Source organism: Rhodococcus sp. 06-470-2 (genome assembly GCF_002258235.1).
In the GTDB taxonomy this organism is placed as follows: domain Bacteria; phylum Actinomycetota; class Actinomycetes; order Mycobacteriales; family Mycobacteriaceae; genus Rhodococcoides.
This window is the reverse complement of record NZ_NOYB01000040.1, coordinates 57,672-115,342: the sequence shown is the minus strand read 5'-3', so window position 1 is coordinate 115,342 and position 57,671 is coordinate 57,672. Positions and strand designations below refer to the sequence as shown.

The 57,671-nt window shown below is 65.5% G+C and carries 50 protein-coding genes and 1 riboswitch (2 of these 51 cut by a window edge); of the genes, 25 read left to right on the top strand and 25 right to left on the bottom strand.

Annotation, left to right across the window (positions count from 1 at the left end):
• The 5 genes from CH276_RS23330 to CH276_RS23310 form a co-directional block, all read left to right on the top strand.
• On the top strand, nucleotides 1–2,056 hold the 3' portion of the coding sequence (locus CH276_RS23330; protein ID WP_094629450.1) for an ATP-binding cassette domain-containing protein. The gene continues 329 nt to the left of window position 1, outside the view; 2,056 of the gene's 2,385 nt are visible here — the last part of the coding sequence; the start codon falls outside the window, past its left edge; the stop codon is at nucleotides 2,054–2,056.
• A 4-nt stretch (nucleotides 2,057–2,060) separates the two neighbouring features.
• Nucleotides 2,061–2,627: an isochorismatase family protein gene (locus CH276_RS23325; protein WP_094629449.1), complete on the top strand. Its 567-nt coding sequence runs from the start codon at nucleotides 2,061–2,063 to the stop codon at nucleotides 2,625–2,627.
• A 7-nt stretch (nucleotides 2,628–2,634) separates the two neighbouring features.
• Complete coding sequence (locus tag CH276_RS23320) at nucleotides 2,635–3,312, top strand: GAP family protein (RefSeq protein WP_094629448.1); 678 nt, start codon at nucleotides 2,635–2,637, stop codon at nucleotides 3,310–3,312.
• 23 nt (nucleotides 3,313–3,335) lie between these two features.
• A complete protein-coding gene (locus tag CH276_RS23315; RefSeq protein ID WP_094629447.1) occupies nucleotides 3,336–4,136 on the top strand; it encodes a HugZ family pyridoxamine 5'-phosphate oxidase in 801 nt (266 codons plus the stop codon).
• A gap of 97 nt (nucleotides 4,137–4,233) precedes the next feature.
• Nucleotides 4,234–5,637, top strand: coding sequence for an NAD(P)/FAD-dependent oxidoreductase (locus CH276_RS23310; protein WP_032398112.1), 1,404 nt, complete (start codon nucleotides 4,234–4,236; stop codon nucleotides 5,635–5,637).
• 129 nt (nucleotides 5,638–5,766) lie between these two features.
• Here CH276_RS23310 and CH276_RS23305 read toward each other — a convergent pair whose 3' ends face one another.
• The 8 genes from CH276_RS23305 to CH276_RS23270 all read right to left on the bottom strand — a co-directional run bounded on the left by CH276_RS23305 (nucleotide 5,767) and on the right by CH276_RS23270 (nucleotide 12,990).
• A complete protein-coding gene (locus tag CH276_RS23305) occupies nucleotides 5,767–6,435 on the bottom strand; it encodes an urease accessory protein UreD (RefSeq protein ID WP_032398113.1) in 669 nt (222 codons plus the stop codon).
• Between the two features lie 6 nt (nucleotides 6,436–6,441).
• On the bottom strand, nucleotides 6,442–7,146 hold the full coding sequence (gene ureG, locus CH276_RS23300) for an urease accessory protein UreG (RefSeq protein ID WP_032398114.1): 705 nt from the start codon (nucleotides 7,144–7,146) through the stop codon (nucleotides 6,442–6,444).
• A gap of 39 nt (nucleotides 7,147–7,185) precedes the next feature.
• On the bottom strand, nucleotides 7,186–7,842 hold the full coding sequence (locus CH276_RS23295; protein ID WP_094629446.1) for an urease accessory protein UreF: 657 nt from the start codon (nucleotides 7,840–7,842) through the stop codon (nucleotides 7,186–7,188).
• A complete protein-coding gene (locus CH276_RS23290) occupies nucleotides 7,842–9,563 on the bottom strand; it encodes an urease subunit alpha (RefSeq protein ID WP_045195133.1) in 1,722 nt (573 codons plus the stop codon). The genes CH276_RS23295 and CH276_RS23290 overlap by 1 nt, the downstream gene beginning before the upstream one ends.
• Nucleotides 9,563–10,195: an urease subunit gamma gene (locus tag CH276_RS23285; RefSeq protein ID WP_045195131.1), complete on the bottom strand. Its 633-nt coding sequence runs from the start codon at nucleotides 10,193–10,195 to the stop codon at nucleotides 9,563–9,565. The genes CH276_RS23290 and CH276_RS23285 overlap by 1 nt, the downstream gene beginning before the upstream one ends.
• 85 nt (nucleotides 10,196–10,280) lie before the next feature.
• Nucleotides 10,281–11,561 (bottom strand): DUF6986 family protein, encoded by a 1,281-nt coding sequence (locus CH276_RS23280; RefSeq protein WP_176459403.1) that lies wholly within the window; start codon nucleotides 11,559–11,561, stop codon nucleotides 10,281–10,283.
• Between the two features lie 5 nt (nucleotides 11,562–11,566).
• Nucleotides 11,567–12,028: a PaaI family thioesterase gene (locus tag CH276_RS23275; RefSeq protein WP_032398118.1), complete on the bottom strand. Its 462-nt coding sequence runs from the start codon at nucleotides 12,026–12,028 to the stop codon at nucleotides 11,567–11,569.
• Nucleotides 12,029–12,252: 224 nt separating this feature from the next.
• Nucleotides 12,253–12,990, bottom strand: a complete 738-nt coding sequence (locus CH276_RS23270; RefSeq protein ID WP_441344206.1) for a hypothetical protein — start codon at nucleotides 12,988–12,990, stop codon at nucleotides 12,253–12,255.
• 207 nt (nucleotides 12,991–13,197) lie between these two features.
• On the opposite strand from CH276_RS23270, the gene CH276_RS23265 reads away from it, so the two are divergent.
• The 3 genes from CH276_RS23265 to CH276_RS23255 all read left to right on the top strand — a co-directional run bounded on the left by CH276_RS23265 (nucleotide 13,198) and on the right by CH276_RS23255 (nucleotide 16,633).
• Nucleotides 13,198–14,673, top strand: a complete 1,476-nt coding sequence (locus tag CH276_RS23265) for a FecCD family ABC transporter permease (protein WP_094629444.1) — start codon at nucleotides 13,198–13,200, stop codon at nucleotides 14,671–14,673.
• Between the two features lie 83 nt (nucleotides 14,674–14,756).
• Nucleotides 14,757–15,767: a FecCD family ABC transporter permease gene (locus CH276_RS23260; RefSeq protein WP_254923966.1), complete on the top strand. Its 1,011-nt coding sequence runs from the start codon at nucleotides 14,757–14,759 to the stop codon at nucleotides 15,765–15,767.
• A complete protein-coding gene (locus CH276_RS23255; protein ID WP_045195125.1) occupies nucleotides 15,764–16,633 on the top strand; it encodes an ABC transporter ATP-binding protein in 870 nt (289 codons plus the stop codon). The genes CH276_RS23260 and CH276_RS23255 overlap by 4 nt, the downstream gene beginning before the upstream one ends.
• A gap of 9 nt (nucleotides 16,634–16,642) precedes the next feature.
• Here CH276_RS23255 and CH276_RS23250 read toward each other — a convergent pair whose 3' ends face one another.
• Nucleotides 16,643–19,210 carry a bifunctional lysylphosphatidylglycerol flippase/synthetase MprF gene (locus CH276_RS23250; protein ID WP_094629465.1) on the bottom strand — a complete coding sequence of 856 codons (2,568 nt, stop codon included), beginning with the start codon at nucleotides 19,208–19,210 and terminating at the stop codon, nucleotides 16,643–16,645.
• Nucleotides 19,211–19,302: 92 nt separating this feature from the next.
• Nucleotides 19,303–20,604, bottom strand: coding sequence for an alpha/beta hydrolase (locus CH276_RS23245; RefSeq protein WP_094629464.1), 1,302 nt, complete (start codon nucleotides 20,602–20,604; stop codon nucleotides 19,303–19,305).
• 200 nt (nucleotides 20,605–20,804) lie between these two features.
• Here CH276_RS23245 and CH276_RS23240 point away from each other — a divergent pair, with 200 nt between their 5' ends.
• The 4 genes from CH276_RS23240 (at nucleotide 20,805) to gndA (ending at nucleotide 25,811) form a co-directional block, all read left to right on the top strand.
• Nucleotides 20,805–21,221, top strand: a complete 417-nt coding sequence (locus CH276_RS23240; protein WP_032398122.1) for a BlaI/MecI/CopY family transcriptional regulator — start codon at nucleotides 20,805–20,807, stop codon at nucleotides 21,219–21,221.
• Nucleotides 21,222–21,244: 23 nt separating this feature from the next.
• Nucleotides 21,245–22,201 carry a M56 family metallopeptidase gene (locus tag CH276_RS23235; protein WP_094629443.1) on the top strand — a complete coding sequence of 319 codons (957 nt, stop codon included), beginning with the start codon at nucleotides 21,245–21,247 and terminating at the stop codon, nucleotides 22,199–22,201.
• Nucleotides 22,202–22,479: 278 nt separating this feature from the next.
• Nucleotides 22,480–24,201, top strand: coding sequence for a DEAD/DEAH box helicase (locus tag CH276_RS23230; protein WP_045195119.1), 1,722 nt, complete (start codon nucleotides 22,480–22,482; stop codon nucleotides 24,199–24,201).
• A gap of 158 nt (nucleotides 24,202–24,359) precedes the next feature.
• Nucleotides 24,360–25,811: an NADP-dependent phosphogluconate dehydrogenase gene (gene gndA / locus CH276_RS23225; protein ID WP_094629442.1), complete on the top strand. Its 1,452-nt coding sequence runs from the start codon at nucleotides 24,360–24,362 to the stop codon at nucleotides 25,809–25,811.
• Nucleotides 25,812–25,877: 66 nt separating this feature from the next.
• On the opposite strand, the gene CH276_RS23220 is transcribed toward gndA, so the two are convergent.
• Nucleotides 25,878–26,348, bottom strand: a complete 471-nt coding sequence (locus CH276_RS23220; RefSeq protein ID WP_045195115.1) for a DUF4262 domain-containing protein — start codon at nucleotides 26,346–26,348, stop codon at nucleotides 25,878–25,880.
• A 145-nt stretch (nucleotides 26,349–26,493) separates the two neighbouring features.
• Here CH276_RS23220 and CH276_RS23215 point away from each other — a divergent pair, with 145 nt between their 5' ends.
• The 9 genes from CH276_RS23215 to CH276_RS23170 all read left to right on the top strand — a co-directional run bounded on the left by CH276_RS23215 (nucleotide 26,494) and on the right by CH276_RS23170 (nucleotide 39,017).
• Nucleotides 26,494–27,798 carry a DEAD/DEAH box helicase gene (locus tag CH276_RS23215; RefSeq protein ID WP_254923956.1) on the top strand — a complete coding sequence of 435 codons (1,305 nt, stop codon included), beginning with the start codon at nucleotides 26,494–26,496 and terminating at the stop codon, nucleotides 27,796–27,798.
• A complete protein-coding gene (locus CH276_RS23210) occupies nucleotides 27,795–28,691 on the top strand; it encodes a DMT family transporter (protein ID WP_094629441.1) in 897 nt (298 codons plus the stop codon). The genes CH276_RS23215 and CH276_RS23210 overlap by 4 nt, the downstream gene beginning before the upstream one ends.
• Before the next feature lie 11 nt (nucleotides 28,692–28,702).
• The gene (locus CH276_RS23205; protein ID WP_032398129.1) at nucleotides 28,703–30,139 is read left to right on the top strand and encodes a GuaB1 family IMP dehydrogenase-related protein; all 1,437 of its coding nucleotides are present in this window, start codon (nucleotides 28,703–28,705) and stop codon (nucleotides 30,137–30,139) included.
• A gap of 345 nt (nucleotides 30,140–30,484) precedes the next feature.
• Complete coding sequence (locus tag CH276_RS23195) at nucleotides 30,485–31,864, top strand: hemolysin family protein (RefSeq protein WP_032398130.1); 1,380 nt, start codon at nucleotides 30,485–30,487, stop codon at nucleotides 31,862–31,864.
• A complete protein-coding gene (locus tag CH276_RS23190) occupies nucleotides 31,857–32,993 on the top strand; it encodes a hemolysin family protein (RefSeq protein ID WP_094629440.1) in 1,137 nt (378 codons plus the stop codon). Before CH276_RS23195 ends, CH276_RS23190 begins: the two co-directional genes overlap by 8 nt.
• Nucleotides 32,994–33,905 carry a 3-methyladenine DNA glycosylase gene (locus tag CH276_RS23185; RefSeq protein ID WP_094629439.1) on the top strand — a complete coding sequence of 304 codons (912 nt, stop codon included), beginning with the start codon at nucleotides 32,994–32,996 and terminating at the stop codon, nucleotides 33,903–33,905.
• 65 nt (nucleotides 33,906–33,970) lie between these two features.
• Complete coding sequence (locus CH276_RS23180; RefSeq protein ID WP_094629462.1) at nucleotides 33,971–36,145, top strand: malate synthase G; 2,175 nt, start codon at nucleotides 33,971–33,973, stop codon at nucleotides 36,143–36,145.
• 67 nt (nucleotides 36,146–36,212) lie between these two features.
• Complete coding sequence (locus CH276_RS23175; protein ID WP_141214774.1) at nucleotides 36,213–37,874, top strand: substrate-binding and VWA domain-containing protein; 1,662 nt, start codon at nucleotides 36,213–36,215, stop codon at nucleotides 37,872–37,874.
• A gap of 3 nt (nucleotides 37,875–37,877) precedes the next feature.
• Nucleotides 37,878–39,017 (top strand): metallophosphoesterase, encoded by a 1,140-nt coding sequence (locus tag CH276_RS23170; RefSeq protein ID WP_094629437.1) that lies wholly within the window; start codon nucleotides 37,878–37,880, stop codon nucleotides 39,015–39,017.
• Between the two features lie 60 nt (nucleotides 39,018–39,077).
• Here CH276_RS23170 and gcvP read toward each other — a convergent pair whose 3' ends face one another.
• The 12 genes from gcvP to idi all read right to left on the bottom strand — a co-directional run bounded on the left by gcvP (nucleotide 39,078) and on the right by idi (nucleotide 49,635).
• Nucleotides 39,078–41,930, bottom strand: a complete 2,853-nt coding sequence (gcvP, locus tag CH276_RS23165) for an aminomethyl-transferring glycine dehydrogenase (protein ID WP_094629436.1) — start codon at nucleotides 41,928–41,930, stop codon at nucleotides 39,078–39,080.
• 193 nt (nucleotides 41,931–42,123) lie between these two features.
• A riboswitch (glycine riboswitch) is annotated at nucleotides 42,124–42,221 on the bottom strand.
• 11 nt (nucleotides 42,222–42,232) lie between these two features.
• Entirely contained in the window at nucleotides 42,233–42,790 is a 558-nt protein-coding gene (locus CH276_RS23160; protein ID WP_052050517.1) for a MerR family transcriptional regulator, read from the bottom strand.
• Between the two features lie 397 nt (nucleotides 42,791–43,187).
• The gene (locus CH276_RS23155) at nucleotides 43,188–43,661 is read right to left on the bottom strand and encodes a bifunctional nuclease family protein (RefSeq protein ID WP_045195099.1); all 474 of its coding nucleotides are present in this window, start codon (nucleotides 43,659–43,661) and stop codon (nucleotides 43,188–43,190) included.
• 89 nt (nucleotides 43,662–43,750) lie between these two features.
• On the bottom strand, nucleotides 43,751–44,488 hold the full coding sequence (ftsR, locus tag CH276_RS23150; protein ID WP_032398137.1) for a transcriptional regulator FtsR: 738 nt from the start codon (nucleotides 44,486–44,488) through the stop codon (nucleotides 43,751–43,753).
• Nucleotides 44,485–44,982, bottom strand: a complete 498-nt coding sequence (gene odhI / locus CH276_RS23145) for an oxoglutarate dehydrogenase inhibitor Odhl (protein ID WP_032398138.1) — start codon at nucleotides 44,980–44,982, stop codon at nucleotides 44,485–44,487. Before odhI ends, ftsR begins: the two co-directional genes overlap by 4 nt.
• Nucleotides 44,983–45,195: 213 nt before the next feature.
• Complete coding sequence (gene gcvH / locus CH276_RS23140) at nucleotides 45,196–45,600, bottom strand: glycine cleavage system protein GcvH (protein WP_045195096.1); 405 nt, start codon at nucleotides 45,598–45,600, stop codon at nucleotides 45,196–45,198.
• A 41-nt stretch (nucleotides 45,601–45,641) separates the two neighbouring features.
• Entirely contained in the window at nucleotides 45,642–46,391 is a 750-nt protein-coding gene (locus CH276_RS23135) for a DUF881 domain-containing protein (protein ID WP_094629435.1), read from the bottom strand.
• A gap of 3 nt (nucleotides 46,392–46,394) precedes the next feature.
• On the bottom strand, nucleotides 46,395–46,823 hold the full coding sequence (locus CH276_RS23130; RefSeq protein WP_094629434.1) for a small basic family protein: 429 nt from the start codon (nucleotides 46,821–46,823) through the stop codon (nucleotides 46,395–46,397).
• The gene (locus tag CH276_RS23125) at nucleotides 46,820–47,635 is read right to left on the bottom strand and encodes a DUF881 domain-containing protein (protein ID WP_254923954.1); all 816 of its coding nucleotides are present in this window, start codon (nucleotides 47,633–47,635) and stop codon (nucleotides 46,820–46,822) included. The genes CH276_RS23130 and CH276_RS23125 overlap by 4 nt, the downstream gene beginning before the upstream one ends.
• 65 nt (nucleotides 47,636–47,700) lie before the next feature.
• Nucleotides 47,701–48,303, bottom strand: coding sequence for a CDP-alcohol phosphatidyltransferase family protein (locus CH276_RS23120; protein WP_094629433.1), 603 nt, complete (start codon nucleotides 48,301–48,303; stop codon nucleotides 47,701–47,703).
• A 60-nt stretch (nucleotides 48,304–48,363) separates the two neighbouring features.
• Nucleotides 48,364–48,999: an NUDIX hydrolase gene (locus CH276_RS23115; RefSeq protein WP_094629432.1), complete on the bottom strand. Its 636-nt coding sequence runs from the start codon at nucleotides 48,997–48,999 to the stop codon at nucleotides 48,364–48,366.
• Between the two features lie 27 nt (nucleotides 49,000–49,026).
• On the bottom strand, nucleotides 49,027–49,635 hold the full coding sequence (gene idi, locus CH276_RS23110; RefSeq protein ID WP_032398143.1) for an isopentenyl-diphosphate Delta-isomerase: 609 nt from the start codon (nucleotides 49,633–49,635) through the stop codon (nucleotides 49,027–49,029).
• 44 nt (nucleotides 49,636–49,679) lie between these two features.
• Between idi and CH276_RS28625 the strand changes: the two genes are divergently transcribed.
• The 3 genes from CH276_RS28625 to CH276_RS23100 all read left to right on the top strand — a co-directional run bounded on the left by CH276_RS28625 (nucleotide 49,680) and on the right by CH276_RS23100 (nucleotide 51,461).
• Nucleotides 49,680–49,838 (top strand): hypothetical protein, encoded by a 159-nt coding sequence (locus tag CH276_RS28625; RefSeq protein WP_176459400.1) that lies wholly within the window; start codon nucleotides 49,680–49,682, stop codon nucleotides 49,836–49,838.
• 103 nt (nucleotides 49,839–49,941) lie between these two features.
• A complete protein-coding gene (locus tag CH276_RS23105; RefSeq protein ID WP_094629431.1) occupies nucleotides 49,942–50,202 on the top strand; it encodes a BatC protein in 261 nt (86 codons plus the stop codon).
• The gene (locus CH276_RS23100) at nucleotides 50,199–51,461 is read left to right on the top strand and encodes a cupin domain-containing protein (protein WP_094629430.1); all 1,263 of its coding nucleotides are present in this window, start codon (nucleotides 50,199–50,201) and stop codon (nucleotides 51,459–51,461) included. Before CH276_RS23105 ends, CH276_RS23100 begins: the two co-directional genes overlap by 4 nt.
• A gap of 6 nt (nucleotides 51,462–51,467) precedes the next feature.
• On the opposite strand, the gene CH276_RS23095 is transcribed toward CH276_RS23100, so the two are convergent.
• Complete coding sequence (locus CH276_RS23095; RefSeq protein ID WP_032398146.1) at nucleotides 51,468–52,229, bottom strand: SDR family NAD(P)-dependent oxidoreductase; 762 nt, start codon at nucleotides 52,227–52,229, stop codon at nucleotides 51,468–51,470.
• Nucleotides 52,230–52,256: 27 nt separating this feature from the next.
• Nucleotides 52,257–54,053, bottom strand: a complete 1,797-nt coding sequence (locus tag CH276_RS23090) for an acyl-CoA dehydrogenase (RefSeq protein ID WP_094629428.1) — start codon at nucleotides 54,051–54,053, stop codon at nucleotides 52,257–52,259.
• Nucleotides 54,054–54,394: 341 nt separating this feature from the next.
• On the opposite strand from CH276_RS23090, the gene car reads away from it, so the two are divergent.
• Nucleotides 54,395–57,671: the 5' portion of a carboxylic acid reductase gene (car, locus tag CH276_RS23085; protein ID WP_094629460.1), read on the top strand. The gene runs 251 nt beyond the window's last position; the window shows 3,277 of its 3,528 coding nt (coding positions 1–3,277); the start codon lies at nucleotides 54,395–54,397; its stop codon lies off the right edge, out of view.

Below are 57,671 nucleotides of genomic sequence, written 5' to 3'. Positions count from 1 at the left end.
TCCCCATTCCACCGTCGGCACTGCGACCGACGCCAACGCCATGCTCCGGATCCTGTTCAGCCGAATCGGAAAGCCGTATATCGGCTCCGCACAGGCCTTTTCGTTCAACGTCGCATCGGTGTCCGGTGCAGGCGCGTACAAGGTGGACAAGGGCGGCAGGCAGACCACCGAGAAGAAGTCCTTTTCCGTGACCGGTGGCATGTGCCCGCGCTGCGAGGGCAGAGGCGCCGTCAGCGACTTCGACCTCACCGCGCTCTACGACGCGAGCAAGTCATTGAACGAGAGCGCGATCACGATCCCCGGTTACAGCATGGAAGGCTGGTACGGGCGCATTTTCCGCGGCTGTGGGTACTTCGACCCGGACAAGCCCATCTCGAAATACACGAAGAAGGAGCTCGACGATCTGCTCTATCGCGAGCCGACGAAAATCAAGGTCGAAGGCATCAATCTGACCTACTCGGGTCTCGTGCCTCAGATCCAGAAATCGTTCCTGTCCAAGGACGTCGACGCAATGCAGCCGCATATCCGCGCATTCGTCGAACGCGCGATCACCTTCACGACATGTCCCGACTGCAACGGCACCCGACTCAACGAGGGCGCTCGGTCGTCGAAGATCGACGGCATCAACATCGCCGACGCATGTTCCATGCAGATCAGCGACCTGGCGGAGTGGGTCGGCGGCCTGAAGGAACCGTCGGTGGCACCACTGCTGACCACGCTCGGCGAAACCCTCGACTCGTTCGTCGAAATCGGACTCGGCTACCTGAGCCTGGATCGGCCGTCGGGAACACTGTCCGGCGGAGAGGCCCAGCGCACCAAGATGATTCGCCACCTCGGATCGTCGTTGACCGATGTGACGTACGTGTTCGACGAACCGACCACCGGTCTGCATCCCCACGACATCGAGCGAATGAACAATCTGCTGCTTCAGCTGCGGGACAAGGGAAACACCGTGCTGGTAGTGGAGCACAAGCCCGAGACGATCTCCATCGCAGACCACGTCGTCGATCTGGGTCCCGGTGCGGGAAGCGCAGGCGGGCACGTCTGTTTCGAGGGCACCGTCGACGGTTTACGGCGGAGCGACACCGTCACCGGTCGGCATTTCGACGATCGGGCAGCACTGAAGAAATCCGTACGCGAATTCTCCGAGGTGCTGGAGATTCGCGGCGCGAACTCCCACAATCTGCGCGAAGTGGACGTCGACGTTCCACTCGGTGTACTGGTCGTCGTCACCGGCGTCGCAGGCTCGGGCAAGAGTTCACTCGTTCACGGATCGCTCTCGGGGACAGACGATGTGGTGTCGGTCGATCAAGGGACCATCCGTGGATCACGGCGAAGCAACCCCGCAACGTACACCGGGCTGCTCGAACCGATCCGAAAGGCGTTCGCCAAGGAGAACGCCGTCAAACCCGCGCTGTTCAGCTCGAACTCCGAAGGCGCGTGCCCGACGTGCAACGGCGCGGGCGTCATCTACAGCGACCTCGCGATGATGGCCGGCGTCGCCACGGTGTGCGAGGAGTGCGAGGGCAAGCGATTCCAAGCATCGGTACTCGAGTACCACTTCGGCGGACGCAACATCGACGAGGTGCTGTCGATGTCGGTCGCCGAGGCCGAGGAGTTCTTCGCCGACGGCGCGGCCAAACTGCTACCGGCGCACAAGATTCTGCAGCGCTTGAACGACGTCGGGCTCGGATACCTCGAGATCGGCCAGCCGTTGACCACACTGTCGGGTGGCGAACGCCAACGCCTCAAGCTGGCGACGCACATGGCCGACAAGGGCGGGATCTACGTGCTCGACGAGCCCACCACCGGGCTGCATCTCGCCGATGTCGACAAGCTGCTCGGGTTGCTCGACCGGCTGGTCGACTCCGGCAAGTCGGTGATCGTGATCGAGCACCATCAGGCCGTCATGGCCCACGCCGACTGGATCATCGATCTCGGACCGGGTGCCGGCCACGACGGAGGCCTCGTCGTGTTCGAGGGAACACCGTCCGAGCTGGTGGCAGACGGTTCGACCCTGACCGGCCGGCACCTGGCCGCGTACGTAGGGAGCTGAGTTCGTGACCACCCTGGCCCACCGGAACGCCACCGCACTGGTCATCGTCGACGTGCAGAACGACGTGATGGTCGCCGTCCACGACCGGCAGCCCGTCGTCGACAACATCGTGACCCTGGTATCGCGAGCCCGAGAGACGAGCACGCCGGTGATCTGGGTGCAGCACTCCGCCGAGAAGGAGCTGCGCTTCGGGACGGACGGGTGGAAGCTTCTCGACGCTCTGCCCGTGGTTCCAGGCGATCGAATCGTCCACAAGAAGCACGGCGACGCCTTCGAGGACACCGGTCTCGAAGCCGACCTCGCTTCGTTCGGCGTGGGGCACGTCGTCATCGCCGGCGCGCACACGGACTTCTGCATCAGGTCCACGCTGCACGGAGCCTTGGTCCGCGGATACGACGTGACGCTGGTGAGCGATGCCCACACCGCCGAGGACCTGACCGAGTGGGGCGCGCCGCCACCTGCCCAGGTCATCGCGCACACGAACATGTACTGGGACAACCAGACCGCTCCCGACCGGACCGCCGAGGCCGTCGTCACCGAGAAGGTCGATTTCACCCGACCGATACCCTGAACCCTCCATGGTGACCTTGCTGCTCGCTCTCGTCGGATTCGCGATACTCGATTCGCTCGACGTGTTGTTGATCGGCGTGACCGCAGCCATCGCAGTGCACGCGAGAACCACCCGCCGGTCCCCGTTTCGAGCCGGGCTGGCCTTCGTCGGCGGAGTGTTCACGGCGACGACCACATTCGGCATCCTCACCGTTCTCGGCATCGACTTCTTCACCGATCTGTTCGATATCACCATCACTCCCACGGTGCGGTATCGCACGGAACTCGCGATCGGGCTGGTACTGATCACACTCGGTGCTCTGCGCACCACCGAGCGCCGCCCACCGGAGTGGGCGGCTCGAGCCGGCTCCAGCATCCCCGTCGTCGCCTTGACCGGACTGACGATCGGTCTGGTGCAGGGCCCGACGGCAGTGCCGTACCTCGCGGGGCTGACGATGCTCTCGACCTACGATCCGCGTCCGCCGTGGTGGCCGGCCATCGTGGTCGTCTACTGCCTGATCGGGCTCCTACCGCCCGTCCTCGTTCTGATTCTGGCGTCGAGGAAGAGTCGACGCTCCAGGCGCGCGTTCACCGCGACCGTCCGAGCCCTGATGCGGTACGGCCCTCCGACGGTGCGCGTCATCTTCGTCGTGCTCGGCGTCGCACTCGTCGCCGACGCCCTGATTCATGCCGGAGACCTCCTGTAGGTCGCCGTCGTAAGCTTCTGCGCATGGCACTCGATCACGGCGATCCCGGTGACGCCCCGTCCGTTCCCACTCCCCTGGCCCCGGTCGTCGACGACCGTCGTCCCTCAGCGGCCGAAGAAGCGCGCACGATCGCTGCGTCCACCAACACCGCAACTCTTGCGAGCCTGACCGCGGACGGCGATCCCTGGGCCTCGTTCGTGACCTACGGATTGCTCGACGGCGCGCCGGTTCTGTGTGTCTCGCGCATGGCCGAGCACGGACGCAACCTCGCAGGCGATCAACGAATGAGCCTGTCGATCGTGGCACCGCAATCGCAGACCGATCCGCTGGCATCGGGCCGAATCACGCTGGCAGGCGTGGTCGAGCGGCCCGAGGGTGACGAATTGGCCGCGGCCCGCGCAGCGCATCTCGACGGCGTACCGGCGGCGAAGTACTACCTGGACTACAGCGACTTCACGCTTTGGGTGATGCGCGTGCATCGTGTCCGGTGGGTCGGCGGATACGGCCGAATGGATTCGGCAACTGCCGAGGCGTATTCCCAGGCTGCGCCCGATCCGGTGTCGCCGACCTCGGGGTACGCGATAGAGCACCTCAACGCCGACCACTCGTCGTCCTTGACTGCGATGGCCCGCGAACTGGGCGGCTTTCCCGATGCCACGTCCGCCGAGTGCACGGCCGCGGACCGCTACGGACTGGATCTGAAGGTGTTCACTCCGCGCGGAATCGCGTACACACGGGTCGGTTATGCGACTCCGATCGACTCGGCCACCGAACTGCGGGCCGCGACCGTGGAACTTGCGAAGCGCGCAGCAGCCGCCCGATAGGTGTGCACTGCCATCACGGACACGACGACCTTGTCGAGACGTCGCGATGGATGGCGACTACCGTTGACCTCACACCGCAATCGTTAGGGAGCAGGTAATGAGCATCCAACCGCTCGAATCGAAGCGTCACCGCGTCGTCGTCATCGGTTCCGGGTTCGGAGGTCTGTTCGGCGTCAAGGCCCTCAAGAAAGCCGACGTCGACATCACCCTCGTCGCCAAGACGACACACCACCTTTTCCAACCTCTCCTCTATCAGGTCGCGACAGGCATCCTGTCCGTCGGCGAGATCGCTCCCACCACCCGCGTCATTCTGCGCAAGCAGAAGAACGCAGAGGTGCTGCTCGGAGACGTGCTGAACATCGATCTCGAGGCCAAGACGGTGACGTCCAAGCTTCTCGAACGCATCACCGTCACCCCGTTCGACAGCCTGATCGTCGCAGCGGGCGCACAGCAGTCCTACTTCGGCAACGATCACTTCGCCGAGTTCGCACCCGGCATGAAGACCATCGACGATGCACTCGAGCTGCGTGGACGCATCCTCGGTGCGTTCGAGCAGGCCGAACTCTCCGACGATCAGGAGGAGAAGGACCGCCTCATGACCTTCGTGGTCGTCGGCGCGGGCCCCACCGGCGTCGAGCTCGCCGGGCAGATCGCCGAGCTCGCCGATCGCACCCTCGACGGTGCCTTCCGCAACATCGATCCCCGCGACGCCCGCGTCATCCTGCTCGACGCCGCCCCCGCCGTACTGCCGCCGATGGGCGAGAAGCTCGGCCGCAAGGCCGCCGAACGGCTCGAGAAGCTCGGCGTCGAGATCCAGCTCAACGCGATGGTCACCGACGTCGACAACGACGGCCTGACGGTCAAGGAGAAGGACGGCACCACGCGTCGCATCGAGGCGCAGTGCAAGGTCTGGTCCGCAGGCGTGCAGGGCAGCCCTCTCGGCAAGCAGCTCGCCGACCAGTCGGGATCGGAGACCGACCGCGCCGGACGTGTCCTGGTGGAACCGGACCTCACCGTAAAGGGCCACCCGAACGTGTTCGTGATCGGCGACCTGATGTCGGTCAAGGACGTTCCGGGCATGGCGCAGGGTGCCATTCAGGGCGCGACCTACGCTGCCAAGCTGATCAAGGCATCGGTCAAGGGCCAGGACGATCCCGCCCAGCGGGCCCCGTTCAAGTACTTCGACAAGGGTTCGATGGCAACGGTGTCGCGATTCAACGCGGTCGCCAAGGTCGGCAAACTCGAATTCGGCGGATTCATCGCCTGGCTCATGTGGCTCGCTCTGCACCTGTACTACCTCGTGGGCTACCGCAGCCGCATCACGACCGTCATCTCGTGGTTCGTGACGTTCCTCGGCAAGGGCCGCGCGCAGATGGCATCGACCGAGCAGCAGGTGTTCGCGCGACTGGCCATCGAGCAACTCAATTCCCTCGAGCGTGCGGGGGCCGTCGAGGCAGCCGCGGACGAGTCGGACCAGGAACGCGAGAAGGCGGCAGGCTGATCGACCCCGAACCGGGACTCGACCGAAACAAGCTCTGACACAACGCATCGGCCGACGGGATACCGTCGGCCGATGCGTTGCTCGTTGTCCGAGCGGCCGATGCGTTGCTCGTTGTCCGAGCGGCCGGTCTCACATCCCCGGTTCGACGGGCAGCAGACGACGCCCCACCGAGGTACTCAGCGAGCCGCCGCCGGCCAACGCCAGCCGGACGGTGCCGTCGGCCAGATCGACCTCGGACGCCCGGGTATCGGGATAGCGCAGAGTACTGGACATCGACAGCGGGGCCGACAACGCGTCGTGCGCAACCGATCCCGCGCCCAGTTCCACTCGATGGCGTAACAGCGGGCTACCCCCGACATCGCATCGAATCGCACTGCTCCAGTGCCCCGACGCTTCCTCAAAGCGGCCGATCTGGGTACGCTCACGCAGCCGTAAGGTCGAATCCTTCTCCAGCACAACGGTGTTGATCACCGAATGCGAGGCGTCGGAGACGACGACCATCGGTTCGGGATCGAAGATCAGCGATGCGCCTGCACCGACCTCGAAGTGCCACTGCGCGGACGAGTGACGGTGCAGCCCACCCGGCATCGCCAACGAGGCTGCGACACTGCGCACCTCCAGATGCGCCCCGGCCGCCACCGAGATTCTCACCACGATGGTGTCACCGCCGAGAGGAGTTGCCGCCGTACCGATCAGGTGAACTGTGTCCGGTCCCGTCTGGCGGCCTGCGAGTCCGCCCACCGAGGTGATCCGAGGGCTCCGGCTGCGGCTCGCGTCGATGCAGAGCTCTGTGTGCATCGACGCTCAGTGCGTGTGGGCATGCGCGTCGGCGTCGGCGATCACCTTCAACTGCTCTCGCACCCACTCGAGCACGGTGGTCGCCGCGGGATCGTCGGTGAGGGAGATGAGCGCAGTCGGCCGCCCCTCGCGCACCTGGGCCGCGTCCCGTTCCATGACACCGAGATCGGCTCCGACGTACGGGGCGAGGTCGGTCTTGTTGACGACCAGCAGGTCGGAGAACGTCACACCGGGACCGCCCTTGCGCGGCACCTTGTCTCCCCCGGCCACATCGACGACGAATATCTGAACGTCGATCAGACCGGACGAGAACGTCGCCGTCAGATTGTCGCCACCGGATTCCACGAGAATCAGATCGAGGGGCGGGTTGTTCTCGATCAGATCGTCGATGGCGTCGAGGTTGGCCGTGATGTCGTCACGAATTGCCGTGTGCGGGCAGCCACCGGTCTGTACTGCGGTGATCCGCTCGTCGGGCAACACCGCGTGCCGACGCAGGAAGTCCGCATCCTCGGTGGTGTAGATGTCGTTGGTGAGCACGCCGAGTGAGAGCTCGTCGCGCAGCTGGCGGCACAACGCGGCCACCAACGCCGTCTTGCCGGAGCCGACGGGCCCACCGATTCCGACTCGCAGCGCGTCGCCTGCCGCCCGTGCGCGCTTGGGGCGATCCAAACCGTGGTCGTGGGGCTCACCGTCGATCAGGTGCGGGGGCATGTCGAACTCCTTGTCACTAGAGGAAAAACGGATCCGTGTTCAGGATACGAACAACGGCCGATCGCGGATGGCGTGGGCTTCGGCGAACATGTCCAGCAAGGGATCCGACAACTCCATCAGCTCGGGCAGGCAGTCGCACACCGCGGCGGTCACGTCGTCGCAGAAGTCACCCAACCGGATGGTGGTCGCCGCTACCTCGGCCGGGTCGAGGGCGAGCAGACGCTGCGCGGCGATCGCCGACCCGGTCATGGTGATGTAGACCTGCACCGCGGCCGTGTCCGCCACCGACAGACCCGCCGCGAGTCCGACATGCCCTGCAGCAACAGCGAGGTGCGGCTTTCGTCCGATCGACGACCAATCATGGTGCGGCCAGGCGGACTTGGCCAGCCGGAGCAGTCCGCGACCCTGAGCGCGGGAGGCAGATCTGGCGGCCGGGGACGGGGTTCGTGCGTCGGATTCGGCATCGGCCCGGTCCGTGCTCGACGACCCGTGCACCAGCGATGCGGCAATGGACGCCGTAGTCGCTCCGGAGGTTCGGATACGGCGTCGCAGAAACGCTTCGAGCGTCGTGATGTCTCGAACGAACCCCGAGGCGATCGCTTCCTCGACGCCGCCCGAGTGCACGTGGCCACCGGTGGGGAGGCGTGAATCGGCAAGCGAGAGAAGCGTCGTCACCTGGAGGCGGGCATCGGGCATCAGAACAGGAAGTATCGCTGCGCCATCGGCAGTTCGGTTGCCGGCTGCTCGGTCCACACGTCACCGTCGATGCGGACGGTGAAGGTGTCGGGATCCACTCGGATATCGGGTAGAGCGTCGTTCAGTGCCATGTCCGACTTCCTGACACCGCGCACGTTCTTGACCGGAACGAGCCGGCGATCGCAGTTCAGACGCCCGGCCAGTCCGTCCTCGATCGCCTGCGGGGCAACGAAATGCAACGATGTCGCGGCCGCAGCCTTGGGTGACGCCCCGAACATCGGACGAGGTAGTTCCGGTTGCGGGGTCGGGATGGACGCGTTCGCATCGCCCATGGCTGCCCACGCGATCATGCCGCCCTTGACGACCATGTGTGGACGGACGCCGAAGAAGGCCGGATCCCACAGCACCAGGTCGGCGAGTTTGCCCGGTTCGATCGAACCGATCTCGTCGTCGAGGCCGTGTGCGACGGCTGGGCAGATGGTGTATTTCGCGACGTAGCGCATGACGCGGTTGTTGTCGGCTCCGTTGTCGCCGGCCAGGAATCCGCGACGAGATTTCATCACGTGCGCCGTCTGCCACGTACGCAGGACGACCTCACCTATCCGGCCCATGGCCTGAGCATCGCTGCCGATCATCGAGATCGCACCCATGTCGTGCAGCAGATCCTCGGCTGCGATCGTCGACGGACGAATTCGACTCTCGGCGAAAGCCAGGTCCTCCGGAATCGATGGACTGAGGTGATGGCACACCATGAGCATGTCGAGATGTTCGTCGAGGGTGTTGACGGTGTGGGGCCGGGTCGGGTTGGTCGAGCTGGGGAGCACGTGCGGCTGCGCCGCCACGGTGATGATGTCGGGTGCGTGCCCGCCGCCAGCACCCTCGGTGTGATACGCGTGGATTCCGCGTCCCTTGATCGCATCGAGAGTGGTCTCGACGAATCCGGCCTCGTTCAGGGTGTCCGAGTGCAGAGCAGCTTGAACACCTGCGTCCTCGCACACGCGCAAGCACGCGTCGATCGCGGCGGGAGTCGACCCCCAGTCCTCGTGCAGCTTGAATCCCGATGCGCCTGCGCGCAATTGCTCCCACATCGAGTCGGGATTGACCGTGTTGCCCTTCCCGAGCAGCACGATGTTCATCGGCCAATCGTCCAGCGACTCGAGCATCCGGGACAGGTGCCATGCACCCGGGGTGACGGTGGTGGCCTTGCTGCCCTCGGCGGGTCCGGTACCGCCTGCGATCACGGTGGTGATGCCGCCACCGAGAGCCTCCTCCTTGATCTGCGGGCAGATCAGGTGGACGTGACAGTCGATGCCGCCGGCCGTGACGATCTTCCCGTTGCCCGCGATGATTTCGGTGGACGGGCCGATGACGAGATCGGGATGCACCCCGGTCATGGTGTCGGGATTGCCCGCCTTGCCCAGTGCCACGATCCGTCCGTCGCGAATACCGAGATCGGCCTTGATGATTCCCCAGTAGTCGACGACGACCACTCCCGTGATCACCGTGTCGGGAGCGCCGTCCGCGCGGGTGGCTCGGGACTGCCCCATCGATTCACGGATGACTTTGCCGCCGCCGAACACGGCTTCCTCACCGGCTGTGCCTGGTCCACCACTGCGGTCCTCGGTCACCTCGATCAGAAGATCGGTGTCTGCCAAGCGGATTCGATCGCCCGTAGTCGGGCCGAACAACTGGGCGTATCGACTGCGGCTCATGCGCGCCATCAGCTGTCCAACTTTCCGGGAGGTGTCATGCTCAATCCGTGGACCTCGCGCGTGCCACCGAGTGGCACGAGCCGAATCGTCTGTTCGATTCCTGGCTCGAAACGCACTGCCGTGCCCGCGGGTATGTCGAGGCGGCAACCGTGCGCCCTCTCGCGGTCGAACTGCAGCGCAGCGTTGGACTGCGGGAAATGTACGTGACTACCCACCTGCACCGGGCGATCTCCCGCGTTGACGACGGCCATGGATATCACCTCGGCACCTTCGTTGATCTCGATGTCGCCTGCGACGGTGATGATCTCGCCCGGAATCAGGTGACCGTCACCCCGCTTGGGGGAGATCGGCTCGTGCACGGTGATCAGCTTCGTACCATCGGGGAAAGTCGCTTCCACCATCACCTCGGGGAGCAACTCGGGCACACCGTCGAGCACGTCGTCGGCACCGAGAATCTCGCGTCCCGAGGACATCAGGTCGGCGACAGATCGTCCGTCGCGGGCACCCTCGAGGAGGTGATCGGTGATGACCGCGATCGCCTCGGGGTGATTGAGTTTGAGGCCGCGTGCCTGGCGACGCCGAGCGAGTTCGGCCGCGTAGCTGACGAGCAGTCGGTCCTGCTCGTGCGGAGACAACCGCATTGGAGTTCTCCGTCCCGATCGGTGATGGTGCTCGGCAATTCTGACACGCTTGCGACCCGTCGGCAGCGGAGCGCGCCGACGTCTCTCATCCGAGCGGCACGGTCACCGATCGATCGAGCAGTCCCCGCAGCACGTCTCGGTCGATGCCGGCAGCGACGTTCTGCAGCTCGGTGATGCCGAACGCGCCCGAATCCAGGCCTCGGACCACAACGCCTGCCAACGCCTGCGCCGTCGCCGGTTCGTCCATCACCTCACCACCCTGGCGATCGAGATAGCTGCCCAGCCGAGCAGCAGCGACCGGCATGGCCTGACGGAAGAAGCCGAAGGTGGCAAGCCATCGCGTCACCAGATGCCCGGGATGCATGTCCCAGCCCTGATAGAAGCCCCGTTCGAGCGATCTGGTCACCAGCTCGAAGTGTCGACGCGCGGATGCCGCCACCTGTGTGGGATCACCGGTCGGCACCACCTGGGTCGAACCGTCGCACACCCACACCCCGGTCTGTGCCGCTGCCACCAACATCACGTTCTTCGCGTGGTCCGCCACCGGATGGGCCAATGATTGCTGCGCAGAGGTGATTCCGCAGGCGGCACTGTAGTCGTAGGTCCCGTAGTGCAGGGACGTGCAACGACCGTCCGCCCTGGTGATCGCACGCGCGAGTGTCACCGTTCCGTCCGCCCCGATGACCGCCTGCGGGCTCTCGATCTGCAGCTCGAATCGCAGGGCTCGATCGGGAAGCCCGTGCGCACGCTCGAGTTCTTCGCACAGGGCGACGACAGCAGCTACCTGCGCCGCGGCACGGAGCTTGGGCACGGTGAACACGAAGCCGTCGGGCACTCCCCCGGCCCCGTCCAGGACCAGCTCCAGGGTGCGGATTCCGCGTCGACGCTCATGTGCGGCAAGCCCTTTGGCACGAATCCCCAGCCACGTCGGACCGGCCGCATCCTCTGCCAAGGCGGACAGTGCCGCGCCGACCGCCCTCGCATGGCTGTCCTCGACGGCATCCGATCGCCACCCGTAGCCGTCCTCGAAGTCGAATCTGAGGTCCTGGATCGGCGCACTGCCGAGCCGGTCTCGCACCAGGGGTAGTGCGTCCTCGGTGTCGAGTTCGGCGAACGCCTCGGGCTGAGCGTCCAGGATTGCCAGGGCGGCGGCACCCCATTCGGCGGGCACGGAGGCCGACGCATCCGAGGCCGATACGTAGACGGTGTGAGAGGGCTGGCCGCCGACTCGGTCACCCGGATAATGCTGTGCGAGTTCGTCGTCGATGGGACCGAACAGTGATTCGAGGCGATCGAACGCGTCGGAAGTCAGTGCGGTCTCCGTCGACCGTAGGGAAGAGTCGGCGCTGTCGCTGTGTCCCGTCATGGGCATCACTGTCCCAGATGCGCCGTGTTTTCGATATTCGCCAGCCGGACCTTGCCCTGAGCAACCAGGCGTCCGTTCTCGTCCGTCATGTCGACCTGCCAGAGCTGCTGCGTCCGTCCCCGATGAATCGGATGTCCGTGCGCGCTCAGGGTTCCCGACCGAGTCGCGCGCAGGAAGTCGGTGTTGTTGTTGGTTCCGACGACGTGGCCGCGCGAGCCGAACCACGCCGATCCACCGATACTCGCCACCGACTCGACCACCGAACACAGCACACCCCCGTGCATGATTCCGGCCGGTTGATGGAGCTGCGGGGTGACGGTCCATTCCGCGCGCACCTCGTCGCCGGTCACCTCGAGGTACCGCAGACCGAGAACCCCGTCGAACCCTCGTGCACACAATTCGGTGAGCTGTTCCGGCGTCATGGTGTCGAAGGTGCTCTCCCCCGTGGTGCCGTTCGAGTCCGTCATAGCTGTGCCTTCCGGTTGCGTCGAGATGGTCCGGCCGACTCGGCTGTCGACTCTCGTTCAGAGATACACGACGATCGACCCACGAAAATCGGTGGGCCTCTCGTTCGTCGAGAACGAGAGGCCCACCGTGGCAAGGACCGGGAGTCACTGCAGCCCTCAGGACTCCGGCGCGGTCCGTTGGTACGAAGTCAGCATAGGCATACCTTAGTTTCGGCGCAAGACCGTCACGATGCCCGGAGTCTCGCTCGCCCCGGAACCCCGACTCGCGCGCGGACGGGAGCCCCGGCCGCGACCATGGCGTCGAGCAGCATCTGTCCCCGGCGGGCACCTGCCGACGCGCTCGCTCCCGCCAGAATCGGCACGTATGTCGAGGCCCCGAGGATGGCATCACCGACCAGAGCCCAGAAGACACGCGCATCCAACGGTGCGCGTTCGGCGATCGCACGGAACACCGCGCCGAGCGAGGTCGTGCAGCGATGCGCAGTCCAGACCAACAGTGCTCGTTCACACGGCAGTGTGACCGTGCCGGGCTCACCCGCGGCAAGGTCCTCGGGAAGCACTCGCAGGATCGGCGATGCCACTCCCGCCCAATCGATCCCGCCGTCGCTGTCCATGTGGATCCACAGGTTGTCGATGCCCGGATCCCAGGCTCGTGCCTCCAGGACCAGCAGCGCGGCCACGCGTCCGACGACGGCATGGATCAGGGCCGTGGCAACCTGCACCGCCGCGGCCTCGGGAACGTCGAGATCCTCGAGCGATCGTCGGTACATCTGCTCGACGCGGCCGTCGTCGAGTCCCACCGCCAACTGCCACCAACGGCGTTTGCCCTCGTTCGCCATGGTTGCCACCGCGTACATCCGCGGGTAGTCGGGGTTGAGTGCACGCAGGGTCGCGCACGAGTCGGTCAACAGCGCCGCCCCGCCGGATCGGTTCGAGAATCGATGCACATCGGCCCAGCCCATGTATGACGCTGTTGCAACTGACACCTGATCGCTCCTTAGGTTCTCGGCGGGTGCACGCGTCGCACCCCTACCCATTGAATGTAGGTTAGCCTAACCAGATCGTAAAGCGGGTCAGGCACCGCTACCCTTACCTCACCTCACATGTCGAGGAAGGGTTCCGTAACCTAAACCGAGTCCCTTCGAAAACAGCGAGGAGTCACGAGCACTGTGACAACAGCTCCGCTACTCGGCCCCCACGGCGCACGCCGGTCTTCCGACGAGCCGTACGGGACCGAAGACGTGCCCACCGGGCCGCCGCCGCGTAGCTCCCGCATCGCTGCAGCCGCGATCGACGCACTGATCGTGCTGGTCCCTCTGTTCGTCGGCTGGTCGATCGTCGATGCTCTTCGCGACGACAACGGCGGCGGCCAGGCGGACCGAATCGTGTTCGGCACCATCGCGGTGGGCGTCGCCGTAGCCCTGTTCGTCTGGAATCGCGGCTACCGCGACGGCAACGAAGGCCAGAGCACCGGCCGCCGCTGGATGGGTCTGACACTGCGTGACAGCGCCACGCACGGTCCCATCGGTGTTCGCCGTGCCCTCCGGCGCCAGTTCGGGATCGACGCTTCGTCGTCCGAGATCGTTCGAGAGAAGACCGCGGCAGCGGAGGGATTCGAGCCGATTCCCAAGGACGGTTCGGTCGCCGCGATTCGGCGCCGAAGATTGCTCGGCTTGGCCGTCCTGGTCGCAGCTCTCGTCGCCGGAATACTCGCCAGCATCGCCATCGGCGCGCGACCACTGACCTTCGCCGAAATCGCCCACGCCCTGCTGAATTCGACGGGCACCGACACCGACATCATCGTGCGCACGCTGCGAGTTCCCCGCACGGTGCTCGCGTTGGTCGTGGGAATTGCGCTCGGCATCGCAGGCGCTCTCATCCAGGGGCACACCCGCAATCCGTTGGCCGACGCCAGCCTGCTCGGCCTCAATTCCGGGGCGGCGTTCTTCGTCGTCATGGCCATCTACCTGTTCCGGTTCACCTCACCGAGTCAGTACCTGTGGTTCGCGTTCGCCGGTTCGGCGGTGGCGAGCATCGTCGTGTTCGGTCTCTCCTCGATCGGGTCGGGCAGATCGAGTCCGGTCAATCTCGCCTTGGCCGGGGCAGGCGTCGCATTCTTTCTCTCGGCCATGACGAACGCCGTCGTACTGCTCGATCAGACCAGCTTGGACGGATACCGCTTCTGGGTGGTCGGATCCGTTGCAGGACGCGGCCTCGACGTACTGTGGCAGGTCTTGCCCTTCCTGGTCATCGGCGTGCTCATCGCATTGGCGAGCACACCCGGCCTGAACGTCATGAGCCTCGGCGAGGACGTCGCGCGATCGCTCGGGACCAACGTCGCGATCACCCGCACCGTCGGGATCCTCGCCATCACCCTGCTCACCGGTGCCGCGACGGCAGCGTGCGGGCCCATCGCATTCGTCGGCCTCGTCGTTCCACACATCGCCCGCGCGGTGACCGGACCCGACTACCGCTGGCTCGTGCCCTACGCGGGCCTGATGGGCGGAGTGATGCTCATGATCGCCGACGTCATCGGTCGGGTCGTGGTGCGCCCGGGCGAGCTTCAGGTGGGCATCGTTCTGGCACTGATCGGGGCACCCTTCTTCATCGCTCTCGTTCGACGCCGGAAGTTGGTCAGCCTGTGACCACCGACCTGCAGTCCCCCACACCGGCACCCGGCCCCGGCGTCGTTCGCACCCGGCCCGCGTTCCGCCTCGGTCCGATCTCCATGGTCCGACGGCCGGTGATGGTCCTGACAACCGTCCTCCTGGCTGCGGCGCTCTTGCTGGTCATGTGTGTGAACATCGGACGAGGCGACTTCCCGCTGTCGATCACGGCGGTCCTCGACGTGCTGCTCGGCGGCGGTTCGAGAATCGAACGGTTCATCGTGATGGACCTGCGACTGCCCCGTTCACTGACCGGGCTGTTGGTCGGGGCCGCCCTCGGTATCTCCGGCGCGATCACACAATCGATCTCTCGCAATGCCCTTGCCAGCCCCGACATCCTGGGAATCACCGCCGGTTCCAGTGCCGCGGCCGTCGCGCTGATCGTGCTCGGCGGAGGCAGCTTCAGCGGGCTGCTGGCCACCCTCGGTCTTCCTCTCGCTGCACTGATCGGCGGGCTGCTCACCGCGATCGCCATCTACGCCCTCGCCTGGCGAAAGGGCGTCGACGGGTTCCGCCTCATTCTGGTCGGCATCGCCGTCAACGCCATGCTCACCGCCGTGATCGGCTGGCTGCTGATCAGCGCCGACATCAACGACGTCTCCCGCGCTCAGGTCTGGCTCAACGGGTCGCTCAACGGAGCGGACTGGGCCGCGGTCTGGCCGGTTGCCATTGCCGTCGTCCTGGTCGGTGGCGGCACCGTCGTCGCGACGTTCACGCTCGGTGCCCTGCGACTCGGAGACGACAACGCACGATCTCTCGGAATTCGACTGCAACACAGTCAGGCGATGATGCTGCTCGCTGCCGTCGCACTCGCCGCGATCGCCACCGCCGCCGCGGGACCCATCGGGTTCGTGGCGCTCGCCGCTCCCCAGATAGCGCTGAGGGTGCTGCGAACGCCCGGCCCCCCGATCATCGCGTCGGCACTGCTCGGCGGATTGCTCGTCGTGGGAAGCGATCTGATCGCTCGCACGATTCTGCCCGTCGAGCTCCCGGTCGGCATCGTCACCTCGGCTCTCGGCGGACCGTTCCTGCTCTACCTACTCGTTCGCAGTAATCGAAAGGCCTCCGTATGACAACCAGCCACACCTCGCGTCTGATCGCGAACGATCTGAGCCTCGGTTACGGCGACCGCACCATCGTCGAACACCTGGACCTCGAAATACACACCGGTGTCATCACCACGGTCATCGGACCCAACGGCTGCGGAAAGTCCACGCTGCTGCGCTCACTCGGCCGCCTGCTCAAACCCAAGGCCGGCAGTGTGATGCTCGACGGACGAGCGATCTCGTCGATGAAGACCAAGGAGGTCGCCCGCACCCTCGGAATGCTGCCTCAGGCGCCGACCGCCCCCGAAGGCCTCACCGTCGCAGATCTGGTCTCGCGCGGTCGTCACCCGCACCAGTCGTGGATCAGGCAGTGGAGCTCGGACGACGAGGCCGAGGTGGCGAACGCACTCGAACTGACCGGAGTCGGCGACCTCGCCGACCGACCCGTCGACGAGCTGTCCGGGGGCCAGCGGCAACGCGCCTGGATCTCGATGGCACTGGCACAGGGCACCGATATTCTGTTGTTGGACGAGCCGACCACCTACCTCGATCTGGCGCACTCCATCGAGGTCCTCGATCTCGTCGACCGCCTGCACGACGAACTGGGCCGCACCATCGTCATGGTCCTGCACGATCTGAACCTGGCGATTCGCTACAGCGACCGGTTGATCGTGATGAAGCAGGGAGAGATCATCACCGCGGGTCGGCCGCAGGATGTCATCTCCGAGCAGCTTCTGCTCGACGTGTTCGGCCTGGAGGCCGCAGTCATCGACGATCCGATGTCCGATCGTCCCCTCATCGTTCCGATCGGAACCCGGCACGTGTACGGATCGGTCGGCGGGCCTGTGAGATCTCGGAATCGTTCTGCCACAGGCCCGTTCACCGCTATCTGACGACGCTGCTCACCGCTCGATCATCGTGCGCACCAGCTTGAAGCCCTGACCGATCGACACGTCCGGCAGATACGCCCGACCGATTGCATTACCGATGCTGGGAAGTGCGGCCGGATCGGCGAACGTCATGTGCATCGGTTCGTAGCGAGGCTGGAACTTCGACTTGAACGCCAGTAGCGAACGGAATCCGTATACAGGTTCGAGGGTGCGTCCGAGGACGTCGAGCAACCGTTCGAGCAAGCCCGACAGCGTCGACTGCTCGGCACTCGAGACATGTTCGGGTTGCTTCTCGTCGACCTTGGCCAGGGGTGCTCCCGACAGACTGAGGAATCGAGCCCCCTCCTGTTCGAGCAGTAGAGCGGCCGAAGCGATGAGGAATTCCATCGTGGGCCGGAAGCCCTCGGATCTCCGTCTCATGAAATCGAGCGTCCATCCGACGATGACGCCGTCCTCGTACACCGGCATCCACGAGGTCACACCGTGCACGGTCCGGTGCTCGTCGACGGCGATCAGGCACCGCACGTTCTCGTCGTCGACCTCCTCGAGACCGCCGAGAGTGAAACCCATCTCGGGCATGCCCTTGTCCGCGACCCATTCCTCCGAGATCGCAGTGATCTGGTCCGTGATCGCCAGCGGGGCAGAAGGAAAGCGAATCCACTCGGCGACGACGCCGGCCTTCTTCGCTCTGTTCAGCGCAGTCCGCACGTCCTGGAATCGCTTACCGGTGAATGCGATTCCGTCGAGGTCGAGAACCGTTTCCTCACCGACCTGGATTCCTCCCCAACCGAGGGAGTCGGTGATGCGGCGGACGTCGGGTGTGACGGAGTAGAAGCACGGTATCCATCCGTTCTCGGATGCGAACTCGGCGAAGTCGACGACGTTGTCCCGCAGGGATTCCCGCGGACCGACGGGATCCCCGGTGGTCAGTGCAACGCCGGAGATGACTCGGTAGGCGACATAGCTGCGGCCGTCGGGACCGAACCAGTACTTGTTGCCGCGCCAGGTCGTCATCCACGACAGGGCAGACCCGCTGCTCGACATGAGCAATTCGCGTGCTCGTTCGGTGGCGTCGGTCTCGCTGCCGTACACCGGGGTCAGGAAGGTGCTCGCGGCGAGCACACAGACCACCACCCAGAACACCACGCCGGTCCACTCGAAGAGCAGAGTGGTCGGCGTGTTCTGCGGTAGCAGGGAGGGCTCGAGCCACTGCAGGTAGACCGGGGGAATCAACCGTTGCGGGAAGTCCGCCAGCAAGCCGCCGAACGATGGCGAATCGGCGAATCCGCCTCGGGCCAGATAGCCACCGATCGAGTAGATCAGAGCGAGTCCGACCGCCACCCCGACCACCGAGGCCGCCCATCGACGATAGGTTCCCGAGGGTGCCGACACATCGAAGAACTTGCGGGTGACGAACAGGACCAACAACACGATCAGCGGCAGCAGGAACGGCACCGCAGTGCGGTACGCCGTCGGCGATTCCAAACCGTAGAACAGGGACTGGTCGTCGCCGGACTCGAGGAACCGGATCGCGAAGTTGGCCACCGACAGCGCGAGCAGAATTCCCTGCGAGACCACCGCCATCGCCCACGCGAATCGCCTGCCTCGGCGCAGGCCGTCACTGACCACCAGCAGGAACAGCGACGGCATGATGCTCAGGATGGTCGGGCCGACTCCCCCGAGTCTGAGATCGAGCAGACCACGACGGCATTCGACCGGGTCGGTGGTCGCGTCGGCGCAGATCTCGCGCACCTCGGCCGCCGTGTACGGAACCCCCCGCACCACATCTCGAAGTACCGCGAACGGCCCGACAGCGTTGGGGCTCAGTGCCGCCAGCACCGGGCCGAGGGCACTCGCGGCGACGATCAACGCAACCAGCACCCGACCTTCGCGTTGGGTACCGGCCAATCGCGGGCCACGTGCCGACCGACCGACGATCGACGGGCCCACGATCAGCCCGATCACCGCCGCGGCGAGCCGAACGACGTCCTGCAGGTGCCCACCGAACAGAGCCAACGTCACCAACAGGGCCAGCACACCGACACGAATACGCCTGCGCCACAACGTATCCATCCGCGAGGTCGCGACCAGGACGACGCCGAAGATCCAGGTCGTCGGACCCACAGCGGTTCCGACGTGCAACCGGAACCCCCAATCCGCGTCGAAGGTCTTGGCCAGGACCGCAAGACCGAGGCCGAACAGCGAACCGGCCACCTGCGTCACCAAGGCCGCGACGGCGAAGCGACGGGATCCGATCCGGCGCTCGATCGGAGCGGCGGCGACCAACACCCCGATCGTCGCCACCACGCACCCCGCGATGTTGGGTGCCGCCAGACCCGAGGTGAGCGGGGTCCACAGGTGCCAGTGCTCGAAGGGCATGATGCCCACGGCGAAGTACCTGTCCATCTCGCCCCGGTCGTCCACGACAGCGGCGACGACGCCCATCACCCAGACGACGGCGAGCAACGCGAAACTGACCGGTGCTCCCACGGCACCGAACACGATGAGCGACCACAGCCGGCGAAGCTGGCGCATCACCGCAGACGCACCCGACCTCAGAGACTCGGTGCGCGTGCGCATCCAGGACGGTTCGCCGGGATCGTGCGCGCCTGCCACACCCGAAGTCGGTGCCTCGGCGTCGGCCGCGGACGGTCGTTCCGGATCGGTCACGTTCACGAAATCAACCCTGTCCTCGTCGCCAACCATGGGAGCTCACGTCGGAGGCCCTCCGACCACACAGCGAAGCTGTGTCCGCCCGGTACCTCCACGTACTGCACATCCATTCCGGCGGCCTTCGCCGCGTCGTACATTTCCTGTTGGCCCGGTTTGTAGTCGTTGTCGTCCGACCCCACGACGAAAATACCGGCCGAGTCGGGGTACCGACGTGATTTCAGCAGGTCGAGCGGATTGACGGCAGTGAACGCCGCGGAGTTTCCTCCGAAGGCCTGCTGCACCGTTCGGTCTCGATCGCCGAGAGTCGGCTCGCGCTGACCGGACAGGTCGAGAAACGTGGGATAGACATCGGGATGATTGGTCGCCATCTGTATCGAACACGTACCGCCGTAGGACAATCCACCGATCGCCCAGTGCGCGCGATTCGGATCGACCTGCAACGCAGTGTCGATCCAGTCGGGAACGTCGCGGGAGAGATACGTGTCCACGTTGCCCAGGGGTGAGTCGACACAGAGCGGGTTGGCCATCGACGACCCGGTTCCGTCCGCGACGACGACGACCGGCGCGAGGCCCGCGTGATCGCGAGCGAAGTTGTCCATGGTCTCGGCGAGCTTCCCACCGTTGAGCCAATCCTCGGGTGCTCCCGGCTGACCGGCGAGCAGCACGAGGACCGGAAGGAGCGGACGAGGATCGGCGAAGTAGGCGGGCGGCAGGTAGATCTGCGCATCTCGTGCGGAGAAGTTCGACGCAGTGGCTGGAATGGAGGCGGAGGTGATTCTCCCGGCGGACGCCAGGTCGGCGGGCGCGGTCCAGACCGAGTCGAGCGGCGTGCCGGTGACGGTCTGTGCCACCGCAGCGGGCACATCCGAGAACTGAATGCGCGCCGCGGACTCGGCCCCGAGAGCGTTGCCCACGGTGGGGTATGCGTCGAACTCCAGGTTGACGTGCAGGGCCGACGCCGCCACCACGAACACCGTCGCCAGCACGGACGCCGAGGTGCCCAGCACCCCTCGAGCGGCCAAAGACCTGGGAACCATCGTGAACAACGCAGCGAGACCGACGCCGATCCACACGTAGATCGCGGTCTCTATCGGGTCCGGGAACGGTCGCCACACCTTCTCGACCACCACGTAGCCGATCGTCGTGGCAACGATCGATGCCGTCGCGGCGATCGGCAGCGCACGCGTAGCGTATCGCCGCGATCTCGACAAGAGCAGCCACAGACCACCGAGGGCACCGAGAACGGACACGATCACCGGTACCGGGCCGTCGATCAACGACAGGGAATCGAACCAGTCCACGCCTTCGTCTCCGCTCACTTCTCGAAAGTCGGGCCTAGGGGCGGCACGATCACAGCACAGAATATTCGCCGCGGGATTCCCGCGGTCGAGACCCGCCGATTCGTCGCGACACCGCCTATGACCGATCCCACACCTGCCGACAGGTCGGTACTACCACGAGTAGTACGCATCCGCGTCGGAGTAGCCGTAGACTCGGACGAATGGCTGGTCTTGGTGAACTAGAGCGTGCAGTGATGGACCATCTGTGGGAGTCGTCGGATCCCCAGACCGTTCGACAGGTGCACGAGGCGCTGGCGACGCATCGCGAACTCGCGTACACGACAGTGATGACGGTGCTGCAGCGGCTGGCGAAGAAGAAGTTGGTCGTGCAGCAACGCGACGACAGAGCGCATCGCTATGCCCCGTTGCACGGCCGCGACGAGCTGGTCGCGAGCCTGATGGTCGACGCGCTGTCGCAGGCACCGGCATCGGGTGGACGCGCAGCGGCACTCGTCCACTTCGTCGGACAGGTCGGGGCCGACGAAGCCGCCGCCCTCCGTGAGGCGCTCGCCGCTCTGGAAGTGGCACAATCGACATCGAAGTCCCCTTCGGCTGGAGATGGCCGTCCGACGGACTGACGCTCGCGGCAGTAAGTGAGGACATGAACTCGACGACTGCGCTGGTATTCGCAGTACTCGCGCTGATCCTGGCTGGGCCGGTTCCGGCAGTGCTCGCCCGCGCGAGCTGGCCGTACCGGTCACCACGCGCGGCTCTGGTGCTCTGGCAGGCAATTGCCCTCGCTGCTGTGCTCTCGGCCTTCAGCTCGGGCCTCGCGATCGGCGGACTGCTGCTGGTCCCCGGTCCGGACGGTCGGCCCACGACGGCACCGACCGACGAGATCGACGCTCTCGGCCTGCCCCTGTGGATCCTCTACGTCGTCGTCCTCGCCATCACGCTCGGCATCGGTGCCAAGCTCATGTTCTCCGTCGTTCAGGTAGCGGTCAGAACCCGTCGTCGACGTTCCAGGCATCGCGTGCTCGTCGATCTGCTGGATCGAAGCGATCGGGGCGAGAACCCTTTCCGTGGTCTCCGCGATGCAGACATCCGCGTGCTCGACGCGGTGGAACCGATCGCGTACTGCCTACCGGGTCTGCGTCAGCGGGTGGTGCTCAGCCGTGGAACGTTGGCCAGTCTTTCCGAGGCGGAGGTCACCGCCATCCTCAGTCACGAGCGCTCACACCTGCGCGCCCGCCACGACCTGGTCCTCGAAGCATTCACCGCCGTGAACGAAGCGTTCCCTCGGATCGTCCGCAGCAAGTCGGCGCTCGGCAGCGTGCAGCTGCTGGTCGAGCTGCTCGCCGACGACTCGGCGGTCAAGGTCACCGGACCGACGCCGTTGGCCAGAGCCCTGGTCACCTGCGCCGGGTCGACTGCACCGCGTGGTGCGATGGCGGCCGGAGGGCCGCACACCCTCATCCGTGTCCAGCGCTTGAGCGGCCCGGGTGCCGATGTGCGCATCGCTGCGGCTGCCTACGCTGCGGCCGTGGTGATCCTCGTTCTTCCCACGATCTACGTCGCCATGCCGTGGCTGGAGGAATTGAGCAAGCTCGTCGGGTGAGTCCCGCGGGCGATCGGGGTCGCACAGGTCACATCGACTCGAGTCGAACAATCGGCGGTACGTCCCGTACAGTAGAGACCGGTCGCCATCGCGGCCTAGCAATCGAAATGGCACAAACAGCCCCACTTTATGCAGTTCTCGTCTGCATTCTGATGGCCAGGTGACAGTGCCCTGGCTCGTATCAATGTGTTCTGGCTGTTTTTCGTGTTTCCCGGTTCTTCGGGTGCTCTCAGCTTCGGGCTTATTGGCGTGCCCGCAATCCGGAGAGGCTTTACTGCGTGACCCACGCTGTTTCCAACACACCCGTTTCCACCGCTTCCGACACCACGGCAGTCCCGACGCCCGCAGCGGCACCGGCATTCACGTTCGCCGATCTCGGACTGCCCGAGGCAGTCGTCGCCGCATTGGCGCGCAACTCGATCACCGTGCCCTCCCCCATCCAGGAGAAGGCACTCCCCGACGCCATCGCCGGTAAGAACGTCCTCGGCCGTGCGCAGACCGGCTCGGGCAAGACCCTCGCCTTCGGCCTGCCGATCCTGCAGCGCCTGTCGTTGCACACCGACCGCCCGGCGGCCAAGCGCCCCCGTTCGCTCGTGCTGGTCCCCACCCGCGAGCTCGCTTTCCAGGTTGTCGAATCCCTCGCTCCCTACGCCAATGCGCAGGGCCTGCGCGTCATGCCCGCCGTCGGCGGCACCCCGTTCAACAAGCAGGTCGAGCAGCTCCGGCGCGGAGTCGACGTCCTCGTCGCCACCCCGGGTCGCCTCGCCGACCATCTGCGTCAGGGCACCTGCATCCTGGACTCCATCGAGATCACCGCGCTCGACGAGGCCGATCAGATGGCCGACATGGGCTTCCTGCCCGAGGTTCGTGCCGTCCTCGCCGACACTCCGGCAGACGGACAGCGCATGCTGTTCTCGGCCACCCTCGACCGTGAGGTTCAGTCGCTGGTACGCCAGTTCCTGCCCGATCACGTCGAGCACTCCACCCAGGACGGCAAAGCCAGCGTCCGCACCATGGATCACTACGTGCTCATGGTCGACCGGGGTCAGAAGGATCTCGTTCTGTCCGAGATCGGTGCCCGCGAAGGCGGTCGCACCATCATGTTCGCGCGTACCAAGCTGGGCTGCGACGGAATCACCGACCGCCTGCGTGCGCTCGGTATCGCCGCGGAGTCACTGCACGGTGGCAAGGCTCAGAATCAGCGCACCCGCGTTCTCGAGCGCTTCAAGAACGGCCGTACACCCGTCCTCGTCGCCACCGACGTTGCTGCTCGTGGAATCCACGTCGACGGTATCGACCTGGTCGTCCACGTCGATCCGCCCGCAGACCACAAGGACTACCTGCACCGCGCGGGACGTACGGCACGCGCGGGAGAGAAGGGCACCGTTGTCGCGATCGTGCTGCCCAACCAGCGTCGTCAGGTTCTGCGTCTGACCGGGATGGCCGGCGTCAAGGCCACCGCCGTCAACGTCTCGCCCGGTTCGGCCGAGCTGAACAGCATCACCGGAGCGAAGAAGCCGACCGGTGAGCCCCTGCGCGCCGAGTCCGCTCCCCGCGACCGGAACAGCCGTCCCGGCTACCAGGGCTCCAACCCCCGCAGCGGCGGCGGATACCAGGGCTCCAACCCCCGCAGCGGTGGCGGATACCAGGGCTCCAACCCGCGCAGCGGTGGCGGATACCAGGGCTCCAACCCCCGCAGCAGCGAGGGCTACCAGGGCGACCGTCCCCGCACCGGCTACCAGGGCTCCAACCCGCGCAGCGGCGGCGGATACCAGGGCTCCAACCCCCGCAGCAGCGAGGGCTACCAGGGCGACCGTCCGCGTCGCTCCGATTCGGGCTCGTACCGCGGCTCCGAGGGTCGTGGATACGAAGGCCGTGGCTCCGACAATCGCCGTCCGGCATCCGGTCCCCGCCAGGACGAGCACCGGTCCGGCGGCTTCCGCAGCCGCACGGAACGGCGTTCGTACGACGGTTTCGACGGTCCGGCTCGCAGCCACTGATCGGTTCGTCACCGTGAGGTCGTGATCCGACCCGAAATGCACGAACGGGTGCCGCATTCTTCGCGAATGCGGCACCCTTCGTCGTTGGCGGTGGCCGGCTTCGACACCGGCCGGGGGGTTGGCTCGCGCGAAATCTCGCGGCAAGGAAAGCTGTCTGTATGACCTCAGCAGCAGAACCGACAGAACTGGCTCAGATCGGAGTCACCGGACTCGCCGTCATGGGCTCCAACATCGCCCGCAACTTCGCCCATCACGGTCACACCGTCGCATTGCACAACCGCAGCGTGGCCAAGACCGATGCCCTGATCGCCGAGCACGGCACCGAGGGCAACTTCATCCGCACCGAGACCATCGAGGAGTTCGTCGCCGCCCTCGCGAAGCCGCGCCGAGTGCTCATCATGGTCAAGGCAGGCGACCCGACCGACGCCGTGATCGAGGAACTTGCAGGCGCGATGGAGGAGGGCGACATCATCATCGACGGTGGCAATGCCCTCTACACCGACACCATCCGGCGCGAGGCCGCCATGAAAGAGCGTGGACTGCTCTTCGTCGGTGCCGGTATCTCCGGCGGCGAAGAAGGCGCGCTCAACGGACCGTCGATCATGCCGGGCGGACCCGCGGAGTCCTACAAGGCCCTCGGACCGCTGTTGGAATCGATCGCGGCGCAGGTCGACGGCACGCCGTGCTGCACCCACATCGGGCCCGACGGCTCCGGCCACTTCGTCAAGATGGTCCACAACGGCATCGAATACGCCGATATGCAACTCATCGGTGAGGCCTACAACCTGTTCCGTGACGCGCTCGGATACACGCCCGCTCAGGTAGCGGACGTGTTCACCGAGTGGAACAACGGAGACCTCGAGAGCTACCTCGTCGAGATCACCGCCGAGGTTCTCCGCCAGGTCGACGCCAAGACCGGTCAGCCTCTCGTCGACGTGATCGTCGACGCTGCGGAGCAGAAGGGCACCGGTCGCTGGACCGTCAAGGCGGCTTTGGACCTCGGCGTTCCCGTCACCGGTATCGCCGAGGCCGTGTTCGCTCGGGCTCTGTCGGGGTCACGCGCTCAGCGCAAGGCAGCCGTCGGACTCGCCTCCGGAACACTCGCCGACAAGCCGACCGACGCAGAGCAGTTCACGCACGACATCAGTCGGGCTCTCTACGCGTCCAAGATCGTCGCCTACGCGCAGGGCTTCGATCAGATCGCCGCGGGCAGCACCGAATACGACTGGAATCTGCATCCCGGTGACCTCGCCACGATCTGGCGTGGTGGCTGCATCATTCGCGCTCGGTTCCTCGATCGCATCAAGGACGCGTACGACGACAACGCCGAACTGCCCAGTTTGATCCTGGCCCCGTATTTCCGTGATGCCATCGAGAACGCTATCGACAGCTGGCGTCGAGTGGTCATCACCGCGGCTTCACTGGGCATTCCGGTCCCCGCGTTCGCGTCCTCGCTCTCCTACTACGACGCGTTGCGGGCAGAGCGTCTACCTGCCGCTCTGACACAGGGTCAGCGGGACTTCTTCGGGGCGCACACCTACGAGCGAACCGACTCGGAAGGAAAGTTCCACACTCTGTGGAGCGGCGATCGTTCCGAGATCGAAGCCTGACCGAGAAGCTTCCGCCGGTGGCGCTGCGTTCACCACGCAGCGCCACCGGTACAGCACGGGAACCGGTCAGCCGGGTACCGGCCCGAGAATCGGTTGGACCACCGTCGACGGGATTCCTTCCCACGGCAGTGCACCTTCGAGGTCCTTCCACACCGCCTGCACCGCACTGAAGCACCCTTGGCCGTAGACGTCGGAGGCTGCGTACAGAATTTCCGCACAGTCCGGTACGTCGATGGTGAACAGCTCGAATCCTGCTGCAGTGCAACCGATTCCGGATTCGAGCTCGAGCATTCCCGAGGCCACCGAGGCGCCCAGCGAATTGAGAATTCGCGAGGACTCATGTGGCCCGCGTCCGGTCATGACGATCTCCGGGCTGCCGAAATTCGTCAGACCGACCGTGTAGCAGAACGCCGGATGGATACCGTCGAGATCGATTTCCGATTCCACGTACTGCAAGGCCCACCCACACCTGTCGATGGTGCGTTTCACACCTTCGATGTACTCGTCGACGCTGTAGCCCTGACACATCTTGCACATAGCTCCCCCACACTCTGCGTGCGATCGCCCCCTCGGCGATCACGGTGCCGAACGCCGATCGAACGTGCGTTCTACTCGAAGTATTGCGCGGGGCACCGACAAGAAGATTCCGACGCGTGGTCGACGCAGCGGTAGGGTCACAGCCATGCCGGGTCAATCCGTTCGATCGTTCGCAGAACTGGGACTGCCCGTGGTTCTCGTCCACTCGCTCAGGAAAGCGGGTGTCTCGGAGCCGTTTCCGATCCAGTCCGCGGCCCTGCCCGATGCGCTCGAGGGCCGCGATGTACTCGGCCGTGCTCCGACCGGATCGGGAAAGACTCTCGCGTTCGGGCTTCCGTTGCTCGTGCGGCTTGCCGGCCGTCGCAGTGAGCCCGGTGCTCCGCGTGGGCTCGTGCTTGCTCCCACTCGCGAACTCGCGCTCCAGATCCAGGAAGTCCTCGACATCCACGGTGCGACGTTCGGCCTACGCAGCGTCGGTGTGGTCGGCGGCGTCCCGCTCGAGCGCAATGTCCGAGAGATCCAGCGCGGAATCGACATCGTGGTTGCCACCCCCGGGCGCCTCAACGACCTGCTCGCCCGACGCTCGATCACGTTGAATCGCGTGGAGGTGACCGTGATCGACGAGGCGGATCGCATGGTGGACATGGGATTTCTGCCCCAGGTCGATTCGCTCCTCGCCGCGACACCGGCCGGCGGGCAGCGACTGCTGTTCTCGGCGACCCTGGACGAGGACGTCGACCGCCTGGTCGAGAAGTTCTTGAACGATCCGGCCGAACATTCGACGGCGGAGTCGGTCGGCGAGCCCGATATCGCGCACTACGTGTTCAGGGTCGACGCTGCCCGCAAGACCGAAGTAGCTGCCGCACTTGCCAACAGGGACGGTCGCACGCTGCTGTTCGTCCGGACCACTCACGCGGTCGACCGACTCACCGACGACTGTCGCCGTCTGGGTGTATCGGTATCGTCGTTGCACGGCAACAAGACTCAGGCTCACCGCACACGCTCGCTGGCCGCTTTCGGCGACGGCGAGTCGACCGCGCTGATCGCCACCGATGTCGCAGCACGTGGGGTTCACGTCGACGACGTCACCCTCGTGGTTCACGTCGACCCACCGTTGGACTCCAAGGACTACGTGCACCGCGCGGGCCGCACTGCGCGCGCCGGAGCCAGCGGAACCGTCGTGACGTTGGCCACCGCCGATCAGCTCGATCACGTGCGTGCGATGGCCGGCGACGCCGGTGTCTCGGCGACGGTGATCGACACCGAGACCGATCCCACCTCGTGGCGTCGGTTGACGGGGGCGCGTACCCCCATCGGCCGACCGCTCCCGGCCGAGGCGGCGGATTCACCCGCCCCTCGTAGTTCGCGGCGTGGTGCCGCACCCGCCCGACACGAGCGACCCGGGCGTTCCGGAGGCAGGCGAGGCGGCACCCGAGGACGACGCGGGTGACCGCCCCCTGGTTGTCGATCCTGCTCGCGCTGGTGTCGGCATTCCTGTTCGCCTCTGCGTCGGTGGCACAGCAGAGCGCCGCCGCGTCGGTTCCGGAGGGAACATCGCTGCTCTCGGCTCTGATCCGAAGCCCGAGATGGTGGGTGGGCGTACTCGGGGACGGCGGCGGCTACGCGGTTCAGATCGCTGCATTGTGGGTCGGTTCGGTGCTGGTCGTGCAACCGTTGCTCGTCACCGCCCTGCTGTTCGCACTCCCGATGTCGGCGAAATTGGCGGGCCGGGCACTCCCGGTTTCGACGTGGGCACTCGCCGTTCTCCTCGCCACCGCTCTTGCGGTGTTCATCGTGGTCGGCGATCCCAGTGAAGGCAATACCGACGCCCCGCTGGCCGATTGGATCATTCCGCTGATCATCGCCGCGGTCGTGATCGGTGGTGCCGCGGTGGGCGGGCTCGTACTGAGAGCGCCCGGCGCGCGGGCTCTGTTGCTCGGAGCCGCGGGAGGGCTGCTGTTCGGCCTGGCTGCGGCTCTGACGAAGTTCGTCACCGATCTGGTGGAGAGCGACCTGCTCGGGGCCCTGGCAGCCTGGCAGACCTACGCGCTGGTGGGATCCGGAGTTCTCGGGTTCTACCTGCAGCAGCGAGCCTTCCAGGTCGGTCCGCTGTCCGCGTCACTACCGGCGGTCACGATCGGCGAACCACTCGGCGCGGCGTTCATCGGCATCACGGTCCTGGACGAGCGAATCAGAACCGACGGGACGTCCCTCGCCGTCATCGCCGTAGCGGTGTTCGTCATGGTGGTGACGACGATTCGACTGTCTCGGACCCAGGCGTCGACCCGCATCGAAACGGAGACAGGGGACGGGGCTTCGGCCCCGAATGCGCCCGACCGGTAGTCTCGATCAACGTGCAGTTCCTCGATGGTCACCTTCCGCCCTACGATCTCACCTACGACGACGTCTTCCTCGTCCCCAACCGAACCGACGTCACGTCCAGGTTCGACGTCGACCTGAGCACGGTCGACGGTTCGGGCACCACCATCCCGATCGTCGTGTCGAACATGACCGCGGTGTCGGGACGGCGGATGGCAGAGACCGTCGCACGTCGCGGAGCGATCGCCGTGATCCCGCAGGACCTGCCCACCGAGGCCGTCGCCGAGACCGTCGCATTCGTCAAGAGCCGTGACCTGATCGCGGACACACCTGTCGTCCTCGGTCCCAATGCGTCCGTGTCCGACGCCTTGGCGCTGGTGCACAAGCGCGCACACGGATCGGTCGTGATCGTCGAACACGGCAAGCCGATCGGAGTGGTGACCGAGAGCGCCTGTGCCGACGTCGACCGATTCGCTCGACTCAGTTCCGTGGCGTCGGCCGATTTCGTGCGCGCTCCTCGCCATGCGTCGCCCCAGGAAGTCTTCGAGCTGATGGAAGCGGCACATGCCCATCTCGCCGTTGTCGTCGAGAACGACGGCTCCCTGGCCGGTGTCGTGACCAGGACCGGTGCCGTTCGGACCGGTATCTACGCGCCCGCGGTCGACGCGTCGGGACGCCTGCGCATCGCTGCCGCCGTCGGTATCAACGGCAATGTGGCGGAGAAGGCGACCGCACTGGTCGAGGCCGGTGCCGATGTGCTCGTCATGGACACCGCGCACGGCCATCAGCAGAAGATGCTCGAAGCCCTCGCTGCTGTGCGCTCTCTCGATCTCGGCGTTCCCCTGGCGGCAGGCAACGTGGTGTCCGCCCAGGGGACGCGCGATCTGGTGCAGGCCGGCGCGGACATCGTCAAGGTCGGCGTAGGACCGGGCGCGATGTGCACGACGCGAATGATGACCGGCGTCGGACGCCCCCAGTTCTCGGCTGTGGCCGATTGTTCGGCTGCGGCAGCCGAACTCGGGGCTTCGGTGTGGGCCGACGGCGGTGTGCGCCATCCCCGTGACGTTGCTCTCGCGCTGGCCGCCGGTGCTGCGAACGTCATGATCGGCTCGTGGTTCGCCGGCACCTACGAGTCGCCCGGCGACCTGCGAGTCGACGCATCCGGCAATCGGTACAAGGAGAGCTTCGGCATGGCGTCCAAGCGAGCCGTTGCCGCCCGCACCGCCACCGACGGCGCGTTCGACCGGGCCCGGAAAGCTTTGTTCGAGGAGGGCATTTCCAGTTCGCGGATGCGCCTCGATCCCGATCGGCCGGGTGTCGAGGATCTGATCGATCACATCTGCGCCGGAGTTCGCAGTACCTGTACGTACGCGGGAGCCCGTTCGCTGCCGGAGTTGGCCGAACGAGCCGTTCTGGGAGTCCAGTCCGCCGCCGGATTCGCCGAGGGGCGGCCCCTGCCCTCCGGGTGGTGACGACCGGACACGGTTAGACTCTCGCCTACAGCAGACACAGTTGTTCGCGCTCGTCACTCGTCGACAATTCGAGCAATCGATTCTCGGCGTGTGGCCTGACGTCGGCTCCCCATGAAGGGACCGCAACGCGAACCGACAGAAGGGAATCAGGTGCCCGAGGCACCCACTATCTCGGTTGCCGTCACGGCAACCGCAGAACAACACGACGACGGTTCCACTTCGGAGGGATCCTCTATCGAGCCGGGAGAGAAACCCGGCGAACACGATTTCGGCAGCCACGTGCACTCCGGCGGCGCAATGCTCCTGTCCCAGCTTCGACGGCCTCGGCTCAGGCGGAGTTGACGCGTGGAACTTCTCATCACCATCGCCAGCCTGCTCGGTTTCGTGGCCCTGACGGCCGGCACCGCGCTGTTCGTCGCGGCCGAGTTCTCCCTCACTGCCCTCGAACGCAGTGCGGTCGAGTCACAGGCCGACAACGGTGACCTCCGCTCACGCCAAGTTCTGCACGCCCATAAGACACTGTCGTTTCAGCTGTCCGGTGCCCAACTCGGCATCACCATCACCACGCTGATCACCGGTTATCTCGCCGAACCGGTGCTGGCCGGTTTCATTCGGCCGGTGGCCGACGCACTGGGCGCATCCGAGACCCTCGCCGCCGGCATCTCGCTCGCAGTGGCGCTGATCCTGGCGACCTCGTTCTCGATGATCTTCGGTGAGCTGGTTCCCAAGAACATCGCCATCGCGAAACCGATGTCGACCGCTCGCGTCACCGCCGGTGCGATGGCCGGGTTCTCACTGGTCTTCAAGTGGGCCATCAACGGACTCAACGGCTCGGCGAACTGGCTGGTGCGCCGGCTCGGAATCGAACCGGCGGAGGAACTGAGATCCGCTCGGTCGCCGCAGGAGCTGGGTTCGCTGGTCCGCACGTCGGCGCGGCAGGGGTCGATCGACGAGAACACCGCCCGACTGGTGGACCGGTCGTTGCAGTTCGGCGATCGCACGGCCGAGGAACTGATGACGCCGCGAGTGAAGATCGAAACACTCGCCACCGACGCGACCGTGGCCGATCTGATCGAAACGGCTGCGCGGACCGGCTTCTCACGTTTTCCGGTGGTCGACGGCGACCTGGACGACACCGTCGGCGTCGTTCACATCAAGCACGCGTTCACCGTCGCCGGGGCGCACCGACGGTCGACGACGGTCGAATCCCTGGCCCGCGACGTTCCCGTCGTACCGTCCAGTCTCGACGGCGACGCAGTGATGGAGCGGGTACGCGCCGACGGTATGCAGGTCGCGCTCGTCGTCGACGAGTACGGCGGCACCGCGGGCATGGTCACCATGGAGGATCTCATCGAGGAGATCGTCGGTGACGTGCGCGACGAACACGACGAGCCGGAACTCGATGTCTCCAGATCGGGCGACGGATGGGACTGTGCAGGGCTGCTGCGTATCGACGAGGTCGCGTCGGCCACGGGGTATTCGGCACCCGAGGGCGAGTACGAAACCATCGGCGGTCTCGTGCTGACGGAGTTGGGTCGTATTCCGACCGAGGGGGATGCAGTTCTGTTGCCTTCCCCGGCGAACGAGGATCCACTCGAACGAGACGGCGGCTGGGTGGCCCGGGTGCTTCGGATGGACGGCCGCCGCATCGACCGGGTGGTTCTTCTGCCCGTCGACGCGGCTGCGGTGGCTCGAATGAGGTCGGAGGGTGAGATCGATGGGTGATTTCCTCGGCGTCGGTCTAGCCGTCCTGTTGCTCGCCGGCAACGCATTCTTCGTCGGGGCCGAGTTCGCCCTGATCTCGGCCCGGCGGGACCGCCTCGAAGCCTTACTCGCGCAAGGCAAGAAGCGTGCGCAGAGCGTCATCGAGGCCGGTCAGAACCTGTCGCAGATGCTTGCGGCGGCCCAGCTCGGCATCACGATCTGCTCGATTCTTCTCGGACGCGTGGCGGAGCCTGCGGTGGCACACCTGATCGAGGTTCCGCTCGAGGCAGTCGGTATTCCCGAGTCCTTCCTGCACCCGATCGCCTTCGCCATCGCGTTGACGCTCGTGGTCGTTCTGCACATTCTCATCGGCGAGATGGTGCCCAAGAACATCGCCATCGCGGGTCCGGAGAGCACTGCCATGGTTCTGGTGCCCATCCATCTGCTGTTCATCAAGGTGGCACTGCCGCTGATCTCGTTCTACAACATGTGCGCCAACCTGACCCTTCGGCTGCTGCGGATCGAACCCAAGGACGAGCTGAGTTCCTCGGTGTCTGCGGTCGAGTTGTCGCAGATGATCGGCGAATCACGATCCGAGGGGCTGATCGATGCCGAGGAGCATCGACGACTGCGGCAAGCCCTCGAGACGTCCGGACGGACCGTGGCCGAGGTCCTGATTCCCTCTCACCAGGTTCGCAGCATCGAGTTGTCCGGACCCGAGCACACCCTCGGACCCACACTGGGCACCGTCGAACGCGCCGTCATCGAAACGGGATTCTCTCGTTATCCGGTCCGCGACGCCTCGGGGGCACTCGTGGGCTACCTGCATCTGAAGGACGTACTCGAAGCCATGGCCGACGAATCGGCAGGACCGGACACGGTCATTCCGCGCAGCGACGTGCGAGCACTACCGGTGGTCTCCATCGACACCGTGCTCGACGACGCACTGACCAAGTTGCGTCGGGCCAGCAGCCATCTCGGTGCCGTGCACGACGCGACGGGTGCCACGGTCGGCATCGTCGCGCTCGAGGACCTGGTCGAGGAGTTCGTCGGTACGGTTCGGGACGGCACGCACCGGGTGGCCGGTCCGCGTCCGGGACAATCGTCGTCCAGCTTCAAGTCTGCGGCCGCTCCCCCACGGAACGTGTGAATGCCCGACTCGACGTTGAGCGAAGGACAGTGGACCTCCCGCCGTGCCGCGCACGCGGCACGGGTGGAGGACCTCGTCGGTGACTATCTGACGGACCGGGGCCACGGCGGCGTGCATCCGGTACTCGACTTCCTGTTCACCTACTACAGCCACCGCCCGGGTCAGCTGCGTCGATGGAATCCAGGTCACGGCGTCGTCCTCACCGGTGATCGCGCGCAGGATTTCGCGGCGTTCGCGTCCTACGAGCAGGTCGACACCGACGACGGACCGGGCTTTCGGGTGCGGTCGGATCTGGTGGAGCGTCGACGTTCGAGCATCGAATTCATTCTCGGCCTGCTCGCCGCAACCCGAGACAGGCAACCGGTGCTCGGCTGTTTCGGACTGCACGAGTGGGCGATGGTCTACCGCGGGGGCACCTCGGCACAGCGGCACGAGCAGGTGCCACTGCGCCTGGGGCACGAGGGAACCGACGCCGTGGTCGATTCGATGACGTTGCGCTGCACACACTACGACGCCTTCCGGTTCTTCACCCCCGATGCAGCGCCGCGCAACACTCTTCCGCTGTCATCGCAGTCGCGTCTGACATCCGAGCAACCCGGTTGTATTCATGCCTCGATGGATCTCTACAAGTGGTGCTACAAGCTGGGGCCACTGATCGATTCCGAGTTTCTCACCGACTGCTTCGAGCTGGCCCTGCACGCGCGAACGATCGACATGCGCGCGAGTCCGTACGACCTGAGCGGCTTCGATCTCGAACCCATTCGGATCGAGACACCGGCCGGACGAGCCGAATACGTGCGCGCGCAGGGAGAACTGTCGAGCGAAGCGGCACCTCTGCGCTCGGCGTTGATCGCTCGATGCCAGAATTTACTGGTCGGCGGCGAGTTCGGCGTCGGACCTACCGCCGAGTAACATCGACAGCGTTGTCGTGGGGACACCGGTCACCGGTGTCCGTGACCGGAAAGAGTGAGGAATTCATGACCGATCGTGTGCAGGCTGGTGGACTTCAGGTCGCCAAGGTCCTATTCGATTTCGTCGAGAAGGAGGCGCTGCCGGGTACCGACGTAGAGTCCGATGCCTTCTGGGCCGGTGCCGCGTCGGTGGTCGCCGATCTCGCTCCCAAGAACAAGGCACTGCTGGCGGTCCGCGACGAGATCCAGGGCAAGGTCGACGCCTGGCACGGCGAACACGCGGGCCCGAACTACGATCGCGCCGCCTACAAGGCATTCCTGAAGGAGATCGGCTACCTGCTCGACGAGCCGGCAGACTTCCAGATCAGCACGTCCGGTGTGGACACCGAGATCACCACCACGGCAGGCCCGCAGCTGGTGGTGCCGGTCCTCAATGCCAGGTTCGCGATCAACGCGTCCAATGCACGGTGGGGCTCGCTGTACGACGCTCTCTACGGAACCGACGCCATCCCCGAGACCGACGGTGCCGAGAAGGGCACCAGCTACAACAGGGTCCGCGGCGACAAGGTCATGGCCTTCGCGCGGAACTTCCTGGACGAGGCGCTGCCCCTGAGCTCCGGCTCGCACGTCGGTACCACCGGGTACGTCGTCGATGCCGCCTCGCTCACGGTGACCCTCGCCGACGGCAGCACGGTCGGGCTGAAAGATCCGGCACAGCTGCTCGGCTACCAGGGCACCCCGGACGCACCGTCGGCAATCCTGTTCGTGCACAACGGCTTGCACTTCGAGATCCAGATCGATCCCGAGAGCCCGATCGGCGAGACCGACGGGGCAGGCGTCAAGGACGTGCTGCTCGAGTCCGCTGTCACCACCATCATGGACTTCGAGGACTCCGTCGCGGCCGTCGACGCAGACGACAAGGTTCTGGGGTATCGCAACTGGCTCGGTCTGATGAAGGGCGATCTGACCGAGGAAGTCTCCAAGGGAGGCAAGACCTTCACCCGTGCGATGAACAAGGACCGCACGTACACCTCGGTCGACGGTTCGGAACTGACGCTGCACGGTCGCTCGCTGCTGTTCGTCCGCAACGTCGGTCACCTGATGACCTCGGATGCGATCCTCGATGCCGACGGCAACGAGGTGCCCGAGGGAATTCTCGATGCTCTGTTCACCTCGCTCGCCGGCATGCACTCGCTGACCTCGGACAATGTGCTGTCGAACTCGCGCACCGGTTCGCTGTACATCGTCAAGCCCAAGATGCACGGACCGGACGAGGTCGCGTTCACCGCGGAGCTGTTCGGCCGTGTCGAGCAGGTTCTCTCCCTGCCGGCCAACACACTCAAGGTCGGCATCATGGACGAGGAACGCCGCACGACGGTCAACCTCAAGGCGTGCATCCAGGCTGCGTCCGAACGAGTCGTGTTCATCAACACCGGCTTCCTCGACCGCACCGGCGACGAGATCCACACCTCGATGGAGGCAGGTCCCGTCGTACGCAAGGGAGCGATGAAGGGCGAGAAGTGGATTGCCGCCTACGAGGATTTCAACGTCGACACCGGTCTCGCCGCAGGCCTCGAGGGCAAGGCGCAGATCGGTAAGGGTATGTGGGCCATGCCCGATCTGATGCACGACATGCTCGAGCAGAAGATCGGCCACCCCAAGGCCGGGGCCAACACTGCGTGGGTTCCCTCGCCCACCGCTGCGACCTTGCACGCCCTGCACTACCACAAGGTCGATGTCTTCGCCCGTCAGCACGAGATAGCACAGGCCAAGCGCGCCACCGTCGACGACATTCTCGAAATTCCTCTCGCACCGTCCACCGACTGGACCGACGAGGAGAAGCAGAACGAACTCGACAACAACTCGCAGTCGATCCTGGGCTACGTCGTGCGGTGGATCGACCACGGCGTCGGCTGCTCGAAGGTTCCCGACATCAACGACATCGCACTCATGGAAGACCGTGCGACGCTGCGCATTTCGAGTCAGTTCATCGCGAACTGGCTGCGCCACGGCATCGTCACCGAAGATCAGGTGCGCGAGTCGCTGAAGCGGATGGCCCCGGTGGTGGACCGTCAGAACGAATCCGATCCGACGTACAAGCCGTTGGCTCCCGACTTCGACACCAACATCGCTTTCCAGGCTGCCAGCGACCTGATCTTCCAGGGCACCAGCCAGCCCAACGGCTACACCGAGCCGATCCTGCATCGTCGCCGACGGGAGTACAAGGCCGTCAACGCCTGACGGACTTGTCGATCACGTGGGTGAACATCGGAACACAGGGCGCGGGCGTTCGATAGCCGCCGGACCCGTGATCGTCGTGATCACGATCGCGGTGCTCGCCGCGGCCGTGTTCGGATGGTTTCAACTGCGGGATCGAATCCTCGATCAAGGGGTCGAAGCTGCCGACACCTGTGTGGAGGGATCGGCGGTGCTCACTGTCGCCGCCGATCCCGACATCTCCGGGCCGGTGGAACAATTGGCTGCTCGGTTCAACGACACCGCACCGGTGGTCCGTGATCACTGTGTGACGGTGCAGGTTCGAGCCACGGCATCCGATGCCGTCCGGATGGCATTGAACGCCGGTATCGACAACTGGGACGTCGGAGCACTCGGCGCTCGGCCGGGCCTGTGGATACCTCAATCGTCGGGCGACGTCGCGGCCGTGACCGACCGAGGAGCCCTCGACGGCACCCCGCGGCCACTCGCGGCGAGTCCGGTGGTACTCGCGGTGCCGTCCGCCCTGGCCGACTCTCTCACGTCGGTGAGTTGGGCCGACCTGGTCCGCCTGCAACGCGACCCACAGGCACTCGGCCTCGGCGAGTGGGGCGCACTCCGTCTCGCACTGCCGACCGGATCCGATGCCGGCGCAACCACACTCGCGCTCGCCGCCATCGCTGCCGGGGTACGCGGCGATCCGGCCACCGCACTGACCCTCGACCAGGTCTCGTCGAGAGAACTGGTCTCGGCCGTGTCGGAGCTTGCCGTCACCGACACCGGAGCCTCCGCAACGTCTGCATCCACAACCTACGACTCACTCGCCGCCCTGGAGAGCTCGCCCGGCCCCGACGCCCCCGTCCACGCTGTTCCGGTCACCGAACAGCAACTGGCGTCGACCGATTCGTCGACATTGACCGCCGTTCGACCTCAGGGCTTCACTCCCGTTGCCGATCATCCCGCGGCCGTACTCTCCGGCGACGAGACCTCGACCAGGGCGGCCGGCGCATTCGTCGATTTCGTCCGCCAGCCGGACGGCGCGCAGCTGCTCACGGATGCGGGCTTCGGCGTCGGCGAAACACAGAACTCCGGCACCGTCGCTGCTCCCTCCGGACCGGTTGCCGACGCGCTGCTGGACGTGCTGCGAAATCCGGTCCTGCCGCGTCGAGCCACCGTACTGCTCGACGTGTCCGAGTCGATGGGCACGAGCGAGGGCAGTGCGACTCGGCTGCAGAACTCGGTTCGCGCCCTCGGCGAGCAGTTCCAGCGAGTACCCGACTCCACCGAGCTGGGCCTGTGGAGCTTCAGCGAGGATCTGGACGACTCGCTCCCCTATCGCGTCGACGTTCCGACCGGCCCGATGGCGGCTCAGGTCGCGGCGGCTTCCAGGCGCGACGCGCTGAATTCCGGTGCAGTGGCGTTGACACCGGAATCCGCGTCGTATTCCGCCCGGTCGTTGCTGGCCGCCTATCGCGATGCCGTGGCCGGGTTCGTCCCCGGACGCGTCAATTCCGTGGTGCTGATCACCGACGGTCCCAACGACGACCCGTCGCTGTCCACCCAAGACCTGCTCACCGACCTGAACTCGGCATCCGATGCCGAACGTCCGGTCGCAGTGAACGTGGTGATGATCGGCGACAACACCGACGCGACCGCGTTCACCGACATCTCGGCCCGGACGGGCGGCACCGCGACGACCGTGCCGACGTCGGATTCTCCGGATTTCTTCGATCTACTCGGAAAGTTGTTGTACTAGAACATGTCTCGCGTAATTTTCGTCGGTGTCTTCTTGCTCCTCGTCACCCTGTTCCTACACTGGCGATTCCTCTCCGTCACCGGAATGCCGACACGTCCCAAGAGGGCTGTCGATGCTGTGCTGGCGCTGTTGTGGCTGTGTGCGGTGATCGGCTTCGGCAGCGGCGTCGCATTCGATCCGTCCTGGGCACGGGGCCCCGCGTTCGTCGGGCTCACATGGCTCGCCGTGGTGCTGTACCTGTTCCTGGGAACCGTACTGGTGGCCGTGATCTGCACCGTCGTGAGAGTGGTTTTCGCGGTGCGGCATCGCGATTCGTCCGCGGCTCGACTCCGTGTGTCGAGGATCGGCTCAGCGGCGGTGTCACTCGTCAGCGTGGTCGCAGTGGGGTACGGACTCGTCGAGGCGGCAACTCCGCGCGTGACGAACACCGCCGTTACGCTCGACAGGCTACCGGCCGAATTCGACGGCGTCCGAGTGGCATTGGTATCGGACCTGCACGCCGGCCCCTCCCGCGGTGCGGGGTTCGTACGGAAGGTCGTCGATTCGATCAACGCTCGAAATCCTGATGTCGTGCTGCTCGACGGCGATCTCATCGACGGCACGGTTGCTCTGGTGGGAGAAGACCTGGAGCCGCTCCGCGACCTCGACGCCCCGCTCGGTGTGTTCGCCGTCAGCGGCAACCACGAGTTCTATGCGGGTGACGGCGGCGAATGGCTCGACTTCTGGTCCACGCTCGGCATCGACGTTCTACGCAACGAGCGCACGACGATCACTCGTGGTGACGCCGCGATCGATATCGCCGGCATCAACGACGCCACCGCACCGGCACCGTACGAACCCGATCTCGCCGCGGCATTGGACGGGATCGACCCGGATCGATTCGTATTGTTGATGGCGCATCAGCCGTTGCAGGCGGTGGAGGCGTCCGACTTCGGAGTCGACATGCAGGTGTCCGGGCACACGCATGGGGGTCAGATCTGGCCGATTCGGTACCTGGTGCCGCTCCAGCAGCCGAGTGTCGAAGGGCTGGACACGATCGGCAACACCACGCTGTACACCACCAGGGGTGCGGGCGCGTGGGGTCCACCGGTTCGCGTCGCCGCTCCGCCCGAGATCGCGATGCTCGAACTCACCCGGGGCTGAAGCCTGCGACACGGGTAGAACAGAGCCCGCCACGTAGACGTGGCGGGCTCTGTTCCAGGCTCAGGCGAACGCCTCGATCGGTGGGCACGAGCACACCAGGTTGCGATCACCGTGTGCACCGTCGATGCGTCGCACCGCGGGCCATACCTTCGGACGGTCGTAGCCCGCGGGGTAAGCAGCGAGTTCCCGTGAATACGGGTGATCCCATTCGGCGGCCAGGCTCCGAGCGGTGTGCGGTGCGCCTCGAAGTGGGTTGTCCTCGACGGTCCATTCGCCCGATCCGACGCGATCGATCTCTCCCCTGATGGCGATCATCGCATCGCAGAACGCGTCGATCTCCTCGAGGTTCTCGCTCTCGGTCGGCTCGACCATCAGAGTTCCGGGCACCGGGAAGCTCATCGTGGGCGCGTGGAAACCGTAGTCCGCCAATCTTTTCGCAACGTCGTCGACAGTGACTCCGGTGTCCTTGGTCAACCCTCGCAGATCGAGAATGCACTCGTGGGCGACCATGCCGTTGTCGCCGGTGTACAGAACCGGGAAGTACTCGTCGAGGCGGCGGGCGATGTAGTTGGCCGACGCGATGGCAGTCAACGTCGCCTGCCGAAGTCCCGTCGCACCCATCATCGCGATGTAGGCCCAGGTGATCGTCAGGATCGAGGCACTGCCGTACGGGGCACCGGACACCGTCGGTCCCGAACCGAGCTGTGGGGCCAGTGGATGCCCCGGCAGGTACGGCTGCAGATGCGACCGCACACCGATCGGTCCCACACCGGGCCCGCCGCCTCCGTGCGGGATGCAGAATGTCTTGTGCAGGTTCAGGTGGCTGACGTCGCCGCCGAATCGGCCGGGGCGCGCCAGACCGACGAGGGCGTTGAGGTTGGCACCGTCGACGTACACCTGACCGCCTGCGTCGTGGACCGCTGCACAGATCTCGGAGATCTCGTGCTCGTACACACCGTGGGTCGAGGGATAGGTGATCATGATCGCGGCGAGGGTGTCGGCGTGCTCGGCGATCTTGGCGCGCAGGTCGTCGACGTCGACGTCACCGTTGGGACGGCAGGCCACAACGACGACGCGCATACCCACCATCACCGCCGAGGCTGCGTTGGTGCCGTGGGCACTCGACGGGATCAGGCAGACGGTGCGTTCGGCGTCGCCGTTGCCGAGGTGGTAGCGACGTATGGCGAGCAGTCCCGCGTATTCGCCTTGGCTGCCTGCATTCGGCTGCAGGCTGACCGCGTCGTAGCCGGTGATGTCCACCAGCCACCGTTCCAGGTCGGCGATCACCCTCAGCAGACCGGGCACGTCCGAGGACGGAGCGAAGGGGTGCTGACGGGCGAACTGCGGCCAGGTGATGGACTCCATCTCCGCGGTTGCGTTCAGCTTCATCGTGCACGAACCGAGCGGAATCATGCTGCGATCGAGAGCGATGTCCTTGTCGGACAACGCGCGCAGGTAGCGCAGCATGGCCGTCTCGGTCCGGTACCGGGTGAACGCCGGGTGCGTGAGGTATTCCGAGGTGCGCGTCATGTTCGCCGGCAACGACTCGGCTCCGGCACCGGCGGTTTCTGCACCGAACGCTGCGAGTGCGTTCGCGATGTGCTCGGGTGTCGTCGCCTCGTCGCACGCTACGGCGACGTGGTCGGCGTCGACCAACCGCAGATTGATGCCGCGTTGCTTGGCATCGTCGACGACGGCCTCGGCCCTGCCCGGGATCGACGCGAGGACGGAGTCGAAGAATTCCGAGTGCACCACGTCGATGCCTGCCTCTCGCAGACCTGCGGCCACGTTTCGAGCATGCACATTCACCCGAGTCGCTATGGCCCGCAATCCGTCTGCGCCGTGGTAGCTGGCGTACATCGCGGCGACGATGGCCAGCAGGACCTGAGCGGTACAGATGTTGGAGGTCGCCTTCTCGCGGCGGATGTGCTGCTCGCGGGTCTGCAGCGCCAGACGGTAGGCGCGGTGGCCGTCCGCGTCGAGCGAGACCCCGACCAGTCGGCCGGGTAGCTGACGGGAATGACCTGACCGCACTGCGAGGTAGCCGGCGTGCGGTCCGCCGTAGCCCATCGGGACACCGAACCGCTGGGTGGTTCCGAAGCAGACGTCCGCGCCGATCTCACCGGGCGGAGTCACCACGGTGGCGGCCAGCAGGTCCACTCCCACGGCAACCAACGCGCCACGTTCGTGCGCGGCCTCGATGGTCGCCGTGTGATCGACCAGACGGCCCGATGCTCCCGGCAGCTGCGCCAGCACACCGAAGAATTCCCCGTCGGGCAGGCCGTCGGCCAGATCGGCGTAGACCAGTTCGATCCCCAACGGCTCGGCGCGAGTAGCCAATACGGCCTCGGTCTGCGGAAAGATGTCGGAATCGACCAGTAGCCGAGGGGACTTGGAAGCTCTGTTCGCGCGCCGCATCAAGGTCATGGATTCGGCGGCGGCCGTCGACTCGTCGAGCATCGACGCATTCGCCACGTCCATGCCGGTGAGGTCGGCGACCATGGTCTGGAAGTTCAGCAGTGCTTCCAGCCGCCCCTGGCTGATTTCGGGCTGATACGGCGTGTACGCGGTGTACCAGGCCGGATTCTCCAGAATTCCCCGGGTCAGCACCGGCGGGGTCAACGTGTCGTAGTACCCGAGGCCGATCATCGACGTCGCCACGGTGTTCTGCCCGGCGAGCTCGGCCAGTGCGGCGAGTACCTCGTGCTCGCTCAGGGCAGGCGGCAGTGTTGCCATGCCCTCGGGAACGCCGTCGACCACGGTGTCGAGGATGGACGACGGAACGGCCTTGCGGGCCAGCTCGTCGAGACTGTCGACGCCGATCGTGTCGAGGATGCGGACCAACTCGGTGGCGTCGGGGCCGATGTGGCGGTCGACGAAAGTGTGTGCGGACGAGGCGGTTCGGTCGGTCACGATGTGCTCCCAGGTGCCGGAAAGACGAGGCGTCGGACGACCGAGGCATGCGCTCCGGCCGCTCCTCCCCCTCTGTCGTGTGCCCGCTGACGCGCGCGCCTGAGAGATTCGGTCGGACACGGCGCGCCAGACAAGCGCGCCGGCACCTTTCCCCTTGGGCGGGTGGGTGCTCCCACCACTTTCCAGAGTTGTCGAAGCCCACACGGTCCGTGTGCCTGAGAGATTGACGGGGAGGTGTTGCTCCTTCGGCGTCCGAGACTGGGTGCCTCGGAACTCTCCCGCGCGGGCGCGACGAGGAAAGTCTAGCCGGTCTTGCGGCTCGCGCGATTCTTGCGGCGCGACGCCAGCTCGTCCTCGGGGCTCGACTGGCTTTCACCGCCGTCGGCTCGTTCGGCCGGGAAGTCGGCGATGGTGCCGGTGAGCTCGCGCATCGCGCCGTTCACGGCGATACCGAACACGCCCTGCCCGCCTTGGAGGAGGTCGACCACTTCTTCTGCCGACGTGCACTCGTACACGGTGGTGCCGTCCGAGAACAGCGTGATGTTGGCGAGGTCGCCCACACCGCGCTGGCGAAGGTGGTCGACGGCGACGCGGATGTTCTGCAGCGAGATGCCGGTATCGAGCAGGCGCTTGACGATCTTGAGGACGAGCATGTCCTTGAACGAGTACAGCCGCTGGCTTCCCGACCCCGCTGCGCCGCGGATGGATGGCACGACCAGCCCGGTACGGGCCCAGTAATCGAGCTGGCGGTACGTGATGCCGGCGATCTGGCAGGCACTCGGCACGCGGTAGCCCACGAGTTCGTCGGGCACGGAGTCGTCGGGGAACAATCCCGGTTGAATGTCCTGGGGCGCTTCGATTCGGGCGTTCGACGCCTGGTCGGAGGTGTCGACCCGAGCATCGGCACCGACGGGCGTGTCCTCGGTCCGGCCTGCGGCTGCGGACTCTCGACTGCCGTGATGCTGCTGCGGCTGATCTCCCACTGACTGCTCCCTCTCGGATGTCTCACTGCGTTCGGATCGAGTCAGTACTGCGATCCGTCCGAGACACTGGAGATGTCTCGGTGTACTCGCGTGAAGTCATACCGTGTACCAGGCCAGAGTACGCCTCGGCAGCTGTCGAAGAGGCGTGAACTGCACCGGATCGGACCAGCAGCGGCGATGAACTTCACTGGCACGAACGTTATGGGGACGATCGTGCAGATTCAACGCAACGCGCCGTAAACCTGAACCTAAAGTTGAGGTTGAGACTCTTCTGTTACCCGTCGGTGGCTTTGAAGTCGTCGGGAGACACGGATTCGAGGAACTCCTTGAACTTCTCGACCTCGTCCTCGCGCTCGTCGGGCATGATCAACCCGGCTTCGGCCAACACGGGCTCCTCGGCGAAGATCGGCACCCCGGCCCGAAGTGCGATGGCAACCGAATCCGACGGCCGAGCGGAGACTCTGATGTCCTTGTCGAACACCAGATCGGCGTAGAAGGTGCCCTCCTGCAGATCGACGATGCGCACCTCCTTGAGCTGGTGCCCCAGTGCCGAGATCAAGTCCTTGACGAGATCGTGGGTGAGGGGCCGAGCAGGTTGGACGCCCTGCTGCTCCAAAGCGATTGCAGCAGCCTCTGTTTGACCGATCCAGATCGGGAGGTACCGGTCGCCGTCGGCCTCACGCAACAGCAACACGGGCTGGTTCTGCGGTTGTTCGACACGAATACCGACCACACGCATCTCACTCATCGTGTCTGCCTCTCAACTCGAGAAATCCGGACTGCGCTGAAGACCGGCTCAGCCCAGTCTATTGGAATTCGAAACGACACGAGAGCGCGTCACCGGTCGAGCGCACCGCGCACCGCCGCTTTGACGAGACAGGTGTGCAAGGTCAAGGACAGTGCGGCCAACTCACGGATCATTTCCTCCGCGCGATCGCGCGCACCGGCGTCTCGGCCCTTGGCAACGGGTCCGGCGATCTGCGCAACCAACCCGGCTTCGCGGTCCGCCGCGAGCTTGAACGCTCGAAGGTGGCGCACTTCGAGACCGAACTGCAACATCGCGTGTGCGGTTCGGGCGAGCGTCACCGCTCCGTCGTCGTAGAAACCGGCCTGCCCGGGAGTGATCAGACCGGCTCGCAGCAGCTCGGTCAGAAACGCATCGTCGATCCCCGCCTGAGCGAGTAGGTCTGCCTTGGCGATACGAACCTCTCGATCGGGCAGAAACTCCTCGGGCGACACCTCACCGGCAGCGACCGTGAGCGACCGCGGACGCTTGACCGTCGCGTCGGCCCGTTCCACGGTGGCGACCCCGTGGTCGATGGCTTCGAGCTGTTCCTTGATGACCTTGAGCGGCAGGTACTGATCGCGCTGCGCGGTCAGTACGAAGCGCAGACGCTCGCAGTCCGCGATGGAGAACCGTCGGTACCCCGAGGGTGTGCGCTCCGGCGAAATCAGACCCTCGGCTTCGAGGAATCTGATCTTCGAGATGGTGACATCAGGAAAGTCGGGCCGAAGTCGATCGAGGACGGAGCCAATCGACATCCCCCCGTTGGACTGCTGCCCGACGGCGGTCACTGGCTTCCCGCACCCGCAGACGTGTCGCCGACCTGAGATCCGTTGCCACCGCGCGGTCCGGTGAGGAACACCAGCCGGAACTTGCCGATCTGGACCTCGTCACCGTTTGCCAGCACGGCCGAGTCGACCGGCTCCCGGTTGACGTACGTGCCGTTGAGGCTGCCGACGTCCACGACCTGGAAGTCGTCCTCGTCCTGCCGGAACTCGGCGTGCCGACGGCTGACGGTGACATCGTCGAGGAAGATGTCACTGTCGGGGTGCCGACCGGCCGAAGTGGTCGGCTGGTCGAGCAGGAACCGTGACCCGGCGTTGGGTCCCCGCTTGACGACGAGCAGCGCGGCACCGACAGGCAACCCCTCGACACCCGATACCGGAGCTTCGGTGCTCTGGGTGGCCGCGGAGTTGTCCAGCTCCTGCAGGAAATCCGCGCGGAAGACCGAGGTGGTCTCTGCCGGTGACTCCCCGTAGTTGCTGTCGTTGTCGTTCTGGCTCACCGTTACTCCTTCTCAGTCCGTTCACCCGAGGCAGCGATCGCCGCGGGTAACGCAGTACATGGTCTTCACATCGGGTGTTGCTTGGCGTTCGGTGGTGCGTAGCGTCGTACAGCTTGCTGGACCTTCGCCCCGACAGGGTATTCGCTCGGTGTCGACCGTACCCTGCGCGGCGGGGGCCGTGTGGCCTGTTGGCCGGTGTCGACAGCCGGCCGATCACTCGGCCGTGATGAGAGCATATCCGGCGGCATCGAGCATCTGCGCCAGTGCCGCGTCCAACTCCTCCGGTGTCGAAACCTCGAGGTCGATCAGCCAGCCTCCCGTGTAGGGGCCCGAATTCACCTTCTCCGGTTCGCCGTCCAGATCCTGGTTCACGGCAACCACTTTCGCGGTCAGAGGGCTGAACACGTCGGAGACACTCTTGGTGGATTCGACCTCGCCGAGAGATTCACCCGCGGTGACGGTGTCACCGATGGAGGGAAGCTGAACGAACACCACGTCGCCCAACTGCGACTGCGCGAAATCGGTGATACCGATCCGCACCGTTGCAGGCCCCGTGCGCTGCACCCACTCGTGCTCGGGGGTGTAGTACAGATCAGCTGGTGTGTCGATGTCGCTCAACGCGGCATTCCCTTCGATCGTGGCCCGGGGCAATCAGGCGGTCAGTTTCCGGGCTGAGCGTATTGACGCGGGCGCGGGTCCCGCAAGGCGGACACCGTGACCTGGTCCGACTGCGCGATGTTCGTCGTTGCACCGTTGCGAGTCACCGTGTCCACGACCCCGCCGGGAATGTTCAGTGCCGATGCGAGAGTCGGCGGGTCTCCGATGGCAGTGAAGGTGTACGGGGCACGCAGTTCTCGCCCGTCGACCACCACCCGACCCGCAGAACCGGCGATCCACGAGTCGACACCGATGCGCACGGCATTGCCGCCGCCCTCGAGCTGGAGTGCTTCGGCACCGGCCGCGCGCAACTCCTGCATCGCGTCGAGCAGCACGTCCGATCCGATGCCCGAATTGGGGTCCTCGATCACCACTGTCACGCCTGGCCCCTGGGCCGCAACGGTGCCGACTTGAATCGACAACGCGGACAGTCGCTCCTGCGCTTCCGCCACTGCTGCCTCCGATCCCGAACCGGACTGACGCAGTGTCGCCAAGGTGGCCTGCAGGGTGCCGATCTCGTCCCGGATGGACGCCTCGCGTCGGGTCAGGGTGTCCAGGACGACCAGAAGGTCCTCGGGCCGGGAGTTCTCCAGGCCATCGGTCGTGCTCGTCTCTCGTACCTGCGTTGCCAGGCCGATTCCCAGGACGCACAGCAGCGCGAGCGCCAGTAAACCGAATACCGCTCCGCGCCTTCGCCCTTCTGCCTCGGGACGCCGCGCACGCCATCCGTGTCGACCGCCGCCTGCCGTCATGGTTCAGGCACCGAACAGACGTCGGCGTAGTGCGGCAGCATTGCCGAAGATACGAATTCCGAGGACGACGACGATTGCCGTGGACAGCTGAGTTCCCACTCCGAGCTGGTCACCGAGCCACACGATCAAGGCCGCGACCAGGACGTTGAACACGAACGAAATCACGAACACCTTGGCGTCGAAGATTCCGTCGAGGAAAGCCCGTACACCACCGAACACTGCGTCGATGGCCGCGACGACGGCGATCGGCAGATACGGCGCAACCACAGCGGGAACCTGAGGACCCGCGACCGTCCCGATGACGACGCCGACCACCAGTGCGGCGATCGCTGCGAGGGCATAGACACCGTGGGTCGGAGTGATCGGCGCATCGGACGGCACCTGCACCTCGGACTCGGCAGGTACGGCATTCGGTGGATCGTGCTCCGTCATCGTGGGCCTGCCTCCTCTGCCTCGAACGACTCTCTCACAGCAGCGGGACCGAGTTCGAGATCGGTTGCCGGGCGCACCGTGAATCCGACGCCGTACAACTGCGCCACCGTACTCATCCGCAGATAGGCGTCGCTGACGACGAACTGGACCTGAATACGCTGCGGCGGCCCGATCGCGTCGATCTCGTACGGTGAGTCGATCGGGCGATTGTCCAGCAGCATCGCCCCACCCGCCTGCCGGATGGTGACGTTCGGTCCGACTCGAACACCGTCCACCGATACCGCCTCCGCCCCACTCGCCCACAACGAATTGACGATCGCAGCGATGTCCCGATCGAGCACGGCTGCGCCCGAACCCCGGCGAACCGACCGATCCGACGTGTCGTCCTCGACAACCGGTTCGGTGACGACGACCGAGAGCCCAGGTCCGGACACCCGATCGATGCCAGCAGCGGACTCGACAGCACTCAACCGTTCCAGCAGCGCACTGCCCGAGACATCGGACCGAAGGGCTCTCTCACGCTCCGAGGACACTTCTTCGGCCAGGGCCTGCTGCGTCACTTCCAAATCGGCGCTGCGATCCTGCGCGGCTCGAACAGCAGCCGACGCATCGGCACCCGCACGGTCGACATCGGCTGCACCGGACGCCAGTTGCGAGAACGCGATGCCGAAGATCACCCCGACGACGACGGCACCCCCCAACAACCAGAACGCCGCAGGAACCCGCGGCTTGCGGGTGTGCTGCGCAGTACGTTCGGCGGCCGCTGCGTCGTATCCCGGGTCCAGATGGTCGGTCAGCAACGACGTCAACAACGACGGGACCGGATTCCTCCTGACCTGTGAACTCGACCGCCCTGGTCGTTCCGCGGGCTCCACCGTCAGGTGCCGGCAACAGTCGGATCGATTGCCCTGGCGACGGCGATCGCTTTGCCGAGATACAGCAGACCGGTCCAGGTGTACAGCGCCGTGCCCCAGATCAGCAACGCGTATCCGAGCGGTCCCGCGGCGTCCGCCACCGAATTGCTGCCGGCCGATACCAGCAGGACCGGCAGCGCGATCATCACCACGAACGTGGCGGCCTTACCGAGATAGATGACGTCCGGAGGCGGAAGAGACCTGCGGCGGTAGACGAACATCGTCAATCCGAGCACGGCGTCGCGCCCGATGAGTATGGCCGCAACCCACCAGGGAATGATGCCGCGCAGAACGAACGCCACCAGAGTGCTGACGACGTAGAGCCGGTCGACCAGCGGATCGAGAATGGCACCGAGCTTCGATGCCTGGCCGAGCATGCGAGCCAATTTGCCGTCGAGCCAATCGGTTCCACCGCTGACGAGCAGTATCACCAACGCCCACCCATCGGCCTCGGGGCCCAGCATCAGGTAGAGGAACAGCGGAACGCCCAACAGACGGATTGCGCTGAGCAGGTTGGGAATGGTCGCGATGCGATCCGATACCTCGAGCTCACGGTCGTTCGTCATCGGCGATCACCTCCTTGTCGTCCTGCTCGCCGCGGTGTGCGCACCGGGCCTGCGGCCACGTTAGCGCCACGCGAACACCGGCTGCTCGAAGTCCGCGACTCGGGTGTGTCGACCGTGCAGCGCCACCTCACGAAACTGGTGGACGATCGCACCGGTCGGAGCGTGGATGGCCCCGGTTCGGTACGGCCAGCGAATGACCGGACGCGTCGATTCCGGAATCGACACGAACTGGGCGTCGACGTCGAGTTCGTCGACCGTCACCTCGAACACTTCGGCCACCTCGTCCTCACTGGGCAACAACGTGGACGAGTAATCGCCGACCCACACCACGAACGGAGTGATGACATACCCGGATCGAGTGACGTAGTCGTCCAACCTTCCGAGAACGTCGGTCTCCTCGGCTCGAATCCCCAACTCCTCGGCCAGTTCCCGCAAACAGGCCTGCATCGTGGATTCGCCCGGGTCCACCCCGCCGCCGGGCAACGCGTACTGGCCCGGATGCGCGCGCAACCGATCCGGCCGCCTCGTCAAGAGCATGCGCCTGTCCCCCGGCGGTCCACCGACCGCAACGGCGACGGCAGCGGCGCGCAGTCCGCCGAATTCGGCGGTGCGATGAGAGAAACGGCCGAGTTCGCGCGCGATGGACGCCCGATCGAGCAGGTCCTCGTTCGGCCTACCCGAATCGTCGTCAGTCACAGTACGAACCCTAGAGGCCCGACGAGATCAGCGGGTATCGGCGGGCCGGGCGGCGGGTGGTAGCAGGTCGTCCGGCGACGCAGGCCAGCCGAGTGGCTCGTCGGCCAGAGCGGCCAACTGCTCCACCTGCGTTCGGCACCAAGGTGATACATCGATCGTGCCGCCGAGCACCCCTGCGGAGAACTCACGCCACGACACCCACCGAGTCTCGTCCACCTCGGCCGGATCCGGATCGAGTGTCGCGTGCTCGTCGACTTGCACTCGGTACACCGGACATATCTCGTTCTCGACTATTCCGTTGTCCATGACGGCCCGGTACCGGAAGTGCGGCAGTACCAACTCGGCGGATTCCGCACGAAGGCCGAGTTCTTCACCGATCCGGCGCAGTACGGCATCGTCGAGCTTCTCTCCCGGAGCCGGGTGGCCACAACACGTGTTGGTCAGCACCCCGGGCCACGTTGTCTTGCTCGACGCCCTACGCGTGAGAAGAACAGCGCCGTCCGCTCTGACCACGTAGCTGGAAAATGCCAGGTGAAGTGGCGTGTCCAGCGTGTGAACGGTGGTCTTGTCGTGTGTGCCGACGGCACGGCCTTCGTCGTCGAGCAGCACCACGTGCTGCGCTCGGGATCGATCCATCGTTCCATGGTCCCACGGCCTTGGCGGCGGTCTACTGTCGAACCATGGGACGCGACGAGAACACCGACAACGAGAACCCGACCGAGTCCGAGAAGACCTCGGACACGCCGAAGGGCGGCCGACCAGGGCCCGTCGACGGCGGCGGCGGAGGCGGGATGGCGACGCGGGAGAACGCGCCCGAGATCGCCGACGACTCTGCCTGAGATTCACGGCGCGACCGCTGTTTGAGAAGCAGAGTTTGCGTCAATACCCCCGGTGTTCTCGCGCTGCGCGGGCACACGAACCGTTACGACCGGAAGGACTTCGATGAGCATCAACGACGACGACATCACCACCACCACGGGCGGAGCCGCAGGCGAAGGACCCGCAGACGGCGGATCGAACCCCGGTGGTCATGACGGCGGAGCAGACGGCCCCGCCGGAGCCGGTGAAGGGCCGGCCGACGGTGGATCCAATCCTGACGGACACGACGGCGGAGCAGACGGCCCCGCCGGTGCGGGCGAGGGCCCGGCCGACGGCGGATCCAACCCCCATGGGCACGACGGCGGTGCGGACGGCACCGCTTGAGCACTGAGCCGAGCGGCGAGCGCGGATCGGGAAACCGGTCCGCGCTCGGTCGTCTCACCGGTACCGACTTCGGGGAGTTCGCAGACCGGTTCTGGGGAGTCGCACCCAAACTCACCCGATCCGCCGCACTGCCGGGGTCGTTCGACGATCTGATGACACTCGACGCAGTGGACGAGCTGATAGCCGAACGCGGTGTGCGTACCCCGTTCGTGCGGATGGCCAAGGACGGCCGTCTGCTGGACAAAGCGCAGTTCACGGCCTCCGGCGGGTTCGGAGCAGAGGTGACGGATCAGGTGGATTCGGGTGCGGTGCTGGCTGCGTTCGCTGCCGGGAACACACTGGTTCTGCAGGGCCTCCACCGGCTGTGGCCACCGCTGATTCATTTCGTCGGCGATCTCGTTCGCGAGCTGGGTCATCCGGTGCAGGTGAACTCGTACGTCACACCGGCTGCGTCCCAGGGCTTCTCACCGCACTACGACGTGCACGATGTGTTCGTCGTCCAGATCGCGGGGACCAAGCGGTGGAGCATTCACTCGCCGGTGCACGTGCATCCGCTCAACAATCAACCGTGGTCGGATCGACGGTCGGCCGTCGAAGACCATGCATCGAACACTCCCGAACTGGACGTCGTCCTCGAGCCCGGCGACGTGCTCTATCTGCCGCGCGGGTGGATCCATTCTGCGCAAGCGCTCGGCGACACCACCGTGCACTTGACCATCGGCGTCGCGTCGTACAACGACTATGACCTCGCCCACCACGTGCTGAAGGCGCTCGGCGACGTCGAGAGTCTGCGTGCTCCCCTCCCTGCCGGCCTCGACCACTCCGACCCGGAGTCCATCGTCCCGCATGTACACCGAGTTGTGGACGCCATGCGCGCCGCGCTCGACGAGATCGACCGAGACCCCGACGCGGTACGTCGTCTCGCCGAACGCGTCGCAGATCGTCACGACGACCTCGTCAGACCGGAACCGGTCCGTCCACTGGCGAGCGTCGCAGCGATGGGTGCGCTGCGGGGCGACAACTCGATTCGATTGCGGCCCGGCATCTTCGCGCGGATCTCGCACACGAACGACGGCGTATCGATGGTGCTCAGGAACAAAACGATCACGCTGCCGTCTCAGTGCGCCGACGCGATCGAGAGCCTGATGAAGGGCGCTCCGTGCCGCCTCGATTCGATGCCGGGCCTCGACACCGAGGACGCATGCGTGGTTGCGCGCAGACTGATCCGCGAAGGGATCGCGGTGACGGCAACGTCGTAGCAGCGGTCAGGTGATCGTGATCCCACCGTCGACCGCGATGGTCTGACCCGTCACGTATCCCCCGGCGTCCGAAGCGAGCCAGATCGCGGTTGCGGCCAGCTCTTCCGGATCACCCTTGCGTCCGAGGATCATTCGCGGAGCCATCGAGTCGAGGTATCCAGGCCGGTACGAGTCCGTCATCTCGCTCTGGAAGAATCCTGGCGCAATCGCGTTGACCCTGATGCCTTTACGTGCGCCCCACTGCTGTGCGAGATCGCGGGTGAGGCCGACGATGGCCGCTTTGCTGGCGCTGTAGGCCGCCTGCGGTAGGCCCGCCGTCGTCAGCCCCAGAATGCTCGAGATGTTCACGATCGAACTGCCGGGTGCCATCACCCGTCCACAGGCCTGAGCTGCCCAGTACGAACCGTTCAGGTTGATGTCGATCACCGAGCGGAACTGCTCGGGCGTCTCACGAGTTGCCGGATAGGCCGTGCCGACTCCTGCGTTGTTGATCAGCACGTCCACCTTCCCGAACTCCGCCATCGCGGACTCGACCATCGCGGTGCACTGATCCGGGTCGACCACGTCGGTGGCGACCGTGATCGAGCGCCCTCCGACGCTGTCGATCAACTCGGCGGTCTGCGCCAACTTGTCCACTCTCCGTGCGGCGAGCACCACATCCGCTCCCGCCTCGGCGGCTGCTTTGGCGAAGGCCACGCCCAGTCCGGAGGATGCACCGGTGACGATGACGACGCGACCGTCCAGGCGGAATTTGTCCAAGATCGACATATGTATGAATCTCCTTGTGACTGTTGATCAGAACCAAGCGGGTGACATATCGAGGGTGGTGCGGTCCAGCTTCGCCAACAGGTCGAGTTGGACGTCCACCTTCGGCAGTTCGTAGACGTAGAAGTATTTTGCTGCGGAACGCTTTCCGTCGTAGAAGTCTCCGGTCTTCGTGCCGACGGCCAGCAACTGCTCGAGCCACATCCAGGCGATGACCGTGTGCCCCATCGCCTCCAGGTACGCCGTGGAGTTCGCCAGTGCCACAGCGGCATCGCCGGTGCCCCACACCGCAGCGGTGACCTCGACGATTCTGCCGACGCGTGCGTGCAGTTCGTCCGCGTAACGAGCAGCGTCACCACCTTCCGAGTGCGCCCGGTCGACTGTCTGTCCGATGTGTTCGGCCAGCAGAGCCAATCCAGCGCCGCCCTGCATGATCACCTTCCGCCCGAGCAGATCCAGACCTTGAATACCGTGTGTGCCTTCGTGAATCGGGTTGAGTCGATTGTCGCGGTAGTGCTGTTCGACGTCGTAGTCGCGGGTGTATCCGTAGCCGCCGTGCACCTGAATGGCCAGACTGTTGGCTTCGAGGCACCACTGCGACGGCCAGCTCTTGGCGATCGGCGTCAGTACGTCGAGCAGCAACGTCGATCGTGCTGCTTCGGCGTCGTCGGACGCAGAGTCCTGATGATCGACCAGGCGCGAACAGTAGAGTCCGAGCGCCAGCGCCCCTTCGACGTAGGACTTCTGCGCCAACAACATTCGCCGAACGTCAGCGTGTTCGATCAGCGCGACCGCAGGTGCAGCCGGATCCTTGGCACCGAGTGGTCGGCCCTGCGTACGGGTCTTCGCATACTCCACCGACTTCAGGTAGCCGACGTAGCCGAGGGCTATCGCAAGGAATCCGACGCCGATCCGCGCTTCGTTCATCATGTGGAACATGTACGACAATCCGCGGTTCTCCTCGGCGACGAGGAAGCCGACCGCTCCGGGTTGCCCACCGGGAGAGTGGGTTCCGTCGCCGAACGCCAGCAGCGTGTTCGTGGTGCCGCGGTTGCCCATCTTGTGATTGAGTCCGGTGAGCACGATGTCGTTGCGCTCGCCCGTACCCCCGTTGCCATCGGGAAGGAATTTGGGAACGATGAACAGGGAGATTCCCTTGACCCCCGGCGGTCCGCCCGGCGTCTTGGCGAGCACCAGGTGAACGATGTTCTCGGTCAGTTCGTGATCTCCACCCGAAATCCACATCTTGGTGCCGGTGATTCGGAAGCTACCGTCGTCCTGCGGTACTGCCTTGGTCGTGATGTCGGCCAGTGACGAACCGGCCTGCGGTTCCGACAGACACATGGTGCCGAACCAGCGCCCGTCCAGCATCGGCCGGACGTAATCTCGCACCTGATCCGGTGTGCCGTACGCCGCGATCAGGTTGGCGTTGGCCATGGTGAGAAACGGGTACGAGGAGGTCCCGGCGTTGGCGGCCTGGAAGAACGCCATCGCTGCCCGGGAGACGGTCGCTGGCAGTTGCATGCCGCCGATCGACTCGTCGAACTGCCCGGCGATCAAACCCGCCGACGCATAGACATCGAGCGCTGCCTTCACTTCCGGTATCAGCTCCACCGAACCGTCCGCGTTCATCGTCGGCTCCTGCGCGTCCGCCTTCTTGTTGTGCGGCGCGAAGTGCTTGCGGGCGATATCCGCGCTGAGATCGAGGACCGCGTCGAAGGTCTCCTTCGAGTGCTCTGCGAACCGAGGTCGAGCAGTCAGTGCCGCCACGTCCAGCCATTCGTACAGCAGAAAATCCAGGTCGCGTCGCGAGAGGACGTCCGACATTCACTTCTCCGATCGAGAGGGGGCACCGCCACCGCATGGGTCGTTCCGAAGGTTCCACTCCTGCGTGAGCGCTGTGACGCACGTGACTACTTTCCTCACCATACAAGTCGCGTTTCGACGGCCACGCCGAGCGTCGCGACAAACGGTCCTGGCTGCGGGCGGTCGACCGGGGCAATGTCGAAAGCCGCAGCCGGGCAGACATTTACGGCGAATCGGACTATGAGCAGCATCACGATTCAAAAAAGCCACATCGGCATATGCTTACCTTTGATAACGATATTTGATCGAGCAATCGACAGCGCCCGGCTGTTCCGGTGCGCATCGTCGGAGGGGAGTCGAGCATGACGCACACACTGGCCGTCGACAGCGAACGTGACCGAGAGATCAGAGGGTGCGATCGCTTCACCGAGCTCCACCGGATCGATGACGAGTTCCGAGCCGCCGAACCGGACAGCGCAGTGGCCGACGCCGCCCAGGAGTTGTCGCCCAACCTGGCCCGCGTGGTTGCCGAGATCATGACGCGCTACTCCGATCGGCCGGCACTCGGCCGCCGGGCCCGCGAGATCGCACGAGTCGACGACACGAACACTCTCCGCCTACTCCCGCGCTTCGAAACCGTCACCTACGGCCGAGCCTGGAACGACGCGGGTGCACTGGCATCGGCATTGACGCACGACGCATTCGGTATCGCTTCGGGAGACTTCTTCGCAACCCTGGGATTCGCGAGTGCCGACTACGTCGTCGCGGAACTGGCCACGATTCGGCTCGGCGCAATCGCCGTTCCGCTGCAGGCCGGTGCCACCGCGGGCCAACTCTCGGCCATCGCCGCGGAAGTCGAGCCCGTCGTCCTGGCAGCCGATGTCGACAATCTGTCCGTCGCGGTCCAGGTTGCCACGCATTGTCGATCCATCCGAAGAATCGTCGTCCTCGATTACGACGGTGCGATCGACGCACACACACAGATCATGGAGACCGCGCGCAGCGTTGCCGAACAGGCGGGAGTCTTCGTTCGTCCGCTCACCGAGTTGGTTCGCGACGGGGCGCAACTACCGTCGGTTCCCCTACCCGATGCCGAGGATCCCGACCGACTCGCGACACTGATCTACACCTCCGGCAGCACCGGAACCCCCAAGGGAGCGATGCACACCGAGCGAATCGTGTGCGGAGCCTGGACCGGCGCCTGGCACCACACCGGAGCTTCCTCCGAGTCCACGGACGGGCCTGCCTTCCCGGTCATCACTCTCGACTATCTTCCGATGAGTCACCTGGCCGGCCGTGGCCTCGTCTTCTCGACTCTTGCAGCAGGCGGCACCGTCCACTTCGCCGGGGCGAGCGACCTGTCGACCCTGTTCGAGGATTTCGCGCTCGCTCGGCCCACGATGGCACTGTTGATCCCGCGGGTCTGCGAGATGATTCGGCACAACGTTCTTGCCGAGATCGACCGGGAAACCGAACGGACTGCCGGTGGCGACGCCGACAGGATGCGACGAGAAGTGCTGGAGCGCAACAGGATCGAACAGTTCGGCGGTCGCGTCCTCGCAGCGATGGTCGGTACCGCGCCGATTGCCGACGAGGTGAAGGACTTCGTCTCCGAGCTGCTCGATATTCGGGTGCGCGACAACTACGGCTCCACAGAAGCCGGAATGGTGTTGCACGACGGCGTCGTCCAGCGGCCGCCGGTGATCGAATACAAGCTCGACGACGTACCCGAACTCGGCTACTTCTCCACCGACACACCGCATCCGCGCGGCGAGCTCCTGCTCAAGACGACCTCCATCATTCCCGGTTACTACAAGCGCCCGGACGTCACGGCCGACGTCTTCGACTCCGAGGGCTTCTATCGCACCGGGGACGTCGTCGCCGAGATCGAGCCGGACCGACTCGCCTACGTCGACCGACGCAAGAACGTTCTGAAACTGGCTCAGGGCGAGTTCGTCGCGCTGGCGCGCCTGGAAGCCCTGTTCGGTACCAGCGAGCTGGTGAATCAGATATTCGTGTACGGCAACAGCCAGCGGGCATACCTTCTGGCAGTTGTCGTACCGGCCGACCCGGACACGACTGCGGGTTCGGTCATCGAATCGTTGCAGCAGATCGCACGCACGGAAGCGCTGAATTCGTACGAGATTCCACGTGAAGTAGTCATCGAACACGACCCGTTCACGCAGGAGAACGGACTCTTGTCCGGGGCAGGTAAGCAACTGCGACCCAAACTCGTCGAGCGCTACGGAAAAGAACTCGAACGTCGCTACGCGGAACTCGAGACCGGTCAGAACGATCGCCTACGCGAACTCAGGCGTACCGGTGCCGATGCCCCCGTTCTGACCACCGTCGGCGACGCGGCCCAGGCCCTGCTGGGATGCGCCGGGTCCGATATCCGACCCGACGCGCACTTCAGCGACTTGGGCGGAGATTCGTTGTCGGCGTTGACGTTCTCCACGCTTCTCCGTGAGATCTACGATGTCGATGTTCCGGTCGGAGTGATCACCGGGCCTGCCATGGACCTGGCAGCGCTGGCCGAGTACATCTCATCGGCCCGGGACAACGATTCCGACACAGCGACGTTCGCCTCGGTGCACGGCCGCGGTGCCGATGTGGCACGAGCCTCCGACCTGCGTCTGTCAGCTTTTCTCGACGACGCCCTTCTCGACGCCGCACACCGAATTGCCGGCCCGAGAGAACGGACCGGCACGGTCTTGCTCACCGGCGCCAACGGATACCTCGGTCGTTTCCTTTGCCTGGAATGGTTGGGGCGCATGGCCGAGACCGGCGGAAAGGTGATCTGTCTGGTGCGCGGGCGCTCCGATTCCGACGCGCGAGCTCGACTCGATGCGGCGTTCGACAGTGGAGACGCACGACTGTCGGAGCGCTATCGAACCTTGGCCGACGCCGCACTCGAGGTCGTGGCGGGCGATCTCGGGACACCTCACTTCGGCCTGGACCGCGACAGTTTCGAGGCACTGGCCGAACGGGTGGATCGCATCGTCCACCCGGCCGCGCTCGTCAACCATGCCCTGCCGTACGAGCACCTCTTCGGACCCAACGTCGTCGGCACGGCCGAGATCATCCGGCTGGCGCTGACCGACCATGTCAAGCCCGTGACCTATCTGTCGACGGTGGCCGTCGCAGCGGGCGTCGAGGAATTCCGAGAGAACGGCGACATCCGCGTCGACAGCCCATCGCGGGCGGTGGACGATTCGTACGCCAACGGCTACGGCAACTCCAAGTGGGCCGGTGAAGTGCTGTTGCGCAATGCGTTCGACGAATTCGGACTGCCCGTCTCGGTCTTCCGCTCGGACATGATTCTGGCGCACAGCACATGGACGGGCCAGCTCAACGTGCCGGACGTGTTCACGCGTCTGATCCTGTCGGTCGTTGCAACCGGTCTGGCTCCACACACGTTCTACGCCACCGACACCGGCGCGCCCACCGACGAGAAGGGGCGCCCGCTGGCCCACTACGACGGGCTGCCGGCCGATTTCAGTGCGTCGGCCATCACGTCGATCGCAGGTGGTGATACCTCGGGCTACCGAACCTTCGACATCCTCAACCCACACGACGACGACATCTCACTCGATACGTTCGTCGACTGGATCCGGGATGCAGGTCGCGACATCGAGA

Coding starts and splice junctions, on each gene's coding strand:
- gndA (WP_094629442.1), top strand. CDS start 24,360: ATGACCTCAGCAGCAGAACCGACAGAACTGGCTCAGATCGGAGTCACC.
- CH276_RS23220 (WP_045195115.1), bottom strand. CDS start 26,348: ATGTGCAAGATGTGTCAGGGCTACAGCGTCGACGAGTACATCGAAGGT.
- CH276_RS23215 (WP_254923956.1), top strand. CDS start 26,494: ATGCCGGGTCAATCCGTTCGATCGTTCGCAGAACTGGGACTGCCCGTG.
- CH276_RS23275 (WP_032398118.1), bottom strand. CDS start 12,028: ATGACGGACTCGAACGGCACCACGGGGGAGAGCACCTTCGACACCATG.
- CH276_RS23105 (WP_094629431.1), top strand. CDS start 49,942: ATGAGCATCAACGACGACGACATCACCACCACCACGGGCGGAGCCGCA.
- CH276_RS23120 (WP_094629433.1), bottom strand. CDS start 48,303: ATGACGAACGACCGTGAGCTCGAGGTATCGGATCGCATCGCGACCATT.
- CH276_RS28625 (WP_176459400.1), top strand. CDS start 49,680: ATGGGACGCGACGAGAACACCGACAACGAGAACCCGACCGAGTCCGAG.
- CH276_RS23190 (WP_094629440.1), top strand. CDS start 31,857: ATGGGTGATTTCCTCGGCGTCGGTCTAGCCGTCCTGTTGCTCGCCGGC.
- CH276_RS23310 (WP_032398112.1), top strand. CDS start 4,234: ATGAGCATCCAACCGCTCGAATCGAAGCGTCACCGCGTCGTCGTCATC.
- CH276_RS23305 (WP_032398113.1), bottom strand. CDS start 6,435: ATGCACACAGAGCTCTGCATCGACGCGAGCCGCAGCCGGAGCCCTCGG.
- CH276_RS23290 (WP_045195133.1), bottom strand. CDS start 9,563: ATGGCGCGCATGAGCCGCAGTCGATACGCCCAGTTGTTCGGCCCGACT.
- CH276_RS23295 (WP_094629446.1), bottom strand. CDS start 7,842: ATGCCCGATGCCCGCCTCCAGGTGACGACGCTTCTCTCGCTTGCCGAT.
- idi (WP_032398143.1), bottom strand. CDS start 49,635: ATGGATCGATCCCGAGCGCAGCACGTGGTGCTGCTCGACGACGAAGGC.
- CH276_RS23285 (WP_045195131.1), bottom strand. CDS start 10,195: ATGCGGTTGTCTCCGCACGAGCAGGACCGACTGCTCGTCAGCTACGCG.
- CH276_RS23130 (WP_094629434.1), bottom strand. CDS start 46,823: ATGACGGAGCACGATCCACCGAATGCCGTACCTGCCGAGTCCGAGGTG.
- CH276_RS23235 (WP_094629443.1), top strand. CDS start 21,245: ATGAACTCGACGACTGCGCTGGTATTCGCAGTACTCGCGCTGATCCTG.
- CH276_RS23250 (WP_094629465.1), bottom strand. CDS start 19,210: ATGCGCACGCGCACCGAGTCTCTGAGGTCGGGTGCGTCTGCGGTGATG.
- CH276_RS23260 (WP_254923966.1), top strand. CDS start 14,757: ATGGTCCGACGGCCGGTGATGGTCCTGACAACCGTCCTCCTGGCTGCG.
- CH276_RS23255 (WP_045195125.1), top strand. CDS start 15,764: ATGACAACCAGCCACACCTCGCGTCTGATCGCGAACGATCTGAGCCTC.
- CH276_RS23170 (WP_094629437.1), top strand. CDS start 37,878: ATGTCTCGCGTAATTTTCGTCGGTGTCTTCTTGCTCCTCGTCACCCTG.
- ureG (WP_032398114.1), bottom strand. CDS start 7,146: ATGCCCCCGCACCTGATCGACGGTGAGCCCCACGACCACGGTTTGGAT.
- CH276_RS23180 (WP_094629462.1), top strand. CDS start 33,971: ATGACCGATCGTGTGCAGGCTGGTGGACTTCAGGTCGCCAAGGTCCTA.
- CH276_RS23320 (WP_094629448.1), top strand. CDS start 2,635: ATGGTGACCTTGCTGCTCGCTCTCGTCGGATTCGCGATACTCGATTCG.
- CH276_RS23155 (WP_045195099.1), bottom strand. CDS start 43,661: ATGAGTGAGATGCGTGTGGTCGGTATTCGTGTCGAACAACCGCAGAAC.
- CH276_RS23135 (WP_094629435.1), bottom strand. CDS start 46,391: ATGACGGCAGGCGGCGGTCGACACGGATGGCGTGCGCGGCGTCCCGAG.
- CH276_RS23240 (WP_032398122.1), top strand. CDS start 20,805: ATGGCTGGTCTTGGTGAACTAGAGCGTGCAGTGATGGACCATCTGTGG.
- CH276_RS23315 (WP_094629447.1), top strand. CDS start 3,336: ATGGCACTCGATCACGGCGATCCCGGTGACGCCCCGTCCGTTCCCACT.
- CH276_RS23280 (WP_176459403.1), bottom strand. CDS start 11,561: ATGACGGGACACAGCGACAGCGCCGACTCTTCCCTACGGTCGACGGAG.
- CH276_RS23095 (WP_032398146.1), bottom strand. CDS start 52,229: ATGTCGATCTTGGACAAATTCCGCCTGGACGGTCGCGTCGTCATCGTC.
- CH276_RS23090 (WP_094629428.1), bottom strand. CDS start 54,053: ATGTCGGACGTCCTCTCGCGACGCGACCTGGATTTTCTGCTGTACGAA.
- CH276_RS23270 (WP_441344206.1), bottom strand. CDS start 12,990: ATGGGCTGGGCCGATGTGCATCGATTCTCGAACCGATCCGGCGGGGCG.
- CH276_RS23185 (WP_094629439.1), top strand. CDS start 32,994: ATGCCCGACTCGACGTTGAGCGAAGGACAGTGGACCTCCCGCCGTGCC.